Genomic DNA, 44,848 nt, shown 5'->3' with positions numbered 1-44,848 from the left:
CAGATGAGCGTATTCCAGATCGCTCTCAGCTTGAAGCGCAACGCCCATCATACTACTGGGAAAACGGGTCATCTTACTGCGACCACCACTGTTTACGCGACGAACAGGATCCCTCATTGATTGCTGGCAGAGGTCTAGCCCTTTCTCACTGAGGCCCCACTGCACAGCATTCACTTTAATGTATTCTAACAGTGCTGATGAATTATTCATGATCAACTCCAGTTGTTGTTATGTTGTCCATACTTTTCACGCTAACAAGCTAATCACTTCCAGAAAAGCAAACGAGGAAAACTGTTTAGTTTTTTTCATGAGCAAGCACAAGTTGTGTTTTGGCAGCTTGTCAAAGCTTTTAATGCTTTTAATGCTTGAAAACTTATATTTTTCCAATTACAAATTTCGCCAATCCGTTATTAATCAAATAGTTAGATTAGCGACAAATGTCGTAAAATATCATTAAACCGTTTGACAATTTTAAATATTTTATTATAAATTACGGCAACTTAACCCTATTTTGGCAGCTCTATGATTCACTTATAAGTGAATCATAGACGTTTTTCTGAAGTATTCCACTACAATTAACCACACTATATCCACCTGTTCGTTTAGTATCGTTGGATAATCAGGCTAACTCACCTTCAATAACTCTTGCCCCATTTGAGATATCTCCTCTTTCTCAGCTAGCTATTACTTAGTATCCTTCATACCCTTCACCCGAGAAAGCTTACTTCTACCATTGACATTGCTGGCTTACTTATATGACCGATAAAAACAGTGACCTGGAAATATCAGAAGGCGAACATAAGGAGTTATTCTTTAAAAAGGTAGGTAAAAATATCCGCACACAGCGGATAGCCGACGGGAAAAGTCAGAAGGAACTGGCTAAGAGCGCACAGCTACAACCAACTTATCTTAATGAGGTAGAAAAAGGCAGACGCAACTTCTCCATGCTAATTCTACTGAAAATCAGCAGAGCTCTCGATATTGCTCCCAAAAAATTACTGCAAGGCACAGATAGAGATCTGTTAATGAATAAGCAGTAGGTAAATCATGCCTGAAGCAAACCATGTTCAAATATCCTACAGCATAAAGGTCTCTTTATTTCAGGCATTGAGCAACATAAACGCTATTACCCGTTGCAAACCGAACAACTCTGCCGTCATCCGACACATCCAAAATCTCAGTTACTGCCGATGTCAGCCAGTAGTCCTGCGCAGTGTAGCTACGGGCAATTAAAGAACCACACAGAACAGACAAACCTACTTCTATCCAGCCATTTCTATCAGTCAATTGCTTGCCGTTGACGCGATCAACAGGGTGAAGCAATGGACCTGAATCTCCAGCACCATCCCCGATACGACTTAACTGATAATTGCTTCCAGAGGGAAGCCGAGCCTTCTTCATGTTTATCTTCCGGAATACGTTCTTAGTGGGCCTCACTAAAGTTTGACCTGATAATCCGTTTTGAGTTCAACTCGTATTCGGACAAGTAACAGGATTGCTCTCCTTTTTCTTCTCGAAAGCTATCGATGAAAAAGGATAGATACCACCTCACTGGATTCAGCACAATTTTTCACTATTTGGAGTTGCTTTGTGAGTAAGGCGAACTTTTCATATCCAGGCCAATAACATCTGCAGCCGTTTATTATCAGGCATCTAAAAATCAATCAGAAAGACATCTCAACAATTCTTCCTGATTGATTCACACTCTCTTCTACCAGTTTCTTGACTATCGTAAGACGCTATTTCCAGCAAACATCACAAAAAACCAGCTTATCAAACAGCCGCCCGTTGCCGCCTGTTATAAAGCGGGAGATATTCATCAATAATACCGACAGCCTCAAAGGCATTGTCGACCCCAAATACCCGGTCATCCCTGTCATCCCGATAGCGCTGACGGTTATCGATCTTTGTATCTGCCAGCTGGCCACTCCAGCCCTCTACCCGATACGCAACCATAAGCCTTTTCATTGACCAGGCCATTGCTATCTCTGATAGCGTACCGGCACCACCGCCAATCGCAATCACTGCATCAGCCTGAGCCACGATCATATTGCGAGCAATGTCCAGGCCGGTTGGAATCACGATATCTGCCGCCGGATTTGCCTCCTCCGGATCATTACCCGGAAGAATGGCAATGATATCTCCCGGACTCCACGCTTCTGAATCTCTGGCTCCTGCACTTGCAGCCACCATGATGCCACCACGCCCACCGGTCACGACACGATAACCGGCATCAATTAACAGGCGACCAAGATCGAATGCCAGCCGGAACTTTTTATCGGTTTCCTGAACACCAGCATCGCCGATTACGGCAATCATTTTCTTTTTATCCATAATGAATCAAATCAACTCCGGGCTTATCTCACCATCTTCTGTACCACTGATCTGATAATTCTTTTCCATAATGCCAGCGATCAACTTTTCTCTTTGTTCACGGTCAGGTCCTTTCCCCATACCAGATGGCTCATAAAGATACAGCGGTGTTTTTATCCAAACCGGGTTCCGGGTCATTCTGACCATGGGGACCATAAATGCCCAGTCGGATGCCAGATCACAGTATTCACCCGTTTCTGAACGTAATAACTCATCCGGGATGGCATCAAAAAGACTTTTACGAAATGAGCGTAAATGTTGCCAGACATTTCCCCCCCCTGTTGTTGCCCTCGCGGGGACAACTGAAATCAACCGGATAATCGCACACCTTATCGGTTCGAATCATGGAGCCTACGGTAAGATCTGCGCCATTGTTATAGGCTTCAGCGACGGTTTCAATTACCCGGCTGCCAATCAGACAATCGTCCGCATCCAGAGTTATCAGAACGGATTCCGTATTATCACAGATATAACGAGCAGCCCAGACCATATTTGCCAACAGGCTTCGCCGTTCTGCCACAGCAATAAAAGTAACCTTATTCTTGTAGGGTGAAAGAGCCCACTTTATGTAATCCCGACAACGTCTACTGGAGTCATCATCCATCACCACGGCACCCCATTCATGTTCTGCCACAACCTTCTGCCTTAACATTGAGTCAAGACAGCGCTGAAAACGGGAAGGTTCAACATTCCGGCCACAGACAAGAAAGATAAATGGCTCCCTACGTCTGGGCCCCAACCAGCAGGCGATATCACCTTGCAGATCCACATGACCTGCCTGGGTCTTTGGACAAAAGCCAGCCTCTATCTGATTCCTGATGGTCTGTAATGATGCCAGGTCCTTCTTATACTCATTGGTAGGATGAATAAAAAACAGCTCGCCATAACCACCACGCCATGAAGACCAGTCACCCTGACGCACCACATTGTCAAGGCTGCGGTGCCAGGCGAGTGCCACCCTATCATTTCCAGCCAGTGTGTTAGGCCATGGCCGGGATGCCAGTAATCGCTTACGGTCAAACAATGCTCCACGCACTTCTATCCGACAGGAGTTATCCGTAAACCAGAATGATGTATCCATGTTCTCAGGAGGTTTAGCACCCGGTTTATAAATAGGCAAACTGGCTGTTAATGCTTTTGGATCGCTGCGAAGTGTATGAATCATATCTGCCAGCCAGTCATGTTCAGGATCAATGCGACCAATCAACAGGTCACTGTCCAGCTGTAATACATAATCTCCACTGCACGCTTCTACACCCTGTAAAAATGGCAGCAGTGGTGCTCCCTGGACAGAGTGTGATGACAAACTCTTCAGCCCAAACCACCGGTAAAACACTTCCGAGTCAGGTTTGCACCAGACGACCTGATCAATCCAGTCCTCACTGATCAGCCGCTCTACCACTTGCTGAAAAACCGATGGATTTGATACCCCATAAGCCCTGGTAAAATCACTGGTTCGACAATCCACTGCCAGAATCCGTTCATAAAACCCAACCGGACTTTCCAGGTGAGTGAGCAGATGCTTAACCTGTGCTTCTATACTCTCCCACTCCATATAACAGCTTTTAATCAGCAGAGAAACTCGACTATCACTGTATATCTGATCCTGTTCCCGCCGGGTAGCTTCAACCACCATAAAATCAGATGCCGGTTCAAATCGGTTCAGATCCTATGAGGGCAGTTGGCGGAATACATCGACAGCAAAACCAGATGAAAGCCAATAGTTTCTGGTGTGAGTTTTTCCCTTTCTGGCATCTGTACTGAAATGGGTCCTTCATTTTCAAATCGCCAGTCAAAGAGCTGATAAGCCCGGTCGAGAAAGGCCTCCTGCTGTGCAGCGTTCATTAATGGCCCATATTTCTGATAAAACCGCTCCAGCCCTTGATGCTTTTCCTTGCTTGCAGGCGAAGATAACCTGGGTCGGCCTGCCTCAGCATAATGCCTTACCGTATGAATACCGGTAGATACAACTTGCGTATCAATATTACAAAGACGCAGACAGAGATCCCGGTCAGTGCAGCTGCTGAGCTGTTCATCAAAAAGCCCTGCCTGCAAAATCGAAGAGAGTCTTACAAACAGGTTGGAGCCCTGAATATGCGGGTTACCAACCAACAGCGCATCTGCCGTCAGCCTGGCGGGAATGCTTTGGTGAACAACGTCATCATCGACATCTTCAACCCGTATCAAACCACTGACCACCATATCCTGTGATGCACTTATCTTACCGGCACATACCGAGAGATGACTGGGCTCCCAATAATCATCATCATCCAGAATTGCGACCCAGACATTGTGCACATCACAGCTGGCATTACGCAGCAGAAAATCCAGCCCGGTATTCCATGCACCGGCAGCACCCGGGGTACGTTGATTGGTAAGATAATGACCATGAGGAAACAGTTCTTCAAACAGCAACTGGCTCACGGACGGTCGAAGAAACCGATCATCTTCGACCAGAACCACAGTATCAGGCACGAGTGATTGATTCAGGATTGAGGGAAGTGAACGGTGACGAAGCAGGTCATTGCGATTTTTCGTAGCAACCAGCACAGCAATATGGACGGCAGGCTGCTGAATACCCGGAATAAACATGATATTCCCTTGATAGTTACCGAGGAATAACATCGTGCGCTTCGATACCAGCAAGGGATGGCTATCTCCATCAATCTTCTGGTTACTGATATCCCGGCGATGCGACTGTCGAATGACAGAGAATAGATCATCTACTCTGAGTCAACACGGCCCGGTTACTGGCTAAGAAGTTCAATCAGACATAAAAAATTGCCGCAGCCCGGCTCTTTTAATACCGGGCTAAACAGCCATATCAAGGATTTATCGTACTTAAATCTTCAGCCAACATTCCAAGGAGCTGATCATACTCTGCCATAACCTGCTGACGGTTTTCCAGGTCCTTGCCCAGCTGTTCAACGTCGTTATTAAGGTCTCGGGTCAGTTCCGGAATAAATGACTCTCCTTCTGTTGTCATGGTGGTAAGCATTGATGACGTATTGCGGTCAATCTCGGCACTCATCTGTTCCACCAGAATACCGACCACACGGCCCTGTTCCTGGCGAAGTCTGGCGATACTGTCGTTTTCCACCGTCGCGGAAGTAAACTGCTGACGCACTTCATTAATGTACTGATCCATATCCATGGTGATGGCGGGAACGGTCAGGCCGGCCAGTGCATTTTCCAGTGGCAGCATCACCGCATTGGGGTCAAAACCATCGGCAGAAAAGTCGAACATTTCACGGATCAGTTGTTTAATCTCCTGCCGCAGACGGTTGATATCCACGGCTCGACCAAGGGCTGAGATCAGCTGTTTCTCGGTTTCAAGAACGAAGGTTTCCAGCTTATCCACCGCCTGTTGCACATTGGCGTAGGTGTAGTTGATGGTACGGTATTGTGTCTCGTACACAGTTCGGGTACTGCCCCATGAGAATGGGTTATACCACTTGGAAGCACTCACGGTTCTGGCCACCTCATAGGCTTCCTGTTTGGTGCCGCTCTCGGTTTCCACCCGTTTGGCATCCAGCGCCATGGCTCGCAAATCCAGTAATAACTGTTGCATCTGCTGTTGCAGCGCCTGCTGTTGCTGGCTGAAAATCTGCTGAATCCGTACTTCGCCGGTTTTGATACGTTGGATAATAGTGGCCTGTTGTTTGGCCAGCGTCTCCAGGTCACCTTCGGCCAGCTGTTTGCGCCGATGGTTAATATCGCTCTCCATCTGTTGCAGACAGTGCCTTACCCCAAGGCGAGTGCCTTTGACGATATCTGCCAGGCGGCTATCCAGAATGGTGGTTTTATTCCTGCGTACCTCATCCATGCGTTTATGGACTTTGTTAAAGTTGGCCAGCTGCATCAGTAGTTGGGGCGAAAACTCAAAGCCGGGGAACATGGTGTTCAGCTGTTTCAGGCTATGCGCCTCTTCCTCACTGAGATCGGTACCTTTAATAGCCAGATCATAGCAACGACTGGAGATAAAGGTGGGCGGCAGGGCTTTTTGCAGGGCAGCAAAAATATAGCCTTCGTCGTCCACACTGTTTTCCCGGTTGGCCTGCCCTTGCAGACAGACTCGTTCCACATTCTGCTGCGCCAGATTATTCAGCTTACCGGTAATTCCGGGCAGTGCCTGAGCGATCGACGGATAGTTGTGGTATTCATCCAGCAGCGCACTGTCAAACACCGAGCCGATCAGCAGAATCTCCCGAATGCCCTTATGGGGAATATTCTGGGCCAACAGCGCCATATCGTGCATATCCATAAACTGGCTGCAATAGCTGAGAAAGAACACCACATCGCACTGACCGATAAACTCCTGGGTGCGACGACCACGGGAGACAATCGGATCGTTCATCCCCGGCGTATCCACCACCTCAATACCATCCAGACCGGGAACGTTCAGTTTCAGTTCGGTGCTTTTTACAATCGGGGTAAAGCGCCCCTGGGCACCAACAAAATCCGTCAGTTTTTCAATCAGATTCTGGTTAGAATCTGCACCATCAATACGGTGAATCGTTCCGAGATAATCCGTTACCGTAATGCCAGACTGTGCCACCATGGCCACCAGTTCACAGCATGCCTTTTCCTCTTCGCTCGGGCGTGGGGCTTGGGGCGGGCGAGTACTTTTGCCTCTGGAAGCTGATTGTCCAGAACGAAAAGCCGCTAAAGCCTGCTGATATATACGATCATTTTCTTTAACTTTGGCAGCAGTTTGTTCTACGGTTTGCCACTCTGCCACAGTATAAAACTCTACCGATGCCTCTGGCTGTTCCGAGTAGGAAATACGGGTCAATGCCGCCGTCATTGGCGTTGCTGCTTTGGGCAGAATATCCTGACCATTAAACAGTAAACTGTTCAGAAAAGACGACTTTCCTCGTTTAATCTGGCCGATTATACCGATTCGTAAGAGTCGGCCTTCCTGCTGGGCATTGGCGATATCATTCTGAAAACTGGTCGCCAGCTGATGCAGGTCTGCAAAGTGGTTGGGGTGGATCGTTTGTTTGAAGGTTTGGTAGCGGTCTGACAAGGTAAGTAACCGGCTACTGATGGCTTGTGTTTGGTATTGTATGTTCATTTATATCTTGGCCTTAAAAAATTATTCTCGCGCTGTGCTTAAAGTTAGTGATATTGCCTATGGTTCTATTGCTTAAAAAACGGTGCCGGTGCAAGTTAATCGATAAAAATTCTATTGCTACCTCTTGATTTCTTACAACCTAATCCCCATATCTACAGCCCTTATAACTGAGTAGGTGAAATATTATGGCAATCATTATCCAACCTTCCTCTTTCAACTACACAATTGACAGCACTGGAGATGAGTGTGAAGTCAACGGAAGTGATATACAATTTGACTCTCATTGCGTCAATCGCAATCCCCAGTACAAAGAAGACGATACTGAAGAGTTACATTATTTCTCGGTGAATACGCTCCACGGAACTTTCAAGTGGGCAGTGAATTTAACCATTGGTATGCAGGGGTTTGAGATTACAGAATCAGTGCTTACCGAATATCCAGAAGGCATTACAGTAGAAGAGGACACAATCTTCTCAATCTGTGAATATGAAGAAAATGTAGCTTAATCGTAGCGGGAGTCTAAAAAAAGAAATAGGCTCCCATACCTACAGTTTAAATATTTCTCAAATACCATTCCCCAATTTATTCAGCTTCCCAGTCTATTGATCTAGGTTGGCACGCCCTTTTACCTCGAGTTAACCTAAACTTACCAGACTGCACAACTTGGGCAAAAGTCATATCAACTCTTTTATGAGGCGTCGTTTCATTGTTATGTCCAACACACTCATAAAAAACGTCCGATACAGCAACAATTTCACCAATCACATTATTCTGGCCATCCGCCGAAGCTGGAAAAATAATTTTCCTCATCCATCCTGGATCGCACACTCCCGATTGAATACTTTCAATAGACAGCCCCCAAAAATCAATCAATATTTCCCCGGGCACTTCTGCGTTCAATCTACCTTTTTCAATCTGGCATGAAATGCTACGCTTAACAGCATCATAGCCAATATCCATGCCATGTATATCCAAATAAACCACCCTTATCTCACCACCACCATCAACAACTTTATAGAATTTGCTATTACTAAATAGTATTTCCCCACGATCTAATTTTGACTGTAGAAACGGTACAAGCATCTCATTCGTAATTACAGGACTAACAAATTCCTCTGTAATTTCTGCTTTACCGTGTGGATGCTCTATACGATGACGATAGCCATACTCTATGGGTATCCATTTTAAATTTAGAAAATCTTGCAGCTTTTCTTTCAACCAACTCTCTCTAAACTTTGATGTTCTCTGTAACAATTCATCCAAATCCACCTCATAATATTCCAACAGGTGCTTAAAGTACTCAGGATTTAACAGATGCGAACTAAAGTAGAGGCTGCTTTCTTCCCAATCTTTATGCTTGATATGACAAAAAAGATCAAAAACATCCCGTCGGGTACCATTTAGCACTTCCAATTGCTCGGTAATTTTATCAATAACTGCCTGTTCTTTTTCATGAATATCTTCATCCCGCATAGCCATCATATAGGCATCGAACAGGAAAAGTTGCGCCAATGGGTTTCGGCGGAAGGCGCGAAAAAAAGCCAGAGCCGTATCTTTATCCGGTGACTGGGCAAATGCCACCAAATCATTGACCAGCGATTGATCCAGATCAAAGGATTTAATCAAAATGGTTAAATACTCTTTTTCACTGTCAGTGATCTGACCATCGGCATTCATCACTAGTGCCAGACCATTCAAATATAAAAGACGATCTTCCAGAGAGAGTTCCTTTACCGGATGATGGGTAAAAGCATTAGATTCTTTCGTGACATCTTGGATGAAGTTGAGGATATCCATTTCATTAAGCCTTTAAGGATAAAGGCTCCCATGCATAACATGAGAACCAAAATTATTTACCTAACAAACCGGTACTTGCCCGTCACAAGAACTTCTTCAAAACTCACCCTAACAAGAGCGGCTCTATTGTCCTTTTCTTGCCTCCACAATCTCCCAAAGAACCTATCTTGAACAACTTCATCAGTAATATATCCATCATGAAGAATTAGACTTGTAGAGTAATAACTGGGATTCTCTTCACACAAAGGAAGATTATCTTTAGAAACACACCAAAAATCTGCTAATATCTCACCTGGTACATTTGCGTTAAGTTCACCCTTGCCAAGAGAGCAATTAAAAATCCTTGTCAGTGCGTCATACTCAATATCAGATGTAGAAATATCAAAAAAAGCATTTTCAATAGATTCTTCTACATTTTGTTTTTTGTAGATTAAACCATCTACAACTCTAAGCTCTCCGCGATCTAACTTAGATTGCAGATAGGGAACCAACATTTCGTTGGAAATCTTGAGCTGAATAATTGTTTCAGTTATTTCTTTATGCGGTATTTTCTCATCCAAGTCTGAATAATATCGTAGTGGAATCCACTTAAGCCCTAGGAAAGACTGCATCTTTTGCTCTAGCCATACCCTCTTTCTTTTTTCTGCTCCCTTTAATATTTCTTCAAATTCGACTTCAAAATATTCCAATAGGTGCCCAAAATATTCAGGATTCAAAAGGTGAGCCGTAAAATATACGCTTGCCTCTGACCAATCTTTATTCTGAAGGTAGCAAAATAGTTCAAAAATATCTTTTCGCAATCCCTTTAGAACCTCTAGTTGCTCACCTATTTTATCAATAACAATTCGCTCTTTGTCCTGCAACTGACCATCCCGCATACCCATCATATAGGCATCAAACAGAAAGAGTTGCGCCAGCGGCTTGCGGCGAAAAGTTCGGAAAAATGCCTGAATAGTGTCTTTATCTGGAGCCTGGGCAAAGGCAACAAAATCATTCAGGCAGGATTCGTCCAGATCAAAGGACTTGATCAGGATTCGCAGGTATTCCTTCTCTTCCTCATCAATCTCGGCATCGGAGTTCATAACCAGCGCCAGGCCATTCAGGTAGCTCAGACGCTCTTCCAGTGGCAGCGCCTTGGCTGGATGGTTTTCAAAGGAGTTCGCCTCTTTAGTGGCGTCGTGGATCATATCCAAAATATCAAACATGGTTCTTCCTTAATGTTCCCTTAACAATGTGTTTATCAGGAAAGGTTAATGGTGAGATGCACCAGACATTTATTGTCACTGGTGATCTGCAGTTCAACGGGTGCTCCGAAGGTAAAGACTTCATTTAATGCCAACCCTCCAAGAACGGAATTGGCATGGGTGCGGGTGATCATAATTTCCATCTCCAGATCTGAATCAATCACCACACCCACCGGGCTGATTTTCTGCACCTGTGCCGGAATGCGCTTGAGATCGGCATAGCTTGCCAGCTGTCGCTTATCTCCCTGCAACATGGCGGTAAATACCAGAGTTTGCTGGTGTGTTTCGCCCTGCTTCTGATATTGTGCCAATGGTTGCAATGCGGGCTGGTAATCAATAGACAGTTGCAGTGTTTCCAGCAGGGTTTCCAGTGTTTCTTCCAGCTCCTGCTGACTGAGTTTTGCCTGTTGCTGAGCTTGCATCAGCCTGTCCAGCTGCTGACGGGTTTTCTGCTGCATATCTCGCAGATGCTGCTGCTGACTTTCTGACAGCTGGTTATCAAATAGCAACTCGTTCAAAGTACCCAGAGTCAGTTTCTGGGTATGAGTGCTGCTCTGAATATCGCTGATGTACTGGCTGATCTGCCGGGTGATCTGACTATAAAGTGCCGTCCCCGGCTTGTGACTATTGATTGCTGAAAGCATATCGGTAAGCACATTGCCACTATCTGACACTTCCTCACCACTTTGAGCCGAATAGCCAATCACATCGTAATAAGCCAGCTCTGCCCGCTCCAGATCTTTGCGGGCATTGGCAATCACTTCCCGCACCTGGGATTCCGGCTTTTTATCCGCCTTGCTGAAGATAAACAACACCGGCTGACGGGATTCCAGACTGGCAATAAATTCAATATCCTGTTTCGGGATGGTGCCGTTCTGAATATCCACCAGCCAGATCAGATAATCTGCTTTCCGTAGCTGCTGACGGGCAATGTTCTCGTCGGTATTATCACTGCGATGGCTGATATTATCCGCTTTGCTGTAACCGGGAGTATCCAGAAAGGCCAGGGATGCATAGTTCAGCGACTGCCGTTCAATAGAGACCAGTTGCAGCAGATGACTGAAGGTGACACCAAAGCGATCATTAAAAGCGTGACAGATAGCTGCCAGGGCATCTTCATCAATCTCGGTCTTTTTGCCATAGCGGTTCAGGGCGGTAATACAATTTTCGGTACCCTGACTGATATAGGTGGGAATCGACGTAGTGGGTGTGGTATCTGTTGGCAATAACGACGGGCAGCCCAAAACCGAATTCAGAAAACGGGATTTACCGGCACTGAAGGCACCACCTACCGCCACGGTATAGCAACGCTCCAGCAGGGGAAAACAGGCTACTTCGGTTAGCCGGTCTTCCAACTGCTGCATACGGTTATAGAAACCGGCACCAGCTACGTGAATATTATCTTCTACCAGTTTCAACAGATCGTTGTCGATCAGCTCCCGGATACGGTCAAGATGATCCTGCCAGGGTTCCCGATGGCTGTTCTGGCTGATCAGTTTGGCGCACAGTTGTAGCCCTGCCAGCGGATTGTGCAGGTAGGGGTTTCCGCCGGGTTCATTAGCGACTGTCAATACTGGCTCTGAAGCTGCCACGGGGTCAATGTCCTGATGGCCATTCATCAGGGCTTCAAGGTCTAATTCCATTATGCGATCTCTGGTAGCTGTTGTTGCCACTTTGTCAGTTGCTGAGCCTGAACTTCCCGCTGTTCCTGCGACTGTTGCAACTCATCACGCAGGGCTTGTAACTGCTGCTGTCGGCTTTGCTGCTCATCGGCCAGTGCCTGCTGCAGATTTTGCGATAGCTGGCTGACAGCTCGGTGTAATTCAGTTTCCAACAAGGTTGAGACTTTATTCAGGGTCTCCGGGATAACCTGGTTATCAATAGCACTGCGAATCTGCTGTTCCCGCTCGGCTGCGTTATCTTTTCTGCCCAGCAACCCGCCAATAATGCCGGTGATAATGCCACCCATCGGCCCGGTCAGCAGCCAGGCCACGCCGGTACCAATGACCGACCAGGTTTTGGAAAACTGCTCTTTCTCCAGGGGCGGAATGGTCAGGTGAATGGCAAAATCCCCCTCAGCAGCGGCGAAGTTATCCAGTTTGGCCTGCAGTCGTTCCACTTCCTGCTGGATCAGCTGAACCAACTGTATTTGCACTACGGGGCGAACGCATTCTTGAACCACAGCACTGACCTGACCAGAACCCGCTGCCCGCACAAGTTCACCGTGGGCACTGTTCAGTGCCTGTCGAGCTTCTGCCAATAGTTGCTCTCGCCCGACGCTGCACAGGTTGTAACGCAGTTCTGAAAGATCCCGTTCCAGCTGTTGTCGGGCGCGGTGATCAACGGCTTCTGCTTCGGTAATCTGCTGTATCAGCTCAGGTTCGCTGGCACCGAGGGCATGGAGGGTTTGGTCAATCTGCTGCCGCACTTGTGCAGTGCAGTCCGCCACTGCCTGGCCATAACGGGCAGATAACAGGGACTCTTTATTGACCAATGCCTGATCCAGCAGGTCAGCAAAGGGCTGGATGGTACCATCCCCATCCCTGGCCTCAATCGCGGCGGGAGTATCGCAGATCAGCGCACGCTCTGCCAGTGTGGCATTTAACTGTTGTTGCAGTTCAGTAATTTGTGTTGGTGTTCGACGCCCCGCCTTAGAGATCAGACAGGCAATGGATTTCTGGTAATCAAACTGAATTTCTTCCAGCTGACGGATCACCGAATCGTCAAATGGCACATCAGCGGGCATCAGGTTTATAAAGGTATCACCCCGCCCCAGATACCAGGCAATGGCTTTCTGATGACCGTCGTTTTTCGAGTCAAAGCCCGGCATATCCACCAGCACCAGGTCAGTACGATGTTGCAGCTTCGGAATATTCAGAAACAGCTGGATATGGGTCAGGTCGTCAGTAATGCTCAGACTTGCCAATGTCTCCAGTGACTGTTCTACCTGTCGACCATCCAGATAGTTAAGTACCAGATACTCTTTCGGGTTGTAGGCAATTTCAGTGGCGATGGCGGTTTCCGGCGTAATATCGCTGGCCAGCAGTGATCGCCCCAGGTAGCGGTTAATCAGGGCACTTTTACCAGCGGAAAATTTACCGATTACCGGCACGATGACTTTAAAGTTGCTAATTCTGTCCGTCAGGTAATCCAGAGAGCTGTGGAAGGTATCGCTCATGCCCAGTGCCGTGCCGATTTCACGCAACTGTTCCAGAGTGGTCAGGTAACGCTGTGACGGTGTTTGCTGACCATTGGCTAACAATGCCATGGATTGACGACGGTCATTACGGCGCAGAGAGTAGAGCAGCTCCAGTCCGAGGTGTAGGCCAGTCACTGGTGTTTGCCCAGGCGAATGTTCGGCAATAAGCTGGTTTTCACCTTCAAGGGTTCGCTGAATGCCTTTTAACAGGCTGTGAAAGTCGTTATCACTTTTGATAACCGGGAATATCTGTTGCACTGCCAGCGGTTGAGCAAAAAGGCGGGCATGTTCTGGCTCAAACAGTTGTGCAGGTAAAACTTCAGCATCAGCCAGGTGCAGATCAGCCAGTGCGCTTTTGTAGCGATTGATTTCCGGCTGTGCCCAGCTACGGCCACTGGCCTCGTAAAAACTGGCTGTGGCATAAAGCAGGTTATTCAATGGCTGGTCGGCGGGGAGATTACGCACTTCATGGAACCAGTCATCCAGTGCCTGCTTCTGTTCAATACGGTCCAGCCGCTGATCAACCAATCGGAAGCGTTGTTCTACTTCTTGAGTCAGCGCCTGAAGACCATCGGCAAACAGCTTAAAGGTGGCCATGGTCTTCTGGTTCTGATCCTGCACAGCACCATAGAGCATATTAATATGCCCCATCAGGTACTGGGTTTTGTTGCTTAATGTGACCATCGCTTCCATGGTCAGCATCTGTTTATGGTTAAGTTTCTGGATCAGCGATTGGGTGGCATACAGGCTGGCATTGAGAGCATGATTAACTTCCGCCTGCTGTTGCCAGTTGCTGCCGGTAACGGTGCCCAGTATTCGTCCGAACCAGCTCTGTTCCAGCTGGTTGTTAATGCGGCCATCGGTTGAGGCCAGAGTGGTGATGGCTGTAAATGCTTCTTCGAGCAGCTCATCGGAGTTGGCTTTCATCTCGTCAATCATCTGATCCAGCTGGTGACTGATGATCTGTTGTTCCTGCTCCTTCAGGGTCACTGCCAACTGAGACATGATTTCCTGATAGTTCACCTGCTTATCAGCACTCTCAGGACCTCGCAGTTGCTGGTTCAGTTCAATCTGGTCACAAAAAACCTGATGACTGTCGCTAAACTCGCTGACAGCAGTAAAGAAACGCGCTTCATCCTCCAGAAACGGCTGAAAGCGCTTAAGAATGGTAACCGTATCTTCATAGCCTAAATCTATAAGCTTTCGGGCATTCTCTGGCGTGAAATTCAGGGCAGCAATCAAACCATCAAAAGCCTCGCTGGGAATGATGTTCCAGAATTTTATCTCGGGGTAATCACGCTGGGCAGTCGCCACTTCCGGTGAGCGGCTGAGGTAGATATTGATGATATGCGTGCACTGCTCTTGTTCGATCAGCGGCTGGAACGGCGTATTGTTACTGAACCTGCCCGGAAGCACACCGCCATCCCAATAGTTTTCACCCTCAATAGTCACCGGACTGAATACCCCCGGAATGGCTGAAGATGCCGTCAACCAGAGGGGAATATTGCTCTCTTCCACCGAGTTAAGGAGGGGTAACACCAACTGACCGTTACTCTGCTGTAGGGCACAGACATAAAACGGCATTGCTGAACAGGTAACAGCGCCACAGGCACCACTTTCATCAATCAGGCGCTTCAGGCCATCCTGAGAGAACCAGCCTTTGCCTTTGAGCATGTGGGCCAACTGGATAATGGTTTTGGCCTGAGCACCCGGAATCGCAAAACTGGCAGCCATGGTCGCCAGTTTTTGCGCCAGCTGTTCAAAATCAAATTGGAGGATTTTATCAGTAGCAATATCCAGCCAGAGCTGCTCTGCCCGTTCAAGATCTCCCTGAACAAACAGTGCACCGTTCAGAGAGCCAACGGAGGTACCGGCAACGGCCTGGATATTCTGATCCATGCCAAACTCGCGGAGGGCTTTCCATACGCCTATAGCGTAGGCACCTTTGCCACCGCCGCCTGAAAATACAATGCCGGTTTTTGACATAAACCCTGAAACCTTTATTCCCTGATTAATCGAGGGGCGGATTGTATATGAGGATGGATGTACAAGTTTTGATCTGGATTAATCTTGTGATGCAAGCCGCAGAAAAATAAACACTTTTTTACTTACATTGGGAAAGAGAATGGGCATACTTTGGTAAATTGATAAGCCCACAGTGAAAGCAGATTCAGCAGGCGAAAATCAGAAATTCATCAAACCCCATAAAAAAATGGCCGCTATCAAAGCGGCCTTTTGAGGATTTCTCTTTACGGTAATATTTGGTTTTATCCCTGCACACCTTCATACGGTACTTCGGGTTCCATAGTTCTTGTGCGGCGGTATCCCGTCGTGCCGGTTTTCGTTTTTTGGGCATGTTTTTCTCCTTTCATCACCTTTTCCGTGCCTGCAATGCAGACACGGGGAGAGCACTTTATCAAATAATACCGCCGCAGCAAATCACAGATCAGCCCGCTCTCTGGTGAACACACAAACCACACCCGCGCTGTTGTAAATCACCTCATGATTTAAATCACAATAAGTGGCAGCCACATTCAAGGGGAGTTGCTCACTGCCCCAGGAAGACGGCCGGAAATAGGATAGCTGTCCGTTTTTACACTGTTTAGCTTCTTCATCCGTCCGGTACACACAGATCGACGATTGATCAACCTTTTCTGGGCCACAACCCGCCAACATTGCCACCACTAACAGAAGAAAACTTACTCTCTTCATGATCCCCCCAAACCAGAAACAATACCTGCTGCCAAAAGCAACGTTACAGGCTGCAAGTCAATAATCAGGGCAAGACACGTTCTTTCTGATTTTCTGAACGTTTACCCACAATATCTTCCAAACCACTAACAGGCCATTACTCTATGTCGCTGAGCCTTTGATGTTGGCAAACAGCTTATGGCCAACGGTATTTTGGCCAAACTGTGAAGAAAAAGAAGAATTTCAGCACAGCCAGATTCCTTTTGACAGGATTAGTGCAACCCTGCCAGCACTGAATTTATCCAATCCAGCCTGCCCACTAATTCCTGAAGCAGGTTTTCCCTGATATTGGATTTGTCATCAACCCTCAATTTAAAGAGCGTCGTATATTGCCAGTTACTTTTCACCCGTCGACCAAAGGCGTCAACGATTGACCAGGCAAGCTCATCATTACGTACTCCAGATCGCTGTAGAATGAACTTAATGAGAATTTCTTCGCCATCCTCCTGCCGGTGCTGCTCAACAGTTAGATAAAAAGGCCATAATGGCTGATCCGTTTTTTGAAACTTGGCCCAACTGAACTGAAAGATATCCAGCATAGCGATTTTTTTATCAGAAGGCCTACAATCAAGCTGCCCCGGAAAACGCTTGTCAAGCAGCTCTTGCAACCACTCCAGCCGGGCATACTGAGCCAGGGTAGACAGCAAGGTAGCATTGGTTTTGAAAAACTTGCGAAGGAGCACTACCTGATCAAACGGCCCTGGTTCTAACTGCTTGTTCAGTCCAATCAAGCCAATATCATCCAGTTCCCAGATATTAAGCTCATTTTCACCTGTAGCCAGCACTACTTCACTGTATTGATCCACCAAATCCTGATGCCTGCTGGCCATACCTGCCATATGCCCAATGGCACTGTTGTAAACGTTGTCCAGTTCATAACAGCTGCTCAAATGAACCAAGAGATCTTTCAAAATCCATTGACAGGCATCCGAGCCGGTATCCTTTTCTACAGCTTGAGTCAGTGCATCAATCAGCCAGGAATGGGAAACAATAGCCCATTTATCCTGTTGGCTGGCAGCCAGTTTATTCCTATCTGTTTTTTCCTGGCCATCCATCAGAATACGGATAACCCGATACCCAGGGTCAGATTCAATTTTCTTCTCAACCCTCTCAGAATACGCGGCCAGCTGATTGTTTGTTTCGCCACTACCATATTTATACTCAATCACAACCACCAGCTTGTTATCGATATCGGTGGCCAGAATATCAATTCTCCGTTCATAGCCATCAAGTCCATACTCTTTATGTACGCTCAAGCCATGGAGATTCATACTCTCCAGCTCAAGTATTGAGACCGGGCTGGTATATCCCTCACTGGTAATCGCTCCCCGCAGCATGGATTTGATAAAAAAGTCATTTAAACCATGCCCTTCAGCGGGGTTCAGCAACCAGGCAATTACCGCTGAAAGTCCCGTCTCATTTAAATCAAGCACATCGAAAATCTGACGATTCTGATTATAACGGGCAACAATCGGGTAACTTTCATCGTTAACAAATTGTTCTGCCAGCGTTACTGCTTTTTGTAAGTCCATCACGATACCAATACGACACGGTTAGTAAGATTAATATTGTAAGTACATGACCAAATGAAATCATATATTTCCCTGTTCCCAGGCCACAGAAGACCTGGCGGCGTCCTGAAAAGCAAACGGTCATGTACTTAGTAGAGATATCAGCACTGATCGTCAGGCTAAATCACTATGATTTTTATTACGGGTTAGGAATGAGGAAAAAGAACAAGTTTAGGGACTTTTCAAAAAGAAGAACCCTCAATATATCTCAGTCCACTGTCGCAACTGTCCAGATACGTTTCAATGGCAACTCCGCCTTGATCTCGTCATCCAGCTTATCGTAATGGAGAAAAAGCTGTTCCAGCAGATCCTGCTGAGACCAGAGGCGGACACGGAAGAAGCTGGAAGCCAGCTCTTTCTGCACATTACTTTTAAAACCTCCCCAGGCGATAAACAGTCCACGGGTTGCATTAAACTTGGTCATAGCCCCCATCAGCTTGTCCACAGTAGGACGATCAATCAACCCTCCACCGGACTTCACTTCTACACAGATACTCTGTTCCCCAAAACCCATAGGCCCATCGCCTGCAAGGATATCTACACCGCCATCAGCACCTTCCGGACTTTGCCAGCAGGTGTAACCCTGGGCTTCCAGAATAGCTTTCACCAGCCGTGTCAGGTTATGGCCTTTGAACTTGGCTTCGATCAATTTGATTATCTGACCATGCCCCAACTCTTCCAGATCGGAATCCACCCGTTCATCACTGGCATCTTCATCGTCGGTACTGCTTGTCACACTGGTAACAATCTGTTTTTGACTTTCCGGCTGCCAGCCCGAGGCAGCCATTTTGCTCAACCGCTCTTCTGCATTATTGCGTTTGATCTGGCAGATAGTCAGAAAGGCCCCAAAACTGTACAGCAAATCCTGAGAAAAATGTAATCGAGGAACCCCTTCCGGCTCCCATTGAACAGAACGCCAGTGGAAGTAGGGATTTTCGGCATCCATCTGGTGCTGATAGTCCGAGCTAATCACACCCACATAGATCACCGGCTGCTGTTTTGAGGGGAGAATCACCCGGTCTCCCTGTTTCATTACATGGGCGAAGGGCCAGATCTGGCCCACATTATTACTTAGCCTTCGGGGTTTCTCATCACCATAGGTCTGCTGCAGCTGCGTCATCAGCTCACTGCGCTCCTGCAACTGATCCAGAGGGATATTAAGATCATCCCAGGTCAGGTAGATCCGTTTATCCTGAAGAAATTTCTGTTCATACTGCCCTTGGGAACCAGCCCTTACCAGCCAGACTGTCATCATATCTCCTTATGCTTGTTTCTGGTTGCCTTTATCTACTTATAACAAAACAGATAGCTCAAGTGTTGAAAAACCTCATTTTAGGGCTCTCGATGTCTACATACTTTGCTCTACGTCTAATTTCGAAATGGTTAATCGTGATTAACTCTGGCCATTTTTTCATTCTCTTACTGGAATACTGAAGCCAAATTATTCGTCGACAGCAATAGTCATCAAGTGTCGTGAACAGTAGAATATTCTGGTTTAAGGATTTACAGGGTTTGCAAATGAACAGCACAAAAAAGCGTTTTTTCATTAGCTGTATTGGTGGAAATGATTATCTGTGCTGTCATGGAAGGAATTAATTGCATGAAATCAGTGAACTTCGAGTTTCTACGCCCCGGCAATGAATCGCTGGCCATGCTTGCCGGTTTAGCAGAAGCAGTTCTTCATATTGACCCAGGCAGTACACTGACTCGACTACGCAGCTTTGTCGAAGAGATGACAAAGGCTATCTACAAGGAAGAGAATCTTCCAAGAATGCCCCGATCAAGTTTTTACGACCTTGTCTCCGACCCTGTATTTGTGGATTGCGTCAGCAAGTCACTATTACATCAGATTAATTTCATACGCATTCAGGGAAATGAACCCGCCCATGGCGGTAAGGGTGATGCCCGCACTGCTGTAATGGCACTCAGTACTGCCCATCAACTGGCTATGTATATGGCCATTAAGTACTATGGCAAGAGCAAAGATGATATTCCTCCTCTGAAAGAAATTCCTGACCCAAAAGACAATTTGGCTCAGTTAAAGAAGTCAGTATCCAGTTATGAGAAAGAGCTGGAAAAGCAGCAAGAAGAGCTACAACGGGTGATGGATCAGCTTGACCGTGAACGTATTCAATACGCTGGCAAATTGAACCCACCCGCCACACCTGGCATACAACAGCGTCAGCAGCAAAGCCAGTCTGTGGCAAACAGCCTGCAATGGGATGAAGCAAAAACCCGCAAATTACTGATCGACGTAATGCTCCTGCAAGCAGGCTGGGATGTTAAAGATACCGACCAGGTTGGTATTGAGCATAAAGTTGACTTTCCCAATAACCCCAAGGGGTATGGCAAAGCTGATTATGTTCTCTGGGACGACAATGGGCAACCTCTGGCCGTCGTAGAAGCAAAAAGAAGCAGTAATGAAAACCTGCAGGCAGGCCGTGAGCAAGCTCGGCTTTATGCCGATGCACTGGAACGAATGGGTCACCAGCGCCCGGTCATTTTCTATTCTAATGGCTATGAAACTTATATCTGGGATGATCAGCAGTACAATACCTATCGCCCCATATATGGTTTTTACAGCAAAGACAGTCTTCAAGGGCTGATCTTTCAACGCAACTACCGTAAGAAAGATCTGGAGCAGCACAATCCTGACCTGAAAATTGTTGACCGCCCTTACCAGATAGAAGCCATCAAAACCGTTGCCGAGCACTTCCAAAACCAACGTCGTAAGGCGTTAATCATTCAGGCAACCGGCACTGGAAAAACCCGGGTTGCCATTGCTCTGGCCGAGTTACTCATTCGCGCAGGATGGGCCAAGCGCACGCTTTTTCTCTGTGATCGAAAAGAACTGAGAACCCAGGCTGACGAGGCGTTTAAACAAAATCTGCCCTCTGAACCTCGATGTATTATTGGGGAAACCAACAAGATCGACCAGTCAACTCGTATTCATATCGCCACATATCCTGGCATGATGAATCGGTTTGCCCAGCTGGATGTCGGATTCTATGACCTGATCATTGCCGACGAATCCCATCGGAGTATTTACAACAAATACCGGGACCTGTTCGATTATTTTGATGCCCTGCAGGTTGGCCTGACAGCGACCCCGGTAAAGTTTGTCAGCCGTGACACCTTTACCATGTTTGGCTGTGATCAAACTGACCCCACCTTTGAATTTGGCCTGGATGCGGCCATCGAGAATGAACCACCCTACCTGGTACCTTTTCGGGCAAAAGATTTGACCACCGAGTTCCTGCGCGAAGGCATTCATTACAATGATCTTACTGACGAGCAGAAACGGCAACTGGAAGAAGACCTGGGCGAAGAAGAAGCGAAAAACACCCGGATTGCCGGCAAAGATATCGGGCGAAAAATCTTCAGCAAAGATACCGACCGCATCATTCTGGAAAACCTGATTGATAACGGTATCAAAGACGAAACCGGTTCACTGGTGGGTAAAACCATTATTTTTGCCCAGCGCCAGGATCATGCAGAACACCTGGAGGAGTTATTTTGTGAACTCTACCCCCAATATGGAAGCAAAGTCTGCAAGGTGATCCATAACAAAATCCCCCATGTTGACAGCCTGATTAAAGAGTTCAAAAAACCGGACAATGATTTTCGCATTGCCATCTCCGTCGATATGCTGGACACCGGCATCGACGTACCGGAAATTGTTAACCTGGTCTTTGCCAAACCCGTCAAATCCTGGGTTAAATTCTGGCAGATGATCGGTCGAGGCACTCGATTGCGTCCCAACCTGTTTGGCCCGGATAAGCACAAAACCGAATTTCTTATTTTCGATCATTATGGCAATTTTGAATTCTTTGATCAGGTATACAAAGAGCCACAGGATACGGGCGGAAAGTCATTGCTTCAAACAACCTTTGAGGCCCGGCTGGAACTGGCTCAGCAGGCACTGAAGAAAAATCATGTTGCAGCTTTTGATACAGCTATTGAGTTACTGCGAGCCGATATTAACGATCTTCCGGATGACAGTATCGCCGTCCGACGTGAACTGCGCCTGGTCCACCAGCTGCAGCAGACTGACCTGCTACAAAAACTGGATGCCAGAACACAACATATCCTCGCAGATACCATTGCGCCCCTGATGGCATCACGCCCCCTGCGGGATAAATTTGCCATTCAGCTGGACAAGCTGATCGCTACTATTGAACGCTGTCTTGTTGATCAAGCCAGCTGTTTTGAAGATGGACGAGATCAATTGCTGGCAGAGCTGGATACATTAGCGGTAAATATTCAGGCGGTTCGCCAGAAGGATAGCGTGATTGCCGAGGTACGTAGCGCTCAGTTCTGGCAGGCACCGAGTATCGATAAACTTGAGAACGCTCGCCGGGAGTTACGCGGGATTATGAAATACCGTCAGTCCGGTGGCGGTGGTGGCCTCTATTCCAAGCCATCAACCAGTACCAGGGATGGTAGCGTCAGAGAAGAAACCAGAGAATACAAGGTGACTGGCGCCAATGAAGCCATGATGTACCGTCGACGTTTAAAAGCCATTCTCGACGATATGATCTCCGCGAACCCGACGTTACAGAAAATACATCGAGGTGAGACCATTGCCGAAGGTGAGCTGAAAACCCTCACCTCAACCATACTGACCAGTCATCCCGGAGTTGACCCGCAAGTACTGAACGAGTTTTATGGTCGCACCGCTGATAAACTACAGATAACCATTCGTGAACTGATCGGGCTGGATCCAAAAGCCATAGAAGAGCACTTCAAGAGCTTTCTCCATGATCACCCGGAACTCACAGCAAAGCAGGTTCGCTTTATGAACCTGTTGAAAAATTACATTGCCCAGCACGGCAGTATTGTTGTAGACAAACTCTATGACGCTCCATTTACCACGGTATCCCATGAAGGTATTGATGGGGTCTTTAAACCAGACGATGTGGGCACCTTAATCTCTGTGTTGAAACCTTTTATACAATCTGACCCCACTCAGACCACTTAACGAAGAAAGACTGCATGCTAATCAAAAGTATCCGTAACGATATCGACATACTCTGGTCCAAGTTCTGGACTGGAGGTATCACCAACCCATTAACGGTCATTGAGCAGATCAGTTACCTGATCTTTGCCCGCATGCTCGATATGCAGGAAGATGTGGCCGAGCGAAAGGCTGCCCGAACTGGCAAAGACTTCCCCTTGCTATTTCCACTTTCCCCGCAAGGACAACTTCTGCGCTGGAAGAACTTCAAGAACCTCTCTGGAAGAGACTTACACAAACACCTGAAAGGCAAGGTTTACCCTTTTTTCAGCGAGCTGGGTAAAGACGGTGAGACCGGTTTTGGGCATATTGCCGAGTACATGGAAGATGCAGACCTTGAAATCAAGAACGAATCCGTACTGGTCAGTGCAGTGGCCATGGTTGATAAACTGCCCCTGACTCAAAGTGATGTAAAAGGCGATATCTACGAATATCTCCTCAGCAAGCTGACCACAGCTGGCATCAATGGGCAGTTTCGAACTCCGCGACATATTATCGATGCCATGATCAAAATGGTGGATCCTCAGCCAACAGAAACCGTTTGTGACCCGGCCTGTGGTACGGCTGGATTCCTTGCCCGAACCATGGAATACCTGAATCAGGAACATTCAAGTTCTGAAGAAGAAGGTGGTCGCTGGCAGGATGAGGAAGGCAACTGGCATTTCTCTGGTGATATGTTGGAACCCTTCCGCGCCCATATCAACAGCCAGATGTTCTGGGGCTTTGACTTTGATACCACCATGCTGCGTGTTTCCAGCATGAACATGGCTCTGCATGGCGTGAATGGTGCCAATATTCTCTACCAGGACAGCCTGAGCAAATCCATTAAGGAGAGCTTTCCTCAACAGGAAGAGAACTTCTTTGATGTGATTCTCGCCAATCCACCATTCAAGGGCAGCCTGGATGAAAGTAATACTAACCCGGATGTACTGGGTATGGTGAAAACCAAAAAGACCGAGCTGCTGTTTGTTGCCCATATTCTGCGGGCTCTGAAGCTGGGTGGCCGTGCCGCTGTGATTGTGCCCGACGGTGTGCTTTTTGGCTCCAGTAAGGCCCACCAGCAGCTGCGCCAGGGGCTGATTCAGAATAATCAGCTGGAAGGGATTGTTAGTCTGCCATCCGGTGTCTTTAAGCCCTATGCCGGCGTCTCTACCGCCATTCTGATATTTACCAAGGGTGGCTCAACCGAGCGCGTCTGGTTCTATGACCTGAAAGCGGATGGTTATTCTCTGGACGATAAACGGAATGAGTTGAAGGGTGAAGACAGCAATGACCTGCCGGATGCTATTGCTCAATGGAAGGAATACCGCAAGCTACTGGAAGCTAATGCTTCTGCTGAGGATATCAATCGGGTCTTTGGCGATAAGACTAAAAAGGCTTTTGTGGTTGACGCAGCAGATATTATCGATAACCGCTATGACCTCTCCATTAATCGTTACAAGAAAGAGGTTTATGAAGAGCAGAAGTACGATGAACCTGAAGATATTTTGAAAGCCTTAATTTCTCTGGAAGGAGAAATTTTGGCTGACCTGAAAAAGCTGGAGGGCATGCTGTGAGTGCCTTACTGGGAAATTTAGTTGATATCATTGGCGGCGGAACACCCAGCAAAAGCAACCCTGGGTATTGGGGAGGGGATATACCCTGGGCCTCGGTCAAGGATTTCAAAACCACCAGATTGGAAGTTACTGCTGATTATATTACAGAGCTTGGTGTATCCAAGTCTGCGACCAATGTAATACCAGCTGGAAACATCATTATCCCTACTCGAATGGCGCTTGGAAAAGTCGCATTAAACATTGTTGACATGGCAATCAACCAAGACCTCAAAGCTCTGATTGCTAAGGACGAAACCGTAATATTCAAACCGTATTTGTTGCGTTTTTTAGAGTCAAAAGCAAAATATCTTGAAGAGCAAGGTAAGGGGGCCACTGTTAAGGGCATCACCTTAGATGTTCTTCGTCATTTAGAAGTTCCTCTCCCGCACATAGACGAGCAAAAACGCATCGCCGCCATCCTCGATGAGGCCGATGAAGTTCGCCGCAAGCGCCAGAAAGCGATTAACCTTGCTGATGACTTCCTTCGAGCAGTGTTTTTGAAGATGTTTGGTGACCCTATAAGCAATCCTAAGAGCTACCCAGTCGGCTCTATCCGGGATCTGCTAGAGGAGGCCAAGTACGGAACCTCAGCCAAAGCTTCAGAGACAGAAGGCGAATACCCCGTTCTCAGAATGGGCAATATCACTTATCAAGGTCGGTGGAATCTTGATGATCTTAAATATGTAGACTTGTCTGAAAAAGAACAGCCAAAGTACCTTGCTCATAAAGGAGATCTAGTGTTCAACCGCACCAACTCACGCGAGTTAGTGGGCAAGACTGCTGTTTACTCTTTTGACTACCCAATGGCTCTGGCAGGCTATTTGATTCGTGCACGCGTCAATGAAAAGGGCAACCCCTACTACATTTCCGCATACCTGAACTCCAAACATGGCAAACGCACATTGATGAACATGTGCAAGAGCATTGTGGGTATGGCAAATATCAATGCCCAAGAGATGCAGGATATAAAAATCCTGATTCCTCCCATTGAGGAACAAGTAAAGTATCAGGAGATTGAGCTGACCATTCTTAACAGATTAGGTCAAATGAATAGCAGCTCTGATCAAATTGATGAACTCTTTAAATCACTAAGCCAAAAAGCCTTTTCCGGCCAGCTGTAAGTTAGGACATTAACCACAAATGGATTTGTTTGCGCCATTACAAGTCACAATCATGCTCCCCGCAAAATTTTCACCTAAGCAAAAAATTGGTGATAACGCTGTTGTACAGCAGCTTGTGCGACAAGTCTCCCTGACTGTTCAGGTTCAGGTTTCTGAGTACCCAGGCTACTTCAAACTTACCAGCCAGCTTGCCGGGACTCTGAATCAGTTATACCTGAAAAACCCGAAACTCAAGGGGCGCTGTCCCGAAGGTGTTGCAGTTCTCAAAGCAAAGCGGCCTTTTAACCTTGAAGACTTAACAGAAGATACCCAACTGGTATGGGAACACTTCCCGGATCGTGAAGTGGCTTCTAACCCTGATGATATACGCCAATCCTGGCGAGGTCAGTTTCAGTTCAAAGAGGAAAATCAGGAACACCATGAAATGGGGTTACGCAGACCTCAGTTAGGCGCCCTCCATGCCATCTCTGCCTGGTCTGCAACCGATCGTCAACTTGAACCTGCAACCATTGTTTTGCCAACCGGAACCGGTAAAACAGAAACCATGCTGGCTACTTTGGTCTATCAGCGCTGTGAAAAGGTTCTGGTTATCGTCCCTTCCAAATCATTGCGCCACCAGACAGCCCGTAAGTTTTTTTCTCTGGGATTTCTGCCTGAAATGGGAGTTATTCCCGGTAATATTCAGCTACCTTCTGTTGCGATTATAGAATCAGGCATAAGGAGCATTGAACATGCCCACCAACTGGCAGACAGTGCCAATGTAATTATTGCGCTTCCCAATGTTTTCTCAGCCAGTGATCCGGATGCCGTTGACCAGCTCTGCCAGCGGTGTTCTCACCTTTTTGTCGATGAAGCCCACCATATTTCTGCAAAATCCTGGCGGGATATCCGTGACCGTTTTGACGGTAAGCGGGTTATTCAGTTCACGGCCACCCCTTTTCGGAATGACAGGCAAGCCCTGGGCGGGCGAATTATTTATAGTTACACCATGGGAGAAGCCCAACGTGCTGGCTACTTTACCCATGTAGAACTTATCCCTGTTGAAGAGTATTACGAAGAACGTATCGACAGGAAAATCGCAGAAATCGCCGTTAATCGGTTACGGGAAGATATCAGCCAGAACCTTGATCACCTGATGATGGCTCGCACTGCCAAAAAAGCAAGAGCGGAGTCATTACAGGCTCTATACCAGGAGATAGCTCCTGAGTTTAACCCCATCGTTATCCACTCTGACTATGGAAAAACAGAGGTCTCCAAACGGCTCGACAATCTGCTATCTCGCCATGCCCGAATTGTGATCTGTGTGGATATGCTTGGTGAAGGTTATGACCTGCCTAACCTGAAAATTGCTGCTCTGCACGATCATCATAAAAGCCTTGCAATCACACTGCAGTTTATTGGCCGATTTACTCGTACCAGCCATAATCAGTCAATTCGTCATGCCAGTGTGGTTATGAATGTTGCCGATCCGGCCGTGGAGGGTGACCTTCAAAACCTTTATGCCATAGGCGCTGACTGGGATAGTGTACTGCGCCGCTTATCGGAAAGACGAATTGAACGGGAAGTGATACTGCAAGAAGTTGTTGAATCACTGAAGCATAAAGGAGATCTTCATAACCAGATTTCCCTGTGGAACCTGGAGCCCTCCTTTACCTCTATGTTCTTTCATACCCACTGTGAACAATGGAAGCCTGAGCTGTTTACAGAACACCTGCCCAAACTTGAGCAGTACTGGCATGCCATTTCCGAGGAGAAGAAGCTGCTGGTGATTCTTGCCATACAGGCAGCGCCGGTCAAGTGGGGCTCTTTCAAAGAGTTAAAAGACACTAATTATAAACTTCTGATTGCCCACTGGGATCAAGATCGACAGGCACTATTTGTATTTTCCAATGATTATAAGCTGTTTAGGGTTGAAAAAATGGCAGAGTCGCTGTGTGAAGGCCATTGTCGACTCGTAAATGGTGAACAAATTTTCAACGTCTTCAATGGTATCGAATACCCATTGGCCAGAAACCTGGGCGCGGCCCAAATTGGCTCAATCAGTTTTACTCAATACTTCGGCTCCAACGTCACCGATGGTCTTTCATTAATCGAAGCCTCGCAATCCAGTTTGAGTAATATTGCAGCTTTGGGTTATGAAAACGGTAACCGGGTTATCTGGGGATGCTCTCAGCGCAAAGGCAAAGTCTGGTCACCACAGAAAGGTGGCTCCATTGCCGACTGGTGTAGATGGGTAAAAGATGTCTGGGACAAAATCATTGCTGAACACACTGACGAACAGAATATCACCCGGCACTTTCTGAGACCTGAAGCACTTAAGGCTCCATACTCCGGCCACCCGATATCTGCTCAATGGGGCGAACAACTGTTAACTACATACGAAGATAAAATTGAGTTTTTCTTTGCCGATCATTCCGCCCCCTTTTATATGATAGATCTGGAAACTGACGGCAAGGAAGCAGACGGCAGCGTTCGATTGGTTTTCTCCAGCGAGGAGAAGCGTTCGGTCTATAAACTGGTGATTGATGAAAACATTAACTCCCGTGGTTTTGACTATCAACTGGTCGAAGGTGACGGAATTTCCATCAAAAAAGGGAGTTCTGTATCTGAGCCGCTATCAGATTTCATGATGTCCGACCCCATCATGATTTATTACACCGACAGTGCATTTTCCTATAATGATCGTATCGTACATGTAGGTGAAAATGCTGGCCTATATTCAGCAGAAAATATCTCGACCATGGACTGGGATGGAACAGATATCCGTAAAGAGTCCATGGGTAAGCAGAGAAAAAGGGACTCAATTCAATGGCGTTACTTTGATCATATCCTTTCAGACTACGATGTTATTATAAATGACGATGGCTCGGGGGAGTCGGCCGATCTGGTGGCATTGAAAGCACTGGATAACGAAATTCTTTTGACTCTGATTCATGCAAAATACTCAAGTGCCAATGATCCTGGTGCGAGACTCAAAGATCTTTACGAGGTTTGCGGGCAGGCACAACGTTGTATTCGCTGGAAGCATCTCAACCTGCAATCTCTATATCATCATATAAAAAAGCGTGAGGCGCACTGGCAACCGCAGTACTCCCGGTTCCTCAAAGGAGAAATTCGTGATCTGGCAGCCATTCGCGACCGTGCCAGAACAACATCTTTAAAATTCCATGTGGTCATTGTGCAGCCGGGGTTAAGCCGGAGATCGATTACCGAGGAGGGCCTTAAGCTCTTGGGCAGTACAGCACTGTATATTAAGAAAACCACAATGGCGGACCTGGAAGTGGTTGGATCAGAATAGGAAAATCAGCAATGAAACTGACAAAGATAGCACTGACAAACTTTCGCTCTTTCAAAGAGACCCAGACTATTCATCTAGCTCCGGTGACCTTGCTTTTTGGACCTAATAGCGTTGGCAAAAGCTCCATCCTGATGGCACTGGCCTATGTACAGCAAATTCTGGCAAAGGGACATTGTGACCCACAGAAGCTGGATGCGTTGGGCAGCAAAACCATTGGTGGATTCCGAGCATTGGTTCACGGTCAGGATCTGAAGAAAAACATCAAAATAAAGCTTGACTTTGAACCTGGTAAAACACCTTTTGTACACTACGGTGCTGATGTTTTTGATATGTCCAACCATATTCAGAGTTCATATCTGTTAATGGAAGACTTCGGAGGCAGTATAGATACTGGTGCCGTTGAGTTTGAAATAGCCTGGTCACAGCGTTATCAGAAAGCGTTTGTCAAGTTTTACCGAGTATGGATAAATGATGCTTATATTGGCTGCATTTCTTCATCTGAAGACCAAAAGAACACTGCGATTCAGGCTCTGAACACACTTCACCCATTGCTTATCCCCTACAACACAGATGACTGGCTCGAATCAGAATACGGTGAAGAGGATGAAAGGGAGCCACTTGAGGCTGACCAGTATCATACTGAGTTTGAATATGTCTTAGATAGTCTCAACCCCTCTCAGTTTGCAAAAACAACAAAAGCAGATGAAGAGGATGAAGGTCTTCATGTTCCGAGTCGTATTGGTCCGATTAGTGTGGCCTGCAGAAATGGGGCTATCCCCTACATGGGTTACCCGATGCTCACCAACCTTAATGGGCAGGATATTGATGATATTGAAGAGCACTTTAATTTTCTGGTTATTCGGCAGGTCTTAAGCCAAGCATTCGTCCTGCCCCTGGACAAGCTTCTGGAATACCTTGAAAAGAGTATACAAATTGGACCTCTTCGTTTGGTGCCAGACAATGACTACGTGCCTAATCCCCATCCAGAACAAACTGATTGGGTGGACGGAGCAGCTGCATGGGATTTGCTCTATAAAAACCCTGACAGTAATAAGGAAGCGGCAAGACTACTTCGTGAGACCAGCAACTGGTTTGCCTCTCCGGATAAGCTGGATACTGGCTATGAGGTGATGAATCAGTCCATTGCTGAAGCAGCAGGACTGGATAGTAATAGTCAATTTTCTGAACTGCTTAACAAACGCAGCATCTTCTTCAAGGAGTTGCGTTCTGATATTTTGCTCTCAGCAAATCAGCTTGGTACCGGTATATCCCAGGTTCTTCCAATCGTTGTTGCTGCCAATCATGACCATATTGGTTTAGTCAGCGTTGAGCAACCTGAGTTACATATTCACCCGAGGTTCCAGGTCCAACTCGCCGATGTTTTTCTCTCCAACAGGCACAAGCATTCATTTCTCGTTGAGACGCATAGTGAGCACCTTATTTTGAGGTTGTTACGACGAATAAGAGAGACATCAGAACAGGAGCTTCCATTAGAGTACCAGCGTGTTAACCCGAATGATGTATCGGTTATTTATCTGGATCCCTCAGAAAATGGCGTTAAAGTTAAGCACATACGCATTGATGAGGATGGGGAATTTATTGACCGCTGGCCTCAGGGGTTCTTTGCTGAACGTAGAGAGGAGTTGATGTAATGCTTCATGAATATGCTATTGCCCCATCTCTACTCTCTTATTGGGCATTAACCAAGCGAGATTACACAGAGTTTCTGAGAGAATATGGCTTGGGAAGCCCCAGAGTTGTCAGCTGCTTTCCAAAGACCCGTTCGAGTAAACTTCGAAGCTATTTTTTGAGAAATGGCCCCGCAGATAGCCAGTCTTTACAAAGTCAACGCTATGTCGTAATGGTTGAAAAACTGTTAGAGACATTGGTAGTTAGAGAGAATACCGCAATCAATGACGATGAATGGGAGCATCAGGTATTAATAGAAAACAGCCGAATTCCCTTCAACATTATTCTTTCTAAACAATCACTTGGCGTTGACCACAGCTTGACACCAGATAGTATGTACGACGCTGACAGCCCCTGGAACCATGAAGTTCAGAAAGATATCATCAGAACAAAAAAAGGATTTTCTGAAGCCGTTTATAACATGCTTAGGCTATCGACAAAACAAGTAGTAATTATTGATCCTTATGGTTGGACTGATGAAGCAACCGACCTTGTCACCTACTTAATAAACAACATGTCTATTCATAGAGTCAGCAGCAGGCTTCCGTACGTTCAACTTTTTTATAAGCAACATACCAAATCTCCAAACGCCTCTTTCGTAAAGAAGGCGATTCTTGAGGGCATTGAGACTGGCATGTCTCTTGATGTGAAGGTCTATGAGCTGGAAGAAACTCCAAATGGGGATGTATTCCACAACCGATGTATCCTTACAGAGCATGGAGGTATTTCCACTGGACACGGGATTGGAGTATCTGAAAAGGAGGTCCATACTGATGAGGCGTTTCTGATGAAGCCTAGAATCTATCAGAAAAAATGGGATCAATTCATAGAAGGCAACAACTTTACCATTTGCTCTCAAGCTTAATCACGCTCAGACAGCATATAACGATATCTGATTACGACTTAGCCGTCAGACATTATAGAGTAGAATACCTAAAATCTTCTGGAAGATATGATTTATAGAGAGTCCATGAACTCAATGGAAAAGCACTTAAAAGGACTATAACGCGTCTATGCAAAATACCGCCCTTTCACTCCCTGAAGAAAAAGAATTCACCTGGTGCGACTCCCATCACAGCCTTACCATCGACTGTTTACCTTACCTGAATTATCCCTGCAAAATAGTGGTGGGTGGCTGGCAGAAAAAGCTGGACTGGGTTTCCATTATTGATCATGAGGTGGAACAGCCGGAATTTCATAGCTCCATCGCTTTTGACCTCTCTTCCATGGCGCACTGTGAGGATATTCAGTACTGGCTGAATACCATCCCCGAAGAAGTCCAGCGCAACATTGATTTTTTTGGTGCCCATAAATTTTTTGTGCTGAAACTGGTAGCCCAATGGCAGGAAGCTCGGGATCTGTTTTTCAGCAACCCGGTGCTTCTGTGGTACTGGGTTGATTTCTGTATCAACCATAAGCTTGACGAGTCCACGGCCCGAAAAATGCTGGCCATGAAGCAGCATCAGATTCTTGCCGCCATGGGCATGTCAAATAGCAAATCCCTGAACCGTCTGGTGAAAAAAATTCAGATTGAATCCATCCAGCGATATTTCGCCAGTAAACTTCTGTCTATTATCACAACGCCAGCCTACCTGGTTAAACTACGACATCTGCCAGTTATCCGGCAGGAGCATATTGATGTGATGATCGCCATGCCGGAGCTGATTCACTCACGCCTGCTTGAACTATTGGCAAGCATGGGCTGCCGCTGGGCAAGGGCTCGATTGATAAATATCATTCAGGATTGCCTGCGCATGGATCTTGCCCTGAATAGAGAATTGGCCAACTGCAACTCTGAGGCAGAGCTTAATCGAATCCATGATCGGGAAATGGCAAGACGTAACCGTCATGGCATCGACCAGAGGTTTATCCTTCTCGATGAACAGGATAATCCGCTCCCGTTTCCGTTACCACCACACCCGGGTACTGAATGGATTAAACCGATTCTGACTTTTGAAGCACTACGGGAAGAAGGCATAAAAATGAAACACTGCGTCGGCTCTTATGTCCGAAATGTACAAGCAGGCACTCACTATATCTATCATATGGAAGCGCCTGAATGCCTCACTATCAGTATTACCATGAATAATGGTCGGCCTTTAAGAATTGAGCAGGTTGCTGGCCCCTGTAACAAAACTGCCTCAAATGAAGCCAGGGGAGTGATTGATAGCTGGTTTCAGCAGGTCATCAATGAATACCAGGGTCAGGAACCGGGATAGCGCACTCAGGCAGGCTCTGCCCGAACCTGCTTTTGCAGAAACGTATGCACCGAACCTTTTGCCGTACGCCCCAGTTTCTGCATCAGGTTAAACGGTACGTCAAAAAGTTGATATTGCTCCCCCAGGTCTTCTAGCATACGTAACCATAGATGGGCGGTCATTTCCGCATCGGCCAGTGCCCGGTGAAAAACACCATCAGTCGGTAGTCGCTTATATCGCACCAATGTTCCCAGTTTATGGTCGGGAGCGTTCTGGTATAGTCTCCGCGCTGCCAGCATTGAGCAGGCAAAGGCACCGGAATATGCAGAGCCTGCCAGCACCATCTCATTATCCAGAAACTTTTTGTCAAACGATGCGTATGAGCCACCAGGTTATGTTTACCCACAAAGCTGGCAAACTCCCGGGTCACCGATAAACAATCCGGCGCGGATTTCAACATGGCATTGGATATACCGGTATAACTGGAAATAAAGCCATTAATCAGAAAACCCGGGTTCATTAGCTGCTGAAAACGGTCAGTTATCCTGCCATGTTCGATCAAAACTGCACCGATCTCTATGGCTCTGTCACCCATATTGGGCGACAATCCGGTTGTCTCAAAATCCAGGACAACAACGGTATCTGCGTTTTTATGGCTCATCAGTCTTTAGCCTGAATATAAATCATTCCCTGGAAATGAGTATTCCTAATGATATTTACTGCCAGATTACCGCAAGGCCGCAACAATATTCAGGAAAACCTCACAACCACACACTATAACATATTGATATTACATCAAATAAAAGAATTACCACAGAATGAAATATGCTTAACGTCTGTCATTGATAAAAACCGGACACCTTTGTTGAAATATTATCAGACACGTTTATCGAAAACTTTCCGGACATATACCCTGACAAAAATAGAGGAAGCGGACACTATTTATGAAAAAAATGGTGTTAGAATGCCTGACTCACAGGGCATTCCGGACACTATTTTGAAAAACAGGCGGACACTTTTTGTGATCACGGACACCAGTATGTGACTTTTAGCATAACCCCCCCATCTTTCGTCTTTATGGTGGTAACCACCAAATCTACTTCTTGATTCTTTGAACTTTCGGCAACTTTATGCTTGTGAGTTTGAACTTTCATCTTCTGTTTTCTGCACTTTCCGAAACTTTATACTGGGAACTTTCGCGATATTTATGTTGGATTTTTCATTATTAATTTCATCCAAGCACTTGAGTAAATTTTGGGCACACAAAAAAAGCACTCTAATCTGAGCGCTTAATGAGATTTTTTTTAAAATCGGGAGGTAGAATAGAAACGTTCAGTGACGAGATATGAGTCTTAGCTGGCCTGCCACTCCTTCATGGCCCGCCCCCATAATCGAGTGAAATCTTTGTACCGAAATCCATGATACTCAACCATACGACACCTGACTTTGTTATAACTGGGCACAACTCCTTCCTTCTCGAGATCTACAATGATCTTCGATATCTGGTCAGTAAATTGATGGTATCGGTTATCACTCACCACCTTTCGCAAACTTTGATTTTTTTGCACCACAGCACGAGTCAATTCAGGAAAGTGATAAGAAAGAAAACTAACACCCGCCTTCAGCTTGCTGGCAATTTCCGGCAATGGAGTAATTTTTTCTGATAAAGCATAGGTCTGCAGTCGTTTTTCAATCTCCTCCATCTCCAGTGACGAGTTAAACACTTTTCGAACAGTTAATCTGGCCTCTGTCAGCTTCGGTGCAATATCCTGGTGATTCACCAATAACTGTGACGGCAAAACATTCACTGCCAGGCAAAAATCAAGAAAGCTGGTAAGCGTTGGTCGATAACGACCAGACACCCATTGCGAAATCGTTCTATCAGAGAAGCAAACGGCTTCGGTCAACTTTGTCACAGCACCGCAACCGGAACGATTGACAACCATCATCACCCCATTCTTAAATTCCTGACTGACATCAATCTCCAACAATTGATGACGGCACTCAAAAAGGTCATAAAAATATTGTTCCCTGGAAGTCACCTCTCTGGCCTCACCTCCCATATAACCGAGAAAACCACCGCACTGAGTACACCAGCCAACCCTTCTTGATGAAGGAAGCGCCTGCTGGGTGGCACCACAATCCGGGCATTTACTTACGAGCCTCAACTGATGAACAGGACAGCTTTTCACTTCCATAAGGGAAAAAACCAGCGGATCATAAACAGGCGTTGATTGTCGCATAGCATCCAGATAACACTCAGGGCACCAATGTTTTTCCTGCCGGATAACTCCTTTACCCATTGAATCAAACAGCCCCCTGAACGGCATCATCGTATGTTGTTCCAGACCTTTCATACCAGTTAGTCTCGACAGAGCCTCACCGTACTTTTTGGCATGATTCCGATAACTATTCAGCACCGAAAGCCCATCTTTGGAAAATAACGAATTTCGGGCAGCCCCAAAACCAGCTTCAGGATTTACCACATAGTCGATGAAAAACCTTGGACTACAGAAGTTCTTCAAGGAAATCCGGTTTATCAGACTACTCAGCGCCTCTACCATAAGCGCTCCTGGTGAAATCCCTTTGACTGGAATTAAACGACTACTCGAAACCTTCATGAAGTACGTACCTCCTTACGCTACCTTATCCCTGCCAGGCTTGCGCTCACCAGGCTTTGTCGAGCCAGATTTCGATTCTTTTTCAGGCTCCCCCATCAGAATACTCCAGACCTCATCCATACTTACCGAATTAATCAAGGCCTCACCCGCCCTGATATCTTTGGCAATGCGCTTAAGCGCTATTGGCTCCAAGCGCTCTACTTCAAAATCTTTCCAGCTGACATAATCTCTATTGTCGTTAAGCGCACGGTTGAGCGCTCTCTCCATCCACTGTTTCAATATGCCCACGCAACCACAGGAACCAACAAACAGATCTTCCAGCCTACCCATAACACCGTCGGATAATTTCGCCGGATAAAAAGCAAACAAAGAAAGGAATGCTTCTTCAAAAGCTTCAATATCGCCACTTGAACTGGCAAGGTAAGGTGAGAAATTAATGACTTTGGTTCGTCTGGCCAGCTACCCACTTCCTTCCAGAAACCTCAATAATTCATAATTCCCATCCATAACCAGCTTGAGCTCCCCCTTGTTGGAGATGGACTTCAGGGTTTCCATATAGAGATTCATGAGGTACTCATCCCTACAACTCATGAGAAAATGGTGCGCCTCATCTACAAACAAATAGCGCACCTGGCGAGACTCAATCGCCTCCTCCATCGCGCTCATCAACTCCTGCTCCGAGTTTTTACGGGCAAGTACTTTCTGCATTTCTTTAATGGGAAATCTTGAGCTGTCACTCAGCATCAAATTCCGTCTGGTCATACCAATATCGACACACTGAATCAGAATCGATCTGGCAAGAGCGCCCCACTCGAACTTCTTACTGCGAGGACTTCTCACCTCTTCATACAATACCGGTATTTCCGGGCAATTCTCCTCCAGGGTCGTTGCATAATGAGCTTCCAGCTTTTCATACTTCCTGTGATGCACCATTGATTTACCGACCCCGGTAGCACCTGGGATAAGGATGATCTGATTTGCGTCAGACGCCAAAGCCAGGTCCAACGCTTCTGACACCTCCGTCAAACGCGGATGAGTGACAATACCCTCCGTTTTGAAGTAGCTTTTCCTGCTCTTCGAATCGCTGGCAAGAATACTTTCAGGGACAGCACACTTAGGTGATAAGGCAGCTTTCTTTGCCATTAGAATTTCTCCGGTTTATGGCTTGATGGATCCATCTTCTTATTGAACAACCCTTTTGAGGGTTTTAATTCAGTCTGAACAACAACCTCAGCTTCACGCTCAATCTCCCCCTTCAGCTGAGCTTCCTTGCTATTCACAAGGGACTGGGCTGCCTGATGGCTTTCCACGACATCATTTGCCGATTTCGTCTGAAAAAAACGTGCAGCACTGATCTCTTCACGAGAAAAAACATCGTGATATTTATCTTCCTGCTCACGGCGACAGGCAAGAATCCACTCCCCCCCCAAACAGACTGCGATATAGCTATTATCCATTGGGTCATAACGGATCGGGACACTCTTCCCAACCCACTTGGGATCATTAAGCTTCTTATGCGAAAAGAGCTTGTTATTAAATTTCACCCCTCTGCTAACCAGAATTTTTCGCATCAGCTGACTGTCTTCAATGAGTGTCAATGCCAGGAATTCCTCACTGTATTCAATATTCCTGACATCTCTGACGCCATGTTTTTCAATACTCTCACTTAGAGCCGTGGCTGGAGAAATCCCCATGGCACTATGAGTTTGGTTTATATAGAGCTGAAAAAGAAAACTCTCGAGCGCTTCTTTAAGCCTCTTGATATTCCAAAGTGCCAACCGGTAAGGATTAACCTCTTTGCTCATCTGGCGAATATTTCTGGTATTCTGTGTATTGCCCTCCATTTTATAAAAAAAGGAGGTATTAAGAGTGCCGAACATCCGCTCAATCAACGAACCGACTTTCGCCTTACCTGTGCGATCTATGATCGTGACACCATATCGGGCACAAAGTTTCTGGAAGTACACACTTTTAAACTCAGCCCCACCATCCACTACCAGCTCTTCAGGGAGCCGCCCGTTACGTCGTACACAATCTCTAACCACCATCATCAAACTGGCTCGTGACGGGTTATCAAAAGACAAATAAACTCCAAGTGGTGCGCGGCTATAGGCATCAATCATCAATGAAAGCCAGATTCGATTCACATTTTTTTTCTTTGCTTTGATATGCTCTCTAGCCTCTTCAGCACTCAGAACTCTCAAAGTAGACAGGTCAATCAACGTATGATCAGTATGCGCTCTCTGATATGCCCGCTCACCATGAGGATCAGAAGTATCAATTGAGGGATCCAGACCCGGCCGCAAATTATTAGCAGCTTTTGAACCATGACGAGGCAGTGCTAATTTATGCGATTGATGAGCAAGAATTCTCTGCCTGAATGTTTCCAGACAAACAGTACCAATACCTAATTCCGCACACTCAGCATCAAAGCTCGCATGGACATCACTAATATTTTTAACCGTGGGCGTTTTGAATTCGGTCTCAATATACTTTTCAATTAGCTCCTCAGTCTGCTCAGAAAACCTCTTCGATCGATTACCCTTGCCAGCATCATCATCCAACAGGCCGTAATAACCACAACCGAACCTTATCTGTGCCTTTTTATAGCGCCTATGGTAATTACGTACACCTGGCGCAGGGCTCCGGTCTTCACCTGAAGGGTAAAATTGCTATATGAATAGTGGTCAATACGAGGCTGATCATTACCAGTAATCACTTCAACCATGACAGAGTTGCTGGGGGCATCAAGAGACAGCACCCTCCAATAGCTATCACCATGACGGTATTGGTTACCAACTTTTATTTCATGGACATTCGAAAACAACAGGTCAGAAGCAACCATCGACCTTTGCTTGTTAATGAAACTTCTTTTCACCTCATCAGAAGCAAACAAATGGCACTTAGCAGGCCTTGATAAACGCTCGTTATCCAAATCTGCAAGCAATCGTCCCTGCCCAACCATCCATAAAATGTCATCAACCTTAACTGAATCGTGATAACCCAGAAGATCTGATACCGAGATCACTTGCTGTTCACGAACAGTTTTAAGCACAGCTTCCTGTCGTTCCTCATCAACCGCTGATGATCTTCCTCTCATAAAATCAGCAACATGACAGGCGTTATCAATTCTAATAGTTTTCTCACGGTTCCTGATGAAGAACTTATGACCAAGACCAGTGCCTTCAAGAACTTCATCAATGGCAGGATACATCCAGTCGCCATCTTCCAGCTGATAACGTCCTGGATGCTTTTGACTAAGCTTAATAATTGTTTCATCAGAGTCCTTGCACTGAATGAAACCAATAAAGTCTTTACTGATCACAAAAAAATCGGGGGTGTAGTCAATTGATCTCAACACTCCATTTTTATCAGGAGCCTTGATTTTAAATTTACGAGGCTGGCACCTGAAAAGAGTGATGTCAGGATTAATTTCAGCCAACAGCAAATACGACAGCTCAACGTGAAGACTCTCAAACTGGATGATCATTCCATTCTTATGGCTTACAAATCGTCCAGATGTGGTGTATGCGTTGCTTTTAACAGTTCGGGCAGGATCGGAAGACAGAATAAGCGCTACCATCGCCAACCCGGATTCAGTCACACCTCTCGACTTGCAATACAACAGCACTTCTTCATCTGATAGCAACGCAGACTCCTATTTTTTAATTTTGTTATCCTATTTTTCAGATTTCACAATTTTTTTAATCATCTCAACTGCCTTTTCTCAAAACAGAAGTTTGACTTTAAAATCAAGCAGGTGTTATTATGGGCTAATATCCCATACAGATAATTTTTTTATCAATAAAAACAGCAAGTTAAATATTAACTGTATCTAAAGTGTAAATTTTAGGTAAACAGACCTAATACCTTATAATAAGCACAACTTTCAGCTTTTATGCTGAAAGTATAGACTCGTTATGAATATTGACCAGCCAGGCAAGAGCAGGTTCATCAAAACCGTTCGTAGCAACCTCATTTCAGCATTAAAAAAAACACCCTCAACAGAAAGACCCGACTCATTTATGACTCAGTCAGAACTAGCCAGACTGCTACTCATAACTCCTCAACAGCTGTTCAAAATTCTCAATGAAGGGAATCCAACCCTTGGAACGATCTGGCAGATCTGCAACACATTGAGAATTTCACCACAATCACTTTTTGAAGGTACTGAGCTGGAAGACATGAATCGTATAGATCCAAATATTGAGCAGATATTGAAAGACAGGGAAAAGAAACATTAGGTCAGATTACTAGCCATCCAAACAACTCCAGACATATACTTCACTCCAACTCAATAACACCAATATTCAACAAGGATGACAGCTCAACATGAGCCGTTCAAAAATCGCCGCATTTATTGATGTAGAAAACCTTACCCACTGGCTTAAGGAAAAAGGCCCCGAAAAGCTGGTTACAGAGCTCAGCTCGACTGGCCAGCTAATTGTCCGGAAGGCCTATGGTAACTGGAACACTCCTAACATTCAGGGTTTTCAGGCAGACCTGAATCGTCAGGGCTTTGAGCTGATGCACAACTATCATCCCGTTGCCGGAAAAAACTCATCGGATATTCAGTTAACCGTTGATGTAATGGAAAGCGCCCTGCGGCTTACGGATGTAGAATGGTTTGTCCTGGCCACCGGTGACTCTGACTTCTCACCGTTGTTCCGAAGATTAAGGGAGATGGGCAAAGAAGTTATTGGAGTAGGCCCTCGCTCTCCTCTCAGTGAGTCGGTAAAAACATCCTGCACCCGCTATATTTTCACAGACACACCAGAAAGCCTGGATGCTGATACCCGTTCTGAAGAACTGAAAAAAGCCATTGATCTTACCTTGCGTACTCTCAAAACTTTTGATGGCGCAGCTGACTGCTCCGTTTTGAAAACCCGTCTGATCTCAATTGACAGCGCCTTCAATGAAAAAGCCTTTGGATTCACCTCATTTACCGATTTCCTCAAGGATATTGACTCCATAGAAATCAGCCTGCATGAGAAGAGGAAGTGCTGGCAAGCAAGCCTTGCTACTGCTGCTAATAGAGTCACTCCAACTCAACAAACACAGTTACAGCCACCTACACAACCTCAGCCTGACAAAGAAAAACTCGCAGAAACCTATCTTCAGATTCTGAAAAAACTACAATGGCCACAAATTGAAAAAAACACACTCACTAAAGCATTGACCTTGGCAGCCACACTTTCTCCTTTGCCAAGAAAAGATTTCCCTGCCATTCTGGCAAAAACCAGCAAAGGACAAATCTCTGAAACAGATGCAAAAAAGGTAACCAGCTTACTTTATAAAAGTCACCTGCTTGATATCTCTCACACAGATCCGAAAAATAGCCCCGCAACACAGTGCTACCAACTAAAACATAAGAAAAACTATCTTCAGGAAATTGATCAGGCGATGCTTTCCAGACTGCATAATGCCTGTCAAAACAACCAGCAAACCTTGAGCTATGCCGTTGTTCAAACCATGACTTTTAACAAATACCCTCAGGATCTATTCTCGAAATTGTTACAGGATACGCAAGGGGTACCATAGCCTCTTCAACCTCGTAAAAATGATTAAAAAAACCCCAATCATCCAGAAATGAGAGGGGCTATTTCTTAACATTATAAAACTCGGTTAACAGAAGCTGCCCAATAACTCAGGACTTGGGCTTCAGGTAAGGACCGTTTGGTAATTTCGTCGGATCCAGATACAGAACCTGATAATTAGCCTGCTGTGTCAAAGGCAAATAATTAGGAGCAGCCCTGGTAATTGCAGCAGAAACAGCCATCACCACCAAATCAGCCAGAGGATTACCAGAAGAGTTATTCTGTTGCGGTGTGTACTGCATGGTTTTATTGGCAGTCCATAATTCCTCACCGGTCTTACCACTGACAATACGGTAGGTAAAGCTGACCGTCACGGTTGTGCTCAAAACAATATACTGTGCATCCCACTTATTAATGGTCACATACAAAATGGCGTCAGCACCAAACATATTACCCAGTTGAACCGGGTCGGCCGAGTGAACCAGATCGGCATCGTAAAGCCCTTCACCTTCCAGAACCGTCTTTACCGTATTCACCGGAAAAACATAGTACCCTTTCTCGGCTAATGGCACAGAAATGGTGGACAGGAAGTAATTTGGCGCATCAACGTCAACAGACTCATTAACAACCGGTACAACCAGTAATGAGCTGGGGTTCGCCTGCTGAAAAGCACTGAAATCAACCTTTGGGGCCTGGACAGCACAGCCAGCTAACAAGCTGACACCCAGTATAGTCAGCCATTTTTTCACATTGGTAATCATTGTTAACTGTCCTTCTGGCCGTCAGCCTTTGGCTTACTCGTCAGGTTATTAATCATGGCATCCATAAGATGGCGACTTTCAGGCCAGAGATCCCTCTCTCTGGTGTAGTAAATAACAGCTTCATCGGTTTTACCCTGTTGCAACATCAGGGTTCCATACTCCGCATACATACCCGGTGCTACACGACCATTAGCCTCTTCTATCGCCTGCAGCAATTGCTCAGACAACACCGCCAGCTCAGCAGGGTCTTTGTAATAACCATAAAGCCCGGATTCGTACTCACCCCAATGATACAACCCCTGATTGGTCTGACACCCAGCCAGGAACAGAGAACCGGAAACTACCGCCACCGTGATTAGTTTTTTTACGTTCAACATTTAATAGCCACCGATCGCAAATGTCTTACTGACGCCTTCAGCCACGTAGAACTTCTCACTTAGAACCGTCTTACCTGACCGTTGTATTTCCAGAAAATGGGTTCCAGCCTCAATACGCAACCCTGATTTTCCAGCAGAGAATTGAGCCGCAGCTCCCATTTGAATTCCATCCAGTATTACCAAATCACCCTGTCTGGCATCAGTAAACATAATGAACGGCCGGTCATCCAACGCCTGAACATTTTCTGTCGGCGTATTAACACACCCCGTAAGGACAACAAAGGACATGAAAACAGCAAATAATGTAGAAAACTTAAACATTCTGAACAGCCCCATTTATTCAACAATTTCCAGTTTATCCAGACTGTGGCCGTCTAATGATCCGCTGATCACTCGCACGACACTGCCTTCATTATTTTCGTTATCACCAAACGTTGATATCACTTCAACTCTGGCTACCTCAGCACCCGGTAGGGTGACAGTAAAGCCAGTTTGTTTGGATTTAATCTTTTTCCCGGCAGTCATCACACGCAGCTGCTTTCCTGCAGAAAGTCCCTGACTCTGACCACCACTGATGAAAATCTGTCCATCAACAACATCGAGGATATAGGTCTTCCAGGGTCGCTCCATCATTTTCTGGATCATGTCATCGATCACTTCGCTAATGGCTGCGGCAATCGCTTTATCAGTTAATGTACCGTCGTAAGCAGCACGGGAGCCAAAACCGGCAACTGATGCACTTTCCAGCGTTGCTTCACCAGCCCCCGAGGCAGAGAAGAAAGCCTGCCCGGTGTTCACATCCACCAGTCGCAATTCAACTTTTGCATGGGCTAACTGGGTTTTGGTACTACTGAGAAACCCGCTTTCTCCGGTGACATTCCGGCCAAACTCTGTCAGGGAACCAACAACCAGCGTATCCACACCCACCAGCTCACCACCCGCACCGAACATCTGTCTCTCTTGTTCTATACGTGAAAGGTCCGGACGCTCAAAAACCACAAAATTACCGGAATTAATCAAACGGGTTGAGAGCATATCACTCAACTGTTTGCCCAAAGGGTCCATATGATCATCACGCAACAGCGAACGGCCATAATTGGTTTCGTTAGTCATCCTGCCAATGGCGATTTTTCGCTTAAGAGAGAGCGCCTGCCTTTGGGCCAATTCTGTCGCCTTTTTTTGAGCCGCAATCTGTTGCTCCTGACTTACAGGTGCTTCTTTAACTGCCACATGCGGTGTCTGCGTTGCGCAACCAGCCAGAGCAAGAGCGACGGCAACGGTAGCTATTTTTTTCATATCTGGAAAACTTTCAATGTCAGGGGTACGGAAATATATCTGGCAAAAATTTTACAAGATTATTACGAGCAGTTATATCAAAATCAAGTGCAACGGAAATCACGCATATCACCTGTAAATGTACAATCGTACTATCCAAGAATTATCGAAAATTTCACACAAAGCTATCTGGGACCCTGCTCCCCACAGTCAATAAAAGGCTGTGGTACAACCCACGGGCGGTAGCGTCTTTGCGAAAAGCTATCCTTTCAAGTAAAAATAAACAAACGTACTATTATTAACCCGAACAACTCTAAGGCAAGAGACCGCAACTAGGGAAAAATCATGAAATCCCCCGAAGCCATTGAGCCCAATGGCTTCGGGGGATTTCATGATTTTTCCCTATTATCTGGCGTAATCGGGTTATAAGAAAACCGGGGTCGGAAAACTCGGGTCGGAGAACCCGGGTAGGGTCTTGAATCTTGAATTGAGGATATTCTAAAGGTGGAACTGGATTTACTGGATAACGTGGCTTGCTAACCATATGATGACAAAATGCACACATTCACTATACTAACCCTATGAAATGCTTTAACTGGAACCCTGACAAGAATCAGCAGCTGATAAGTCAGCGGGATAAATCCTTTGAAGAGATTATCTTTCATATCCAAAGCGGCGACCTGCTTGATGATATCACCCACCCTAATACGGTGGACTATCCTCACCAGCGGGTGTTTGTGGTCAATGTGCAGGGCTATGTCTGGCTGGTGCCTTATGTAGAGAATGAAAAGGAGATTTTCTTGAAAACCCTGATACCGAGCCGAAAGTTTACCCGCGATTACCTGGGAGGTGATTCATGAAAAAAAACAAGCTGGATCAAGAGGAACAGGCACTTCTGGACGCCTTTGAAGCGGGGGATTATGAGTCTACCCTGACCCCGGAACGCAAAGCGGCACTAGAGAGTGTTGCTAGCGAGAGTTTTATAAAGGATAAGCGCATCAATATCCGTATCTCCCAACGTGACCTGCTGGCCATTCAGTCCCGTGCCCAGCGTGAAGGTATTCCCTACCAGACGCTGGTCTCCAGCATTATTCACAAGTACCTGTCTGGCTCGTTGCTGGATGTGTCTTCCCGATCCTGATTATGCTGACTCCCGATCCCTCCGCTTCCCTATGGCAGCGGATAAAATTGATGACCAAACATGCAACACGCAAGAACCGCTAAATGACTAACCAGGCATTACTGTAGTGGTCAAGTAAAAATGGACACCTGATTAAGCCGCTTTACTGAATTCCTGTTGCTCAAAGTCCACAGGGCTCACGTAATCAAGATAGGAATGAAGTCTGC

The 44,848-nt window shown here is 46.2% G+C and carries 38 protein-coding genes and 2 pseudogenes; 14 read left to right on the top strand and 26 right to left on the bottom strand.

From position 1 onward, the window contains the following. A partial coding sequence (locus ACO6V1_RS07160; RefSeq protein ID WP_422466317.1) for a hypothetical protein occupies nucleotides 1–210 on the bottom strand: 210 nt, incomplete at its 3' end. A gap of 545 nt (nucleotides 211–755) precedes the next feature. Between ACO6V1_RS07160 and ACO6V1_RS07155 the strand changes: the two genes are divergently transcribed. Continuing rightward, a complete protein-coding gene (locus ACO6V1_RS07155) occupies nucleotides 756–1,040 on the top strand; it encodes a helix-turn-helix domain-containing protein (protein ID WP_422448487.1) in 285 nt (94 codons plus the stop codon). A gap of 55 nt (nucleotides 1,041–1,095) precedes the next feature. On the opposite strand, the gene ACO6V1_RS07150 is transcribed toward ACO6V1_RS07155, so the two are convergent. From ACO6V1_RS07150 to ACO6V1_RS07125, 6 genes are all read right to left on the bottom strand, one after another. After that, nucleotides 1,096–1,401 carry a hypothetical protein gene (locus ACO6V1_RS07150; protein ID WP_422448489.1) on the bottom strand — a complete coding sequence of 102 codons (306 nt, stop codon included), beginning with the start codon at nucleotides 1,399–1,401 and terminating at the stop codon, nucleotides 1,096–1,098. 372 nt (nucleotides 1,402–1,773) lie between these two features. After that, nucleotides 1,774–2,319, bottom strand: a complete 546-nt coding sequence (locus ACO6V1_RS07145; protein ID WP_422448491.1) for a TIGR00725 family protein — start codon at nucleotides 2,317–2,319, stop codon at nucleotides 1,774–1,776. A 21-nt stretch (nucleotides 2,320–2,340) separates the two neighbouring features. Then, on the bottom strand, nucleotides 2,341–2,520 hold the full coding sequence (locus ACO6V1_RS07140) for a hypothetical protein (RefSeq protein ID WP_422448493.1): 180 nt from the start codon (nucleotides 2,518–2,520) through the stop codon (nucleotides 2,341–2,343). Nucleotides 2,521–2,611: 91 nt separating this feature from the next. Next, complete coding sequence (locus tag ACO6V1_RS07135; protein ID WP_422448495.1) at nucleotides 2,612–4,009, bottom strand: glycosyltransferase family 2 protein; 1,398 nt, start codon at nucleotides 4,007–4,009, stop codon at nucleotides 2,612–2,614. A gap of 26 nt (nucleotides 4,010–4,035) precedes the next feature. After that, nucleotides 4,036–4,965 carry a glycosyltransferase family 2 protein gene (locus ACO6V1_RS07130; RefSeq protein ID WP_422466315.1) on the bottom strand — a complete coding sequence of 310 codons (930 nt, stop codon included), beginning with the start codon at nucleotides 4,963–4,965 and terminating at the stop codon, nucleotides 4,036–4,038. A 232-nt stretch (nucleotides 4,966–5,197) separates the two neighbouring features. Further along, entirely contained in the window at nucleotides 5,198–7,450 is a 2,253-nt protein-coding gene (locus tag ACO6V1_RS07125; protein ID WP_422448499.1) for a dynamin family protein, read from the bottom strand. Between the two features lie 185 nt (nucleotides 7,451–7,635). Here ACO6V1_RS07125 and ACO6V1_RS07120 point away from each other — a divergent pair, with 185 nt between their 5' ends. Further along, nucleotides 7,636–7,956 carry a hypothetical protein gene (locus ACO6V1_RS07120; protein WP_422448501.1) on the top strand — a complete coding sequence of 107 codons (321 nt, stop codon included), beginning with the start codon at nucleotides 7,636–7,638 and terminating at the stop codon, nucleotides 7,954–7,956. A 76-nt stretch (nucleotides 7,957–8,032) separates the two neighbouring features. On the opposite strand, the gene ACO6V1_RS07115 is transcribed toward ACO6V1_RS07120, so the two are convergent. From ACO6V1_RS07115 to ACO6V1_RS07080, 8 genes are all read right to left on the bottom strand, one after another. Then, the gene (locus ACO6V1_RS07115; protein WP_422448503.1) at nucleotides 8,033–9,247 is read right to left on the bottom strand and encodes a TerB family tellurite resistance protein; all 1,215 of its coding nucleotides are present in this window, start codon (nucleotides 9,245–9,247) and stop codon (nucleotides 8,033–8,035) included. Between the two features lie 56 nt (nucleotides 9,248–9,303). Beyond that, nucleotides 9,304–10,452: a TerB family tellurite resistance protein gene (locus tag ACO6V1_RS07110; protein WP_422448505.1), complete on the bottom strand. Its 1,149-nt coding sequence runs from the start codon at nucleotides 10,450–10,452 to the stop codon at nucleotides 9,304–9,306. 35 nt (nucleotides 10,453–10,487) lie between these two features. Then, nucleotides 10,488–12,134: a dynamin family protein gene (locus tag ACO6V1_RS07105; protein WP_422448507.1), complete on the bottom strand. Its 1,647-nt coding sequence runs from the start codon at nucleotides 12,132–12,134 to the stop codon at nucleotides 10,488–10,490. Beyond that, entirely contained in the window at nucleotides 12,134–15,676 is a 3,543-nt protein-coding gene (locus tag ACO6V1_RS07100; RefSeq protein ID WP_422448509.1) for a patatin-like phospholipase family protein, read from the bottom strand. The genes ACO6V1_RS07105 and ACO6V1_RS07100 overlap by 1 nt, the downstream gene beginning before the upstream one ends. Before the next feature lie 184 nt (nucleotides 15,677–15,860). After that, nucleotides 15,861–16,046: a hypothetical protein gene (locus tag ACO6V1_RS07095; RefSeq protein WP_422448511.1), complete on the bottom strand. Its 186-nt coding sequence runs from the start codon at nucleotides 16,044–16,046 to the stop codon at nucleotides 15,861–15,863. Nucleotides 16,047–16,129: 83 nt separating this feature from the next. Further along, nucleotides 16,130–16,402: a hypothetical protein gene (locus ACO6V1_RS07090; RefSeq protein WP_422448513.1), complete on the bottom strand. Its 273-nt coding sequence runs from the start codon at nucleotides 16,400–16,402 to the stop codon at nucleotides 16,130–16,132. A gap of 251 nt (nucleotides 16,403–16,653) precedes the next feature. Beyond that, nucleotides 16,654–17,973, bottom strand: coding sequence for a PD-(D/E)XK nuclease family protein (locus ACO6V1_RS07085; RefSeq protein ID WP_422448515.1), 1,320 nt, complete (start codon nucleotides 17,971–17,973; stop codon nucleotides 16,654–16,656). Nucleotides 17,974–18,220: 247 nt separating this feature from the next. After that, nucleotides 18,221–19,267 (bottom strand): restriction endonuclease, encoded by a 1,047-nt coding sequence (locus ACO6V1_RS07080; protein WP_422448517.1) that lies wholly within the window; start codon nucleotides 19,265–19,267, stop codon nucleotides 18,221–18,223. Nucleotides 19,268–19,612: 345 nt separating this feature from the next. On the opposite strand from ACO6V1_RS07080, the gene ACO6V1_RS07075 reads away from it, so the two are divergent. The 8 genes and pseudogenes from ACO6V1_RS07075 to ACO6V1_RS07040 all read left to right on the top strand — a co-directional run bounded on the left by ACO6V1_RS07075 (nucleotide 19,613) and on the right by ACO6V1_RS07040 (nucleotide 32,951). Continuing rightward, nucleotides 19,613–22,993, top strand: a complete 3,381-nt coding sequence (locus ACO6V1_RS07075) for a DEAD/DEAH box helicase family protein (RefSeq protein ID WP_422448519.1) — start codon at nucleotides 19,613–19,615, stop codon at nucleotides 22,991–22,993. 14 nt (nucleotides 22,994–23,007) lie between these two features. Next, nucleotides 23,008–24,585, top strand: a complete 1,578-nt coding sequence (locus ACO6V1_RS07070) for a type I restriction-modification system subunit M (RefSeq protein WP_422448521.1) — start codon at nucleotides 23,008–23,010, stop codon at nucleotides 24,583–24,585. Beyond that, complete coding sequence (locus ACO6V1_RS07065) at nucleotides 24,582–25,745, top strand: restriction endonuclease subunit S (RefSeq protein ID WP_422448523.1); 1,164 nt, start codon at nucleotides 24,582–24,584, stop codon at nucleotides 25,743–25,745. Before ACO6V1_RS07070 ends, ACO6V1_RS07065 begins: the two co-directional genes overlap by 4 nt. 115 nt (nucleotides 25,746–25,860) lie before the next feature. Beyond that, nucleotides 25,861–29,043 carry a DEAD/DEAH box helicase gene (locus tag ACO6V1_RS07060; protein WP_422466313.1) on the top strand — a complete coding sequence of 1,061 codons (3,183 nt, stop codon included), beginning with the start codon at nucleotides 25,861–25,863 and terminating at the stop codon, nucleotides 29,041–29,043. Nucleotides 29,044–29,054: 11 nt separating this feature from the next. Then, a pseudogene (locus ACO6V1_RS07055) lies at nucleotides 29,055–29,186 on the top strand (AAA family ATPase); the annotation flags it as partial. Between the two features lie 54 nt (nucleotides 29,187–29,240). After that, nucleotides 29,241–30,695 (top strand): DUF3696 domain-containing protein, encoded by a 1,455-nt coding sequence (locus ACO6V1_RS07050; protein WP_422466319.1) that lies wholly within the window; start codon nucleotides 29,241–29,243, stop codon nucleotides 30,693–30,695. After that, nucleotides 30,695–31,597 carry a hypothetical protein gene (locus ACO6V1_RS07045; protein ID WP_422448529.1) on the top strand — a complete coding sequence of 301 codons (903 nt, stop codon included), beginning with the start codon at nucleotides 30,695–30,697 and terminating at the stop codon, nucleotides 31,595–31,597. Before ACO6V1_RS07050 ends, ACO6V1_RS07045 begins: the two co-directional genes overlap by 1 nt. A 148-nt stretch (nucleotides 31,598–31,745) precedes the next feature. Continuing rightward, nucleotides 31,746–32,951, top strand: a complete 1,206-nt coding sequence (locus tag ACO6V1_RS07040) for a PcfJ domain-containing protein (RefSeq protein WP_422448531.1) — start codon at nucleotides 31,746–31,748, stop codon at nucleotides 32,949–32,951. A 5-nt stretch (nucleotides 32,952–32,956) separates the two neighbouring features. Here the strand turns inward: ACO6V1_RS07040 and ACO6V1_RS07035 are convergent, their stop codons facing one another. From ACO6V1_RS07035 to ACO6V1_RS07005, 7 genes and pseudogenes are all read right to left on the bottom strand, one after another. Continuing rightward, nucleotides 32,957–33,088 (bottom strand): hypothetical protein, encoded by a 132-nt coding sequence (locus tag ACO6V1_RS07035; RefSeq protein ID WP_422449575.1) that lies wholly within the window; start codon nucleotides 33,086–33,088, stop codon nucleotides 32,957–32,959. 69 nt (nucleotides 33,089–33,157) lie between these two features. Then, nucleotides 33,158–33,525 (bottom strand): annotated as a pseudogene (locus ACO6V1_RS07030) (PolC-type DNA polymerase III); the annotation flags it as partial. 757 nt (nucleotides 33,526–34,282) lie between these two features. After that, the gene (locus ACO6V1_RS07025) at nucleotides 34,283–35,551 is read right to left on the bottom strand and encodes a TniQ family protein (protein WP_422466311.1); all 1,269 of its coding nucleotides are present in this window, start codon (nucleotides 35,549–35,551) and stop codon (nucleotides 34,283–34,285) included. A 15-nt stretch (nucleotides 35,552–35,566) separates the two neighbouring features. Then, nucleotides 35,567–35,920 (bottom strand): hypothetical protein, encoded by a 354-nt coding sequence (locus tag ACO6V1_RS07020; protein ID WP_422463624.1) that lies wholly within the window; start codon nucleotides 35,918–35,920, stop codon nucleotides 35,567–35,569. Between the two features lie 90 nt (nucleotides 35,921–36,010). Beyond that, nucleotides 36,011–36,694 (bottom strand): ATP-binding protein, encoded by a 684-nt coding sequence (locus ACO6V1_RS07015; protein ID WP_422448539.1) that lies wholly within the window; start codon nucleotides 36,692–36,694, stop codon nucleotides 36,011–36,013. After that, nucleotides 36,694–38,115, bottom strand: a complete 1,422-nt coding sequence (locus tag ACO6V1_RS07010; protein ID WP_422463622.1) for a DDE-type integrase/transposase/recombinase — start codon at nucleotides 38,113–38,115, stop codon at nucleotides 36,694–36,696. The genes ACO6V1_RS07015 and ACO6V1_RS07010 overlap by 1 nt, the downstream gene beginning before the upstream one ends. Nucleotides 38,116–38,141: 26 nt before the next feature. Continuing rightward, complete coding sequence (locus ACO6V1_RS07005) at nucleotides 38,142–39,200, bottom strand: Tn7 transposase TnsA N-terminal domain-containing protein (protein WP_422448543.1); 1,059 nt, start codon at nucleotides 39,198–39,200, stop codon at nucleotides 38,142–38,144. Between the two features lie 271 nt (nucleotides 39,201–39,471). Here ACO6V1_RS07005 and ACO6V1_RS07000 point away from each other — a divergent pair, with 271 nt between their 5' ends. Further along, on the top strand, nucleotides 39,472–39,795 hold the full coding sequence (locus ACO6V1_RS07000; RefSeq protein WP_422463872.1) for a helix-turn-helix domain-containing protein: 324 nt from the start codon (nucleotides 39,472–39,474) through the stop codon (nucleotides 39,793–39,795). An 88-nt stretch (nucleotides 39,796–39,883) separates the two neighbouring features. Next, nucleotides 39,884–41,092 (top strand): NYN domain-containing protein, encoded by a 1,209-nt coding sequence (locus tag ACO6V1_RS06995; protein ID WP_422448545.1) that lies wholly within the window; start codon nucleotides 39,884–39,886, stop codon nucleotides 41,090–41,092. A 106-nt stretch (nucleotides 41,093–41,198) separates the two neighbouring features. Here the strand turns inward: ACO6V1_RS06995 and ACO6V1_RS06990 are convergent, their stop codons facing one another. Genes ACO6V1_RS06990 through ACO6V1_RS06975 form a run of 4 tightly spaced genes read right to left on the bottom strand, consistent with a single transcriptional unit; the run spans nucleotide 41,199 to nucleotide 43,522 of the window. Further along, nucleotides 41,199–41,849, bottom strand: coding sequence for a DUF799 domain-containing protein (locus tag ACO6V1_RS06990; protein WP_422463874.1), 651 nt, complete (start codon nucleotides 41,847–41,849; stop codon nucleotides 41,199–41,201). Between the two features lie 2 nt (nucleotides 41,850–41,851). Further along, complete coding sequence (locus tag ACO6V1_RS06985; RefSeq protein ID WP_422448549.1) at nucleotides 41,852–42,226, bottom strand: DUF4810 domain-containing protein; 375 nt, start codon at nucleotides 42,224–42,226, stop codon at nucleotides 41,852–41,854. After that, nucleotides 42,227–42,547: a hypothetical protein gene (locus ACO6V1_RS06980; RefSeq protein ID WP_422448551.1), complete on the bottom strand. Its 321-nt coding sequence runs from the start codon at nucleotides 42,545–42,547 to the stop codon at nucleotides 42,227–42,229. Between the two features lie 15 nt (nucleotides 42,548–42,562). Then, a complete protein-coding gene (locus tag ACO6V1_RS06975; RefSeq protein WP_422448553.1) occupies nucleotides 42,563–43,522 on the bottom strand; it encodes a CsgG/HfaB family protein in 960 nt (319 codons plus the stop codon). Nucleotides 43,523–44,082: 560 nt separating this feature from the next. On the opposite strand from ACO6V1_RS06975, the gene ACO6V1_RS06970 reads away from it, so the two are divergent. Both ACO6V1_RS06970 and ACO6V1_RS06965 read left to right on the top strand, forming a co-directional pair. Beyond that, nucleotides 44,083–44,361: a hypothetical protein gene (locus ACO6V1_RS06970; RefSeq protein WP_422448555.1), complete on the top strand. Its 279-nt coding sequence runs from the start codon at nucleotides 44,083–44,085 to the stop codon at nucleotides 44,359–44,361. Further along, entirely contained in the window at nucleotides 44,358–44,642 is a 285-nt protein-coding gene (locus tag ACO6V1_RS06965; protein ID WP_422466309.1) for an antitoxin, read from the top strand. The genes ACO6V1_RS06970 and ACO6V1_RS06965 overlap by 4 nt, the downstream gene beginning before the upstream one ends. The last annotated feature ends 206 nt before the right edge of the window (nucleotides 44,643–44,848 follow it).

It is taken from the genome of Endozoicomonas sp. ALC013 (genome assembly GCF_049310205.1).
Taxonomy (GTDB): Bacteria; Pseudomonadota; Gammaproteobacteria; order Pseudomonadales; family Endozoicomonadaceae; genus Endozoicomonas.
This window is presented reverse-complemented; position numbering and strand designations above follow the sequence as displayed.

Excerpts from the sequence above, each read along its gene's own strand:
- ACO6V1_RS07155 (WP_422448487.1), top strand. The coding sequence starts at position 756 with ATGACCGATAAAAACAGTGACCTGGAAATATCAGAAGGCGAACATAAG.
- ACO6V1_RS07150 (WP_422448489.1), bottom strand. The coding sequence starts at position 1,401 with ATGAAGAAGGCTCGGCTTCCCTCTGGAAGCAATTATCAGTTAAGTCGT.
- ACO6V1_RS07145 (WP_422448491.1), bottom strand. The coding sequence starts at position 2,319 with ATGATTGCCGTAATCGGCGATGCTGGTGTTCAGGAAACCGATAAAAAG.
- ACO6V1_RS07140 (WP_422448493.1), bottom strand. The coding sequence starts at position 2,520 with ATGGTCAGAATGACCCGGAACCCGGTTTGGATAAAAACACCGCTGTAT.
- ACO6V1_RS07135 (WP_422448495.1), bottom strand. The coding sequence starts at position 4,009 with ATGGTGGTTGAAGCTACCCGGCGGGAACAGGATCAGATATACAGTGAT.
- ACO6V1_RS07130 (WP_422466315.1), bottom strand. The coding sequence starts at position 4,965 with ATGTTTATTCCGGGTATTCAGCAGCCTGCCGTCCATATTGCTGTGCTG.
- ACO6V1_RS07125 (WP_422448499.1), bottom strand. The coding sequence starts at position 7,450 with ATGAACATACAATACCAAACACAAGCCATCAGTAGCCGGTTACTTACC.
- ACO6V1_RS07120 (WP_422448501.1), top strand. The coding sequence starts at position 7,636 with ATGGCAATCATTATCCAACCTTCCTCTTTCAACTACACAATTGACAGC.
- ACO6V1_RS07115 (WP_422448503.1), bottom strand. The coding sequence starts at position 9,247 with ATGGATATCCTCAACTTCATCCAAGATGTCACGAAAGAATCTAATGCT.
- ACO6V1_RS07110 (WP_422448505.1), bottom strand. The coding sequence starts at position 10,452 with ATGTTTGATATTTTGGATATGATCCACGACGCCACTAAAGAGGCGAAC.
- ACO6V1_RS07105 (WP_422448507.1), bottom strand. The coding sequence starts at position 12,134 with ATGGAATTAGACCTTGAAGCCCTGATGAATGGCCATCAGGACATTGAC.
- ACO6V1_RS07100 (WP_422448509.1), bottom strand. The coding sequence starts at position 15,676 with ATGTCAAAAACCGGCATTGTATTTTCAGGCGGCGGTGGCAAAGGTGCC.
- ACO6V1_RS07095 (WP_422448511.1), bottom strand. The coding sequence starts at position 16,046 with ATGCCCAAAAAACGAAAACCGGCACGACGGGATACCGCCGCACAAGAA.
- ACO6V1_RS07090 (WP_422448513.1), bottom strand. The coding sequence starts at position 16,402 with ATGAAGAGAGTAAGTTTTCTTCTGTTAGTGGTGGCAATGTTGGCGGGT.
- ACO6V1_RS07085 (WP_422448515.1), bottom strand. The coding sequence starts at position 17,973 with ATGGACTTACAAAAAGCAGTAACGCTGGCAGAACAATTTGTTAACGAT.
- ACO6V1_RS07080 (WP_422448517.1), bottom strand. The coding sequence starts at position 19,267 with ATGATGACAGTCTGGCTGGTAAGGGCTGGTTCCCAAGGGCAGTATGAA.
- ACO6V1_RS07075 (WP_422448519.1), top strand. The coding sequence starts at position 19,613 with ATGAAATCAGTGAACTTCGAGTTTCTACGCCCCGGCAATGAATCGCTG.
- ACO6V1_RS07070 (WP_422448521.1), top strand. The coding sequence starts at position 23,008 with ATGCTAATCAAAAGTATCCGTAACGATATCGACATACTCTGGTCCAAG.
- ACO6V1_RS07045 (WP_422448529.1), top strand. The coding sequence starts at position 30,695 with ATGCTTCATGAATATGCTATTGCCCCATCTCTACTCTCTTATTGGGCA.
- ACO6V1_RS07040 (WP_422448531.1), top strand. The coding sequence starts at position 31,746 with ATGCAAAATACCGCCCTTTCACTCCCTGAAGAAAAAGAATTCACCTGG.
- ACO6V1_RS07035 (WP_422449575.1), bottom strand. The coding sequence starts at position 33,088 with ATGCTAGAAGACCTGGGGGAGCAATATCAACTTTTTGACGTACCGTTT.
- ACO6V1_RS07025 (WP_422466311.1), bottom strand. The coding sequence starts at position 35,551 with ATGAAGGTTTCGAGTAGTCGTTTAATTCCAGTCAAAGGGATTTCACCA.
- ACO6V1_RS07015 (WP_422448539.1), bottom strand. The coding sequence starts at position 36,694 with ATGGCAAAGAAAGCTGCCTTATCACCTAAGTGTGCTGTCCCTGAAAGT.
- ACO6V1_RS07000 (WP_422463872.1), top strand. The coding sequence starts at position 39,472 with ATGAATATTGACCAGCCAGGCAAGAGCAGGTTCATCAAAACCGTTCGT.
- ACO6V1_RS06995 (WP_422448545.1), top strand. The coding sequence starts at position 39,884 with ATGAGCCGTTCAAAAATCGCCGCATTTATTGATGTAGAAAACCTTACC.
- ACO6V1_RS06990 (WP_422463874.1), bottom strand. The coding sequence starts at position 41,849 with ATGATTACCAATGTGAAAAAATGGCTGACTATACTGGGTGTCAGCTTG.
- ACO6V1_RS06985 (WP_422448549.1), bottom strand. The coding sequence starts at position 42,226 with ATGTTGAACGTAAAAAAACTAATCACGGTGGCGGTAGTTTCCGGTTCT.
- ACO6V1_RS06980 (WP_422448551.1), bottom strand. The coding sequence starts at position 42,547 with ATGTTTAAGTTTTCTACATTATTTGCTGTTTTCATGTCCTTTGTTGTC.
- ACO6V1_RS06975 (WP_422448553.1), bottom strand. The coding sequence starts at position 43,522 with ATGAAAAAAATAGCTACCGTTGCCGTCGCTCTTGCTCTGGCTGGTTGC.
- ACO6V1_RS06970 (WP_422448555.1), top strand. The coding sequence starts at position 44,083 with ATGAAATGCTTTAACTGGAACCCTGACAAGAATCAGCAGCTGATAAGT.
- ACO6V1_RS06965 (WP_422466309.1), top strand. The coding sequence starts at position 44,358 with ATGAAAAAAAACAAGCTGGATCAAGAGGAACAGGCACTTCTGGACGCC.